Here is a 57,671-nt window from a genome sequence, read left to right on the forward strand (position 1 = left end):
ATGCCCACTGGCGCAGACTGCACTTCCCAACTGGCCAGCACCGGATACCAGAGGCCGCGCAGACCTTTATCGAGATAATTTTGTACGGTAGTCGTCATCGCGTTGCCCTCAGTAGCCGTTAACCTGTAAGAATGCCTGGAAGCTGGCCTCGCTCCACGGCTCACCCTGCTGATCGTGCATGCGCACCGCATTCAGCCCGTTCACCAGCTCCGGCAGTGTTTCAGCCCCCTGCTCAAAGAGATCTTCCAGCGTGGCGATAAGATTCACTTCCCAGTTTTCCGGCACGCGGCTGCGGGTTTGCCAGATCAGATTCGGGTAATCACCCGGCTTGTGGATAGCGCCATTGCCGCCCTCGGCTGGCGGGGTAAACTGGCGGCTTTCCGGCAGCGCCGGGTTGAAGCTCAGGGTATCGGTCATGCCACGGTCTCCTCGACAAAGGTAATCTGGATTTGGTTTTCAAAGACTCGAACCGGGTAGCGGTTGAGGTTGCGACCGCCGGGGCCGTGCAGGCACTGGCCGGTTTTAACATCGAAAACCGCCTCGTGCAGCGGGCATTCCACTTTGCCATCTTCCACGAAGCCCTGACTCAGCAACGCGTAAGCGTGCGGACATACGTCTTCCAGCGCGTAATATTCACCGTCAATCAAATAAACGCCGATCTCTTTGCCTTCGACGTTGCCGCTAAAAGGGAAATCTTCCTGTACTTGTTCTGCGTCACATACGCCTATCCAGCTCATCACGATCCTCCAGGCTTTTGTTTCATATATGAAACTCTGTTTCTTATTTAATACGGTCAATATAAAAGCGATGAATCTTTCGTCAAGCGGCAATGTGACGAATTTGTTAATTTTGCGGTAATTAATTAACTAAGTGTGCAAAGGATCACGAAAAAATGCAGCGATAGGAAATTTTCATTATTACGCGACACATGAATACGTTTTCTTGATGCCCTTTGGATTTGAAAAATAGATATTGACTTCTTTTCTTTTTGTTCCTTAAAAATAAAGAAAAGTCATTTCCTGAGAGTTTCACCCGTGAAACAGGTATTTATTTTATTGTTTATAAACAATGAGTTTCACAGGTGATACATTTTAGTTACGTGACAATCACTCAGATAAAAATATAACCAGACAGAATTTTAAAGGCGGGCATGATGACGGCAAGATGGCAAGGCACGGTGGCACTATTGCTGCTAATTATTATTTCCTACGTGGATCGGGTGAATATCTCGGTAATGATTTTAAACCCGGAATTTGCTGAACATTTCCAGCTAAATGAAAACAGAATGTTACAGGGAATGCTCATGACCTGCTTTCTTCTGGGTTATGGTTTTTCCGCTTTATTATTAACACCGGTTATCGAAAGTAAGCTGCATTATCGGCAGGGATTATTAAGCAGTATTGCAGTCTGGGCCCTGGTTTGCGCTGTTTCTCCCCTGCTCGGCTCATTGATGGGAATGCTCGTCGCGCGCGTGATTCTGGGCATTGCCGAGGGGCCGCTCTTTTCGCTGAAAACGCGCTTTATCAGCGATAATTTTAACGCGGAGGAGATCGGCAAACCCAATGCGGTTACCGCGCTCGGCGTCTCTCTCGGCCTGGCTGTGGGCTTTCCGCTGGTCACCTGGCTGATGGCGCATTTCGGTTGGGCGGGATCGTTTTATGCGCTGGCGGTAATGAATCTGATGCTGGGCGGTGGCCTCATCTGGCGTTTTCTGCCCGCGCCGCCCCTCGTCACGAAAAGCAAAAAACCGGGATTCATGCAGACGTTTACGCTTGCCTGGCAAACGCCGCTGCTGGGCTGGATCCTGCTGGTTGAGATTGCCACTCTGAGCTATCTGTGGGGCAGCAGCGCGTGGCTTCCGGCATGGCTTCGCGATGAACATCACTTCTCGCTGCATGCGACGGGAATGCTGGCCGCGATTCCCTTTCTGCTGAGCCTGGGCTCCAAATTTCTGGGCGGCGTACTGCTCGACAAAATGCGCCCGGAGCAGGCACCGGTGCTGTTTGTGGTCGGCGGAGCACTGACGGCGCTGTCAGTGGTCGCGCTGATGCTGAGCCATCAGGCCGTCTGGCTGGCGCTGTTTATGCTGTCCGCGAACGTATTCTGGGGGCTTCAGGGCGCCGCCATTCCTGCCGTGATCCAGCATTATGCCGCGCATGAGGCGGTGGGGAGTGCGTATGGGATAATCAATGGAATCGGGAATATCTGCGCCGCGTTTATTCCGCTGCTGATGGGTATGGTGATGAAATCAGTGGGATCGGTCAGTTCCGGTTTTTCGGTACTGGTGGCGTCACAGATTGTTACCCTGGTGGCCGGAGGGATGTTGCTGCTGCGCATGCGTCGCGCAGCAGCACTGAGCGCGTAAGGCTTATTCGCCTTTTTTCGCCGCCTGGATGTAGAGCATTTCCAGAGCCAGCGTCGCGGCGGCCAGGGCGGTGATCTCAGACTGATCGTACGCCGGGGCGACTTCCACAACGTCCATGCCGACGATGTTCAGGTCTTTCAGGCCACGAACCAGTTTGATCGCACGATCGGAAGTCAGGCCGCCGATCACTGGCGTACCGGTACCCGGAGCAAAGGCCGGATCCAGGCAGTCGATATCAAAGGTCAGGTACACCGGCATATCGCCAACAATCTGCTTAACCTGTGCGATGATATCGTCCACGCCGCGATCGTTCACCTGGCCCGCGTCCAGTACGGTGAAACCGTTGTCCTTGTCGAATTCGGTACGAATGCCGATCTGCACGGAGTGATTCGGATCGATCAGGCCTTCTTTCGGCGCGGTGAAGAACATGGTGCCGTGGTCAAACTCGCAGCCGTTTGCGTAGGTGTCGGTGTGGGCATCGAAGTGCACCAGCGCCATTTTACCGAAGTGTTTGGCGTGCGCGCGCAGCAGCGGCAGCGTCACGAAGTGGTCACCGCCGAAAGAGAGCATACGCTTCCCGGCCGCCAGCAGTTTTTCTGCGTGAGCCTGGAGTTTCTCGCTCATTTCACGGGCATCGCCAAAGGCATAAACCAGGTCGCCGCAGTCCACGACGTTCAGACGCTCACGCATGTCGAAGTCCCACGGGAAACGGTTGTGCTCCCACGCGAGATTAGTGGATACCTGACGAATCGCCGCCGGGCCGTGACGGCCACCGGCACGACCAGAAGTGGCCGCGTCAAAAGGTACGCCGGTGATAACCCAGTCAGCGTCGCTGTCGTATGGCTGGAAGTTCAGCGGCAGACGCAGGAAACCAAACGCGTTCGATACCAGAGAGTTGTCGTACTGATGACCCAAAGTGCTCATAAAGATGACCTCGTATACCGTCGGAAATTTATGACAGATGAAAAAAAATCCCTTCCGCGTCGTTAGGCCCGACGAGAAAGGGATCGATTCGTGTACTACTTGTTAAGGCGATTATCGCCGTAAATTCATACTGGTTCAAGTGAGTATAGGCGATGGTGTGCTCTTTACCCTCACCCTAACCCTTTCCCCTAAGAGGAGAGGGAAAAGATCCTACTCATCTTCCAGATAAGTGTAACCGTACAGGCCCGCTTCAAACTCTTCGAGGAACTGCTGCTGCAGCGCATCGTCCAGACCGGTCTGTTTCACCTGATCGCGGAACTGGGTCAGCAGCGTTTTTGGATCCAGCTGCACGTATTCCAGCATATCCGCCACGGTATCGCCCTCGTCAGAAAGCTCCACTTCCACGCTGCCGTCAGGGAAGACAAACACGTCCACCGCTTCGGTATCACCGAACAGGTTGTGCATGTTGCCGAGGATTTCCTGATAGGCACCAACCATAAAGAAGCCCAGCATCGGCGGGTTCTCCGGGTCGTATTCCGGCATTGGCATGGTGGTCGCTATACCGTCGCCGTCGATGTAGTGGTCGATCGCCCCATCGGAATCACAGGTAATGTCCAGCAGCACTGCCCGGCGTTCAGGCGCCTGATTCAGGCCTTCGAGCGGCAGGACAGGGAACAGCTGATCAATCCCCCACGCATCCGGCATCGACTGGAACAGCGAGAAGTTGACGTACATTTTGTCCGCCATGCGCTCCTGCAGCTCATCGATAATCGGGCGATGGGCGCGGTTGCTTGGGTCGAGCTGTTTCTGCACTTCGTGACACATACCCAAATAGAGCTGCTCGGCCCAGGCACGCTGCTGCAGGCTGTAAGCCCCGGAAGAGTAGCCGATATGCACATCGTGCAGATCCATCTGGCTGTCGTGCAGCCACTCACGCAGCGAACGACGTCCGCCCGGCTCGTGCAGCTCCTGCCAGGTTTCCCACATATTTTGCAGCGTACGCGGCGCGTCTTCCGCAGGCGCGGACGGCGTGGTGTATTCGTTGCGCTCAACGCCGATGATGTTGGACACCAGCACGGTGTGGTGCGCTGTTACAGCACGGCCAGACTCGGTGATCACCGTCGGGTGCGGCAGGCCGTTCTCTTCACAGGCATCGCCGATCGCCCAGATGATGTTGTTGGCGTACTCGTTCAGGCCGTAGTTCACCGAGCAGTCAGACTGCGAGCGGGTACCTTCGTAATCCACACCCAGGCCACCGCCCACGTCGAAGCACTGAATGTTCACGCCAAGCTTATGCAGTTCCACGTAGAAACGGGCCGACTCGCGCACGCCGGTGGCGATATCGCGAATGTTCGCCATCTGCGAACCGAGGTGGAAGTGCAGCAGCTGAATGCTATCGAGGCGATCGTGCTCGCGCAGGATCTCCACCAGCTGCAATACCTGCGTCGCCGCCAGGCCGAATTTGGATTTTTCGCCGCCGGAAGACTGCCATTTGCCGGAACCCTGAGAGGCCAGACGCGCACGCACACCCAGGCGCGGCACCACGTTCAGGCGCTCGGCTTCTTCCAGCACGATAGCGACTTCGGACATCTTTTCGATAACCAGATAGACCTTGTGGCCCATCTTCTCGCCGATCAGCGCCAGGCGAATATATTCGCGGTCTTTGTAGCCGTTACAGACGATAACGCTGCGGGTCATGCCAGCATGGGCGAGAACGGCCATCAGCTCCGCTTTGGAACCTGCTTCAAGGCCCAGCGGCTCACCGGAGTGGATTAAAGACTCAATGACGCGGCGATGCTGGTTTACCTTGATCGGGTAAACAAGGAAGTAGTCACCTTTATAACCATAGGATTCACGCGCGCGCTTGAAGGCGGCGTTAATCGAACGCAGACGATGTTGCAGGATCTGCGGGAAGCAGAACAGTGCAGGCAGTCGCTGTCCCTGCGCTTCACGAGCCTTCACCAGCATGGCGAGATCCACCTGTGCTTCTGGCACATCAGGATCCGGACACACGCTGATATGGCCCAGCTCGTTCACGTCGTAGTAATTATTGCCCCACCAGGCAATGTTGTAAGTACGCAGCATCTTGCTGGCCTCCTGAGAGCTCATTGCCACCTCCTGCATAGAACGTAGTACACCCTGTTCGCCGGCTGACGAAGGGGAAGACAGAGACATGTCGTCAGACATAGCGAACCTCAAATATAGGCGAAAGTGTAAAACAGTTGACTACTATCGCAGTGTTACTAAGCGATAACAACCCATATACAGCCGTGTGTGTCAGCAGAGTATGCTGAACGCTCGCCTGTGCGACCGGTTTCTTGTTCATATCATTGTAAAACATAGACCCGGGGTTTGAAGGACCACCGGAGAAACCACGAGAAAACCCCTGAATATAGGAGCGCCCTTGTCCAGAATTCAGCAAGCCTTAACCGGCCCTGACATCCTGAGATAAGCCCGAATGGGGATAACTTCGGCAGGTCTTAATCGAAGAGAAAGAAGCTGTGGGGTATAAACGCACGCCAGAACGGCATGACTGAGTCTGCGGAAAACGATGGTTCATTATGTCGTATCACCTCCACGCCAACTCACCTGAGCCAGCGACAAGCCAAAGCCAAAGCCAAAAAATACATTGCTTCACCCGGCTGGAAGTGGCGACACGAGAGCGTTCATCGTGCGCTTTTTGGACTGAGCCGCGCGCGGCGTTTTATACCGATAACGGGGGTAAAAAGCAAAATATAAATGTGCAGGCTTCCACTGCTGTCAGGAAAAATTGCCAGCCCTCAGGGCAAGCTGATGCGACCTGCTTCAAAAAAAACTGGCAATCGGGTGAAACTCTGACCTAAAATAGCCATCCAGATGTTAATCCATCTATACTGATTAACACCCAGACTGTTTGTGTGATTATCCGCAAGTTCTGGTTGAAAAATCTGTCAGAACATCAACTTACAACAGTTTGAGCTAACCGAATTCTTTCCAGGTGAAATAAAACATGGCAAAACACCTCTTTACGTCCGAGTCCGTATCCGAAGGGCATCCAGACAAAATTGCTGACCAAATCTCTGATGCAGTGCTTGATGCGATCCTCGAACAGGATCCAAAGGCGCGCGTGGCGTGTGAAACTTACGTAAAAACCGGCATGGTTATGGTTGGCGGTGAAATCACCACCAGCGCGTGGGTCGATATCGAAGAGATCACCCGTAACACGGTCCGCGAAATTGGCTATGTGCATTCCGATATGGGCTTTGATGCCAACTCCTGTGCCGTGCTGAGCGCCATTGGTAAGCAGTCTCCTGATATTAATCAGGGCGTTGACCGTGCCGATCCGCTGGAACAGGGTGCGGGCGATCAGGGCCTGATGTTTGGCTATGCCACCAACGAAACCGACGTGCTGATGCCAGCGCCAATCACCTACGCCCACCGTCTGGTGCAGCGTCAGGCTGAAGTGCGCAAAAACGGCACCCTGCCGTGGCTGCGTCCGGATGCGAAAAGCCAGGTCACCTTCCAGTATGACGACGGTAAAATCGTCGGCATCGATGCCGTGGTGCTCTCCACTCAGCACGCCGAAGACATCGATCAGAAATCCCTGCAGGAAGCAGTGATGGAAGAGATCATCAAGCCCGTTCTGCCTACCGAATGGCTGAACAGCGCGACCAAATTCTTCATCAACCCAACCGGCCGTTTCGTTATCGGTGGCCCAATGGGCGACTGCGGCCTGACCGGGCGTAAGATCATCGTTGATACCTACGGCGGCATGGCTCGTCACGGCGGCGGCGCGTTCTCCGGTAAAGATCCGTCTAAAGTGGACCGTTCTGCAGCGTACGCGGCGCGTTATGTTGCGAAAAACATCGTTGCGGCAGGCCTTGCCGATCGTTGTGAAATTCAGGTGTCCTACGCAATTGGCGTGGCAGAACCAACCTCCATCATGGTTGAAACCTTCGGTACCGAAAAAGTGCCAACTGAACAGCTGACCCTGCTGGTGCGTGAGTTCTTCGACCTGCGTCCGTATGGCCTGATTCAGATGCTGGATCTGCTGCACCCAATCTACAAAGAAACCGCAGCATACGGTCACTTTGGTCGTGAACATTTCCCATGGGAAAAAACCGACAAAGCCGCTCAGCTGCGTGAAGCCGCGGGCCTGAAATAAGTCCTGCCCTCTCTTTCAAAGGCCAGCCTCGCGCTGGCCTTTTGCTTTCCTGCCCCGCACTCTGCCAGCCGCTGCAGCACGCTACGCGAACAAATCCGAATCTTTCCGTGAAACCGCTTACACCAGGCGTAAAAGGCAATTTTTGAGATTTTTCACTTTGCATGATTCCAATTGCTCTGATGTTACAATCCGTTTCAGGTAAGTCTCAAAATTGCATTTTATTCGCCTCAGCAATAACCAATATCAATATGATTAATAACAAGTTAATACACTTACATAACCTGACACTAATGTAACCGATTACACTAATGTGATTAGTCTCACATCTTTTCACGCCCTCCTAACCTACCCTTTACATTGATAAAACTGATAACCCATTTGGAGGGCATAATGCCTGTCAATAAAAAACAGGGATATTCGAACAAGGCGATTACGTTCTTTGTTTGCTTCCTCGCAGCCCTGGCGGGATTGCTGTTCGGCCTGGATATTGGCGTGATTGCGGGCGCATTGCCCTTCATCGCCCATGAATTCCAGATTGACTCACACACCCAGGAGTGGGTGGTCAGCTCGATGATGTTCGGTGCCGCGGTCGGTGCCGTCGGCAGCGGCTGGCTCTCCTATCGTCTTGGCCGTAAAAAAAGCCTGATGATTGGTGCGGTCCTGTTTGTGCTCGGCTCGCTGTGCTCTGCCGCCGCGCCAAACGTGGAAGTGCTGCTGGTCTCCCGCGTGCTGCTGGGCCTGGCGGTTGGTGTAGCTTCCTATACCGCGCCGCTGTATCTCTCTGAAATTGCGCCTGAAAAAATCCGCGGCAGCATGATTTCTATGTACCAGCTGATGATCACCATCGGGATCCTCGCGGCTTACCTTTCCGATACGGCCTTTAGCTACACTGGCGCATGGCGCTGGATGCTCGGCGTGATCATCATCCCTGCCATTCTGCTGCTGATTGGCGTCTTCTTCCTGCCAGACAGCCCGCGCTGGTACGCGGCGAAGCGCCGATTTAACGACGCCGAACGCGTGCTGCAACGCCTGCGTGACACCAGCGCCGAAGCCAAAAATGAGCTGGAAGAGATTCGTGAAAGCCTGAAGGTGAAGCAGTCCGGCTGGGCGCTGTTCAAAGAGAACAGCAACTTCCGCCGCGCGGTGTTCCTGGGTGTACTGTTGCAGGTGATGCAGCAGTTCACCGGCATGAACGTCATCATGTACTACGCGCCAAAAATCTTCGAACTGGCGGGTTACGCCAACACCACCGAGCAGATGTGGGGCACGGTGATTGTCGGCCTGACCAACGTGCTGGCGACCTTTATCGCCATCGGCCTCGTTGACCGCTGGGGACGCAAACCGACGCTGGTGCTCGGCTTCCTGGTGATGGCCGTCGGCATGGGCGTGCTCGGCACAATGATGCACAACGGCATCCACACGCCAGGCGCGCAGTACTTCGCGGTCGCCATGTTGCTGATGTTTATCGTTGGCTTCGCGATGAGCGCCGGTCCGCTGATCTGGGTACTGTGTTCTGAGATCCAGCCGCTGAAAGGCCGTGATTTCGGTATCACCTGCTCCACCGCCACCAACTGGATTGCCAACATGATCGTCGGCGCAACCTTCCTGACCATGCTGAACAGCCTCGGCAACGCCAACACCTTCTGGGTTTACGGCGGGCTGAACCTGTTCTTCATCGTGCTGACCCTGTGGCTGGTGCCGGAAACCAAACACGTGTCGCTGGAACATATCGAACGTAACCTGATGAAAGGCCGTCCACTGCGTGAGATTGGCGCCCAGAGCTAACTTTCAAGCCCGGCGGCGCAAGCTTGCCGGGCCTACGTTCTCTGGCCGTTGTAGGCCCGTGCAAACGAAGAGCCGCCGGGCAATCTTCAAGTGACATATTGCGCTCCAGCCCACACCGCACTATTCTCTGCCCCCATGAAACCCCCTCGCCTTCCCATCGCCATTCAGCAAGCCGTTATGCGCAGCCTGCGGGAAAAACTCGCCCAGGCTAACCGGAAGCTCGACCGCGACTATCCTGAACCGAAGCTGACCTGGCAACAGCGCGGCACGTCTGCGGGCACGGCCTGGCTGGAAAACTACGAAATTCGCCTCAACCCTGTGCTGCTGATGGAAAATCAGCAGGCGTTTATCGATGAAGTGGTGCCGCACGAACTGGCGCATCTTCTGGTCTGGAAACGGTTTGGCCGCGTTGCGCCGCACGGCAAAGAGTGGAAATGGATGATGGAGAGCGTGCTGGGCGTGCCCGCCCGCCGTACTCACCAGTTCGAACTGGATTCCGTGCGCAAAAATACCTTCCCCTATCGCTGCGGCTGCCAACAGCATCAGCTCACCGTGCGCCGCCATAATCGCGTCCTGCGCGGCGAGGCCGTTTATCGTTGCGTCCACTGCGGCGATCCTCTGGTGGCTGAAAAGTAACCTTCGGAAATAACAGGAACTTTCCTGATCTGACTGATTGCATACAGGAACATCTTTAGCTACGTTGCGGGCTCGTTTTGAGACGGAGTTCGTGATGTCCCGTAAATCAGTCCTGGCGTTGGCATTTTTCGCCACCGCCATTTCAGGCCAGGCCCTGGCCGAAGGTATCAACAGTTTTTCTCAGGCAAAGGCCGCAGGCGTGAAGGTCAATGCCGACGTCCCCGGCGACTTCTACTGCGGCTGCAAAATCAACTGGCAGGGTAAGAAAGGCGTCATCGATCTGGAATCTTGCGGCTACAAAGTGCGTAAAAATGAAACCCGCGCCAGCCGCGTCGAGTGGGAGCATGTGATGCCCGCCTGGCAGTTCGGTCATCTGCTGCAGTGCTGGCAGGACGGCGGGCGGAAAAACTGCGCCAAAGATCCGGTTTATCGCAAAATTGAAAGCGATATGCACAACCTGCAACCTGCCGTGGGCGAAGTGAACGGTGACCGCAACAACTTCATGTACAGCCAGTGGAACGGCGGCGAAGGCCAGTACGGGCAATGCGCAATGAAGGTTGATTTCAAAGATAAAGTTGCCGAACCGCCCGAGCGCGCACGCGGCGCGATCGCCCGCACCTACTTCTATATGCGCGACCAGTACAAACTTTCGCTTTCACGCCAGCAAACTCAGCTGTTCACTGCCTGGAGCAAGCAATATCCAGTCACTTCGTGGGAATGCACGCGCGACGAACGCATCGCCAGGATCCAGGGCAATCATAACCCTTACGTCCAGCAGGCTTGCCAGGCGCAAAAGAGCTACCCTACACTAGCGTCAAATGTTAACTGATATCCGGAAATCCTGAGACTATGCGCATTCCCCGCATCTATCACCCTGAGTTTATTACTGCGGGCAACCAGATTGCCCTGAGCGAAGAGGCCGCTAACCACGTAGGCCGCGTGCTGCGCATGAGTGCAGGCCAGGCCATTCAGCTGTTCGACGGCAGCAATCAGGTTTTTGAAGCCGAAATAATCCAGGCGGATAAGAAAAGCGTGCGGGTGAATGTGCTGAGCGCCGAAACCGACAACCGTGAATCCCCGCTGCATATTCACCTCGGCCAGGTCATGTCCCGCGGTGAAAAAATGGAATTCACCATCCAGAAGTCGATCGAACTCGGTGTAAGCCTCATTACGCCACTCTTTTCCGAGCGCTGTGGCGTTAAACTGGATGCTGAACGTCTGAATAAGAAGCTCGCGCAGTGGCAGAAGATTGCCATTGCCGCCTGTGAGCAATCAGGCCGAAATGTGATCCCGGAGATCCGCCCGGCGATGGAACTCGAAGCCTGGTGCGCCGAAGAAGAGAGCGGATTAAAGCTCAACCTTCATCCGCGCGCCAGCGCCAGCATTAATACGCTGCCGCAGCCCGTTGAGCGTGTGCGTTTGCTCATCGGTCCGGAAGGCGGCCTGTCGGCGGACGAAATCGCCATGACGGCCCGCTACGCGTTTACGGATATTCTGTTAGGACCACGCGTTTTGCGTACTGAGACTACTGCGCTCACCGCCATCACCGCGCTTCAGGTGCGTTTTGGTGATCTGGGCTAAACCTCGCGTTACAGGAGAAGAGTAATGATCAAGCTTGGCATCGTGATGGACCCCATTGCGAAGATCAACATCAAGAAAGATTCCAGCTTCGCTATGCTGCTGGAAGCGCAGCGTCGTGGTTACGAAATTCACTATATGGAGATGAACGATCTCTATTTGATCAACGGCGAAGCGCGGGCGCAGACGCGCCTGCTCAGCGTTGAGCAGAACTACGACGGCTGGTATAGCTTTAACGGTGAGCAGGATATCGCCCTTGCCGATCTCGACGTCGTCCTGATGCGCAAAGATCCGCCGTTCGACACCGAATTTATCTATGCGACCTATATCCTCGAGCGCGCAGAAGAAAAAGGCACGCTTATCGTCAACAAGCCGCAGAGCCTGCGCGACTGTAACGAAAAGCTGTTCACCGCCTGGTTCTCCGACCTGACGCCGGAAACGCTGGTCACGCGTAACAAAACCCAGCTGAAAGCCTTCTGGCAGCAGCACGGCGACATCATTATGAAACCGCTGGACGGCATGGGCGGCGCCTCTATCTTCCGCGTGAAGCAGGATGACCCCAACATTGGCGTTATCGCTGAAACGCTGACTGAGCTCGGCACTCGCTACTGCATGGCGCAGAACTATCTGCCTGCCATCAAAGACGGCGACAAGCGCGTGCTGGTCGTGGACGGTGAACCTGTTCCGTACAGCCTGGCACGTATCCCACAGGGCGGCGAAACCCGCGGCAACCTGGCCGCCGGTGGCCGTGGTGAGCCGCGTCCTCTGTCCGAAAGCGACTGGGAAATCGCCCGTAAAGTGGGCCCGACGCTGAAAGAGAAAGGCCTGATTTTTGTCGGCCTCGACATCATCGGCGATCGTCTGACGGAAATTAACGTCACCAGCCCGACCTGCATTCGTGAAATTGAAGCTGAATTCCCCATCTCCATCACCGGCATGCTGATGGACGCAATCGAAAAGCGTCTGGGCAAGTAACCCCCTCTCAGGCGGGAGAGATCCCGCCTTCGCTCGACAGCGCCATGCTTTCCCCGCATACTGGCCCTTGTTGCTTTTTAAACCAGGAAACAGAACCTCTGACAATGAATTTACAGCACCACTTTCTTATTGCCATGCCTGCTCTCCAGGACCCGATGTTTCGCCGCTCCGTTATCTACATTTGTGAATACAATGACGACGGCGCAATGGGGATCATCATCAATAAACCGATGGAAAATCTGAAGGTTGAAGGGATTCTGGAAAAGCTGAAGATCGCCCCGGAGTCTCGCGACCCGGACATTCGACTCGACAAACCCGTGATGACGGGCGGCCCGCTGGCAGAAGATCGCGGGTTTATCCTGCACACGCCACCGTCGGCTTTTTCATCGAGTATTCGTATTTCCGACAATACCGTGATCACCACTTCCCGCGACGTGCTGGAGACACTTGGCACCGCCGATCAGCCCACAGAGGTACTGGTTGCGCTGGGCTATTCGTCCTGGGAAAAGGGCCAGCTGGAACAGGAGATTCTCGACAACGCCTGGCTCACCGCCCCGGCCGATCTCAATATTCTCTTCAAGACGCCCATCGCCGATCGTTGGCGCGATGCCGCTCGCCTGATCGGCATTGATATTCTGACCATGCCTGGCGTTGCGGGGCACGCATAATGAGCGGCACGCTAATCGGTTTTGACTTCGGCACCCGCAGCATCGGCGTCGCCGTCGGGCAGCGAGTGACCGGGACAGCCCGCCCTTTGGGCGCGCTGAAGGCCCAGGACGGCACGCCGGACTGGAACGCAATACAGAAACTGCTCAAAGAGTGGCAGCCGGAAGCCGTAGTGGTGGGCCTGCCGCTGAATATGGACGGTACCGAACAGCCGTTAACCGCCCGCGCCCGTAATTTTGCCAACAAAATTCATGGCCGCTTTGGCGTGAAAATCATTCTGCACGACGAGCGACTGAGCACCGTGGAAGCCCGAGCAGGCTTGTTCGAACACGGCGGCTACCGGGCGCTGAACAAAGGAAAAGTGGACTCCGCCTCCGCGGTGGTGATTCTGGAAAGCTTTTTCGAGCAGGGATTTTGATGAATCCCTCTCCCGCGAAGGAGAGGGATAAGTGACAACATCAATGACGCAGATTTTCGTTCGCCCAGCTCACAGCCTGAGTTCTGTTCTTCACGCTTAATTTGCGGAAAACATTGTACAGGTGTGTTCTTACCGTATTCTCGCTGATAAACAGCGCGCGTGCGATATCCATATTGGTTGCACCATGGCGCAATTCATTAAGGATTTCACACTCGCGTTCGGTCAGCGGAATATTGTCAGAATCGCTGGATGTGTGAGCCGCTGCATACATTGCAGGGTGCATCACGCTCAATTCAGCCGTCTGCTCGCCGTGAAGCACAGCTTTGACGCCCTCAATTAAGCGCGATTCATCATCGTCATGGCGAAATACACCGTACAGCGCTGGCCATTTCGCCATTTCGTACAGTTCATACTTTTGTGCACTATTGATAATAAGCAATCGCGGGCTTTCAACCTGCGACTGAATAATATCTCGCCAGATCCCATTCAACTTTTTGTTAGATACTGCAATATCGAACAGCACCACGGTTTCCCGCGGTAAACGCTGCAGCAGTGGCTTATTAATGTTGTGCACATCAACAAAAACAGAAAGGAGATCCGACAGGTAGGCTGCAAAAGCATTTGCCTGCACAGAAGGATGAGTGATAAGTAGGAGCTGACGTGATTTGCCTACACTCTCTGATACATCAAGCATTTAAAAACTCTCCATAGTTGAAGCTCACCATCATGGTGATTAAATGGGTCAAAAAGACACAAGCAACGTGCTAAATATATAAAATCTAAACTTACAAACCGAAACAATATTTCATGAGAAAAATCCTATTCCTCATAAACAGAATAGAACGAATGCCTGATAAGTGTCAAAAGATTATCACCCTTTTTTTCTACGCCTACTCAATACAATGTCATGCGTGACGCGGGTTTGCCTCACACATCTTTCGCAGAGGTCGTTTTTACATCACCAAAGGCGATACAGATTGCAGAGGGTGTAAAAAGATAATTGTATTAGCCCGACTTAATATCAACATCAATATAACATTAACGTTATTTAAGTATTACCCCTACTAACACAATCTTTTAATTTACCGAAAAGTAATGAACAGAGACTAATTATTCCGCAATTCTTCAGGTTATTTCGCCCATAGCGAGACTGGGCTCACAAAAATAAGCCTGGGCGTTAGCATCTTATTTACGTTTCATGACCGAGCGCTGACATTGACTGGCGAAATATCACGCTCGACTGGCCCCTGATATCCACGGAAGTTTGCCTACAGGCGACCTTCCGCCTGCCGTTGCTGATAGCACTGAGTAAAGGTCTGCATGCCTGCCTGCTGCCCGGTTTGCATAATGCCGGGTAGCTGATGCGTTTTCCCTTCACGAATAAGGCTGCCTGCCGCCGGGGTGTTCACCAGCAGCTCGTACAGCGCCACACGACCGCCCTGCTTATCCGCCAGCAGCTTCTGTGCCAGCACGGCGTTCAGGCTCCCGGCAAGCTGGCTGCGCACCTGTTCCTTTTCTCCGGCAGGGAAAACATCCACCAGCCTCTCAATCGCCTGTGCGGCCCCGCGCGTATGCAGCGTTGACAGAACCAAATGCCCGGTCTCCGCCGCCGTGAGCGCCAGGCGGATGGTTTCAGTGTCACGCAGTTCACCGAGCAAAATAACATCCGGATCCTGCCGGAGCGCCACGCGCAGTGCCGCAGAGAACGAATAGCAGTGCGCCCCCACTTCCCGTTGATGAATAAGGCAGCGCTCGCTGTGATGGATAAACTCCACCGGATCTTCCAGGGTCAGGATATGCCCCTCACGCTGATGGTTGAGGTGATCCACCATAGCCGCCAGGGTGGTGGATTTGCCGCTGCCCGTCGCACCGGTCACCAGAATGAGCCCACTTTCTTCATTCAGTAATTCAATGATAGCTGGCGGTACGCCGAGCCCTGAGAGCTGCGGGCAGCATTCCGGGAGCAGGCGCAACACCATCGCAACCCCTTCCGTATGCCGAAAAACGCTGGCGCGCAGGCGTGTGCCATCCTCCATTTGTACCGCGAAATCACAATGACATTCCTTTTGCCACTGCCGCTGTGCGGCCTCGCTGAGCCACTGATGCAGCAATATGTGCAGATCCGGGGCGCTAAACGGAGCAGGCTCCAGACAGCCCCGCCGCCGCCAGCGCGCCTTACCATCGTTGCGCAGGTGTAGATCCGAGACGTTATGCTTTACACTAAGGGCCACAATTTCCTGCATATCCATATCATCATCCTGAAAATGAACGACATTGCGCATAACCTGGCACAGGTCAGGGACAAAATCTCAGCCGCTGTCGCCCTTTGCGGCCGTGCTCCGGAAGAAGTGACTCTGCTTGCAGTGAGCAAAACAAAACCTGCGAGCGCCATCGAAGAAGCGGTCGCTGCCGGCCAGCGAGCCTTCGGCGAAAACTACGTTCAGGAAGGCGTCGACAAGGTCCGCTATTTTCAGGAGGCGGGACAAAACGACCTGCAGTGGCACTTTATTGGCCCGCTGCAGTCGAACAAAAGCCGTCTGGTGGCGGAGTATTTCGACTGGTGTCATACCGTGGATCGTCTGAAAATCGCCAGCCGCCTCAGCGAGCAGCGCCCGGCTCATTTGCCGCCGCTGAACGTACTGATTCAGGTCAATATCAGCGATGAGTCGAGCAAATCGGGCATTGCGCTTGAAGAGGTTGATGCGCTGGCCCAGGCGGTGGCGACCCTGCCCGGCCTCTGCCTGCGCGGGCTGATGGCCATCCCGGCACCAGAGTCAGATTATGTAAGGCAGTTTGCGGTCGCCCAACAAATGGCGGTAGCATTTGCCCGGCTGAAAATAGACTATCCGACCGTGGACACGCTGTCGCTTGGCATGTCGGACGATATGGAAGCCGCCATTGCGGCGGGTAGCACGATGGTGCGCATCGGTACCGCCATCTTTGGCGCGCGCAATTACACACAACAATAAATAAGGAAAACTGAGGAACGCCATGAAGACGTTGACTTTCCTGCTTTCGACGGTGATTGAGCTGTACACCATGGTGATGCTGCTCCGCGTCTGGATGCAGTGGGCCCGCTGTGATTTTTACAACCCGTTTTCGCAGTTCGTGGTGAAAGCCACTCAGCCGATTGTCGGGCCGCTGCGCCGCGTGATCCCTGCAATGGGGCCGCTCGACAGCTCCTCCTTGCTGATCGCCTTTGTGCTGTGCGTACTGAAAGCTATCGTGCTGTTTATGGTCATCACCTTCCAGCCGATTATCTGGATTGCGGCGGTTCTGATCCTGGTGAAAACCATCGGCCTGCTGATTTTCTGGGTGCTGATGCTGATGGCTATCATGAGCTGGGTAAGCCGTGGCCGCAGCCCGGTTGAATTCGTGCTGATGCAGCTTGCCGATCCGCTGCTGCGCCCCATTCGCAGCATGCTGCCTTCTATGGGCGGCATTGATTTCTCCCCGATGATCCTCGTTCTGCTGTTGTATGTGGCAAATATGGGCATCACCGAACTGCTGCAGGCCACTGGAAACATGCTGCTGCCGGGGCTGTGGATGGCACTATGAGTGCCGTTGTTCACAGCGCAGACGGGCTGGTTTTACGACTGTACATTCAGCCGAAAGCCAGCCGGGACAGCATTGTAGGCGAGCATGGCGACGAGCTGAAAGTCGCCATCACCGCACCGCCGGTGGACGGTCAGGCCAATGCCCACCTGGTGAAATTTCTCGCCAAACAGTTTCGCGTGGCGAAAAGCCAGGTGATAATTGAGAAAGGCGAACTTGGCCGCCACAAGCAGGTAAAAATCATTCAACCGCAGCAGATCCCTTCGGGCGTTGAAGCGCTCCTCAAGCAGGACATCCCATGCAAAAAGTAGTTCTGGCAACCGGTAACGCCGGTAAAGTGCGCGAGCTCGCGTCGCTGTTAAACGATTTTGGTCTCGACGTTGTCGCACAGACCGAGCTGAACGTCGAGTCCGTGGAAGAAACCGGGCTGACATTTATCGAGAATGCGATCCTCAAAGCGCGTCATGCGGCAAAAGTCACTGGTTTGCCCGCGATTGCGGATGACTCAGGCCTGGCCGTGGACGTACTCGGTGGCGCACCGGGCATCTATTCCGCCCGTTATTCAGGAGAAGATGCAACGGACCAGCAGAACCTGGAAAAGCTTCTGCTAACGCTGAAAGACGTGCCCGACGATCGGCGCCAGGCCCAGTTCCACTGCGTGCTGGTGTATATGCGTCATGCAGAAGACCCAACGCCGCTGGTGTGCCACGGCAGCTGGCCGGGCGTGATTACCCGTGAAGCTGCGGGCAACGGCGGCTTTGGCTACGATCCGATTTTCTATGTTCCCGAAGCCGGTAAAACGGCGGCGGAGCTGAGCCGTGAAGAAAAAATTGCCGTCTCCCATCGCGGGCAGGCGCTGAAACTGTTACTGGAAGCACTGCGTTAATGACCGTTCTCCCCCCGCTTAGCCTTTACATTCATATTCCCTGGTGCGTGCAGAAATGCCCGTACTGCGACTTTAATTCGCACGCGCTGAAGGGCGAAGTGCCGCACGACGACTACGTACAGCATTTGCTGGCCGACCTGGATGCCGATGTGCCGTACGCGCAGGGACGCGAGGTAAAAACGATTTTTATCGGCGGGGGAACGCCGAGCCTGCTTTCTGGCCCGGCGATGCAAACATTGCTCGACGGCGTGCGTGCTCGCCTGAACCTGGCCGCAGACGCCGAAATCACGATGGAAGCGAACCCGGGCACGGTGGAAGCCGATCGTTTTGTGGAGTACCAGCGAGCGGGCGTGAACCGTATTTCGATTGGCGTGCAAAGCTTCAGCGAGCCGAAGCTTAAGCGTCTCGGCCGCATTCACGACTCAGACGAAGCCAAACGCGCGGCGAAGCTGGCTGAAGGTTTGGGGCTGCGCAGCTTTAACCTGGACCTGATGCACGGCCTGCCGGATCAGTCTCTGGAAGAAGCACTGGACGATTTGCGTCAGGCGATTGAACTCAACCCGCCGCATCTGTCGTGGTATCAGCTCACCATAGAACCCAACACGCTGTTCGGCTCGCGTCCGCCTAAATTGCCGGACGACGATGCGCTGTGGGATATCTATGAGCAGGGTCATAAGCTATTGAGCGCCGCTGGCTATCAGCAGTATGAAACATCTGCCTATGCCAAACCGGGCTACCAGTGTCAGCACAATCTGAACTACTGGCGCTTTGGCGATTACCTCGGCATTGGCTGCGGCGCACACGGCAAAGTCACCTTCCCCGACGGGCGCATTCTGCGCACCGCCAAAACCCGCCACCCGCGTGGTTTCATGGAAGGCCGCTACCTTGAACGTCAGCACGACGTAGAAACGGCAGACAAACCGTTCGAATTCTTTATGAACCGCTTCCGTCTGCTGGAAGCCGCACCTCGCGCTGAGTTCACCGCGTTCACCGGCCTTGCGGAAACGGTCATTCGCCCGCAAATTGACGAAGCGCTCGCACAGAATTACCTCACGGAAAGTGACACCCACTGGCAGATCACCGAACACGGCAAACTGTTCCTCAACTCCCTTCTTGAGCTGTTCCTCGCTGAATAAAGCCTGAAAGCACGAGCACGCTTCCAGTTTTCCTCCCCCTTTCTGACGGCTGTGATTTTTGCTGGCAGGGTTGGGGGATGGAAAAAATTGAAGGCTACGCTCGCCAGCTAAGACGGACACTCACTCCAGAAGAGCAACGACTGTGGTATTTATTACGCAGCCGCCGTTTTGCTCATTACAAATTTCGCCGCCAGCATCCGGTGGGAAACTACATTCTTGATTTTGCCTGCTGTCAGGCGCGTCTGGCAATCGAACTGGATGGCGGTCAGCATGATGAGCAGCAATCATATGATCTGAGAAGGACAGAATGGTTACGTCAACATGGATGGGAAGTGTTGAGATTCTGGAATAATGATTTATGGATGAATGAAAGTGCCGTGCTGGAACGAATACTTGAGGCTTTGGTTGGGCTTTTACCCTCACCCCGGCCCTCTCCCTGAGAGGGAGAGGGAGAAAACTAGAGTTGCTTCTGGCTCGATCGGTTCCCTCGCCCCTTTGGGGAGAGGGTTAGGGGGAGGGGAAGCGGCACAATCTTACTTCAACGACCCCACCAGCGCTTTACGACTCTCTTCCAGGGACACTACGCGGCTACAGACATCTTTGCCGAATTTCTGGAAATCAGCTTCCTGGTTTTTCCATTCGTCCTGAACGGCGGTTTGCAGGCCGCCCATGCTGCCTAAAATGCCCTGAAGTGGGTTACCGCCGCCTTTAATGACCGCTTTGGCACCCATTTCATTGATGCTGTCCTGCAACAGGCCGCCCATTGCCTGGTTCACCAGCTGCTGTCCGTCAGCACGCACCTGATCGATGCCTTTGTAGTGGAACGTCAGGCCATCAGTTCGATGTTCGATGATGCGGTTCATCTGCTCTTTCAGCTGCGCATCAAGCTTGGTCAAACGGCCGTGCATATTGCTGCTGGCGCCAACCTGATCGGTGATGATTTTATCCAGCGCTACGCGGCTTTTATCCACGCGGGAGCGAGCGCCTTCGTCAATCCACGGCAGAGCGTTGCGCAGGTCAGACTGGTAATCTTTCGCCTGTTCGCGCTGGGCGGCGTTCAGCGTGTACTGCTTGCCGTTGAACATGACGTTGCCATCCGGCGTAATCACCAGATTGCCGTTCTCCCCTTTCACCTGCACGGTTTGCGGGCTGAGGATCACGTCATCCTTTGGGGTCACGCTGCACTGATAATCCGCCTGAGCGGCAAAGGCGGTGACGGTAAGGGCCGCGGCCAACAGCGTTTTGCGCATCATAGAAACTCCTGTAAAGACAAAACGGGCCAGCGATTGCTGGCCCCTTATGGTTGTTTAGTCCCACCAAACGTCGAAAAGTTCGCTGGTGCGTACCTCTTCGAGTTTGTTGGCTTCCAGCCATTTACGCACGATAGCCTGATGCTCTTCGGTGCATTTGCCCGTCTCTTGCAGGCACACCAGCCCTTCCCATGCCAGATAGCCGCTGCCGTCAAAGGCCAGCTTGTTTGGCTCGATCACTTCATCGATGAACTGGTCGACGGTTTTGTCGATCTGCTCAACGTCAGTGCCTTCCGGGAAACGCCATGCGACGGAAAAGCCCACTTCCTGGAATTCGTCGATGTGCATTTTCTTACGCAGACGACGGCTACGGTTCTTCGCCATTATTTCACCCTCTCGAACATTAAGTCCCATACGCCGTGACCAAGACGATGGCCACGCTGTTCAAATTTGGTCACCGGACGTGAGTCCGGACGCGGTACGTAGTCGTTGCTCTCGGAGATATTTTTATACCCATCGAGGGACGACATCACTTCCAGCATGTGCTCCGCATAGGCTTCCCAGTCGGTCGCCATGTGGAAGACGCCGCCGAGCTTCAGTTTGCTTTTTACCAGCTCCGCAAAAGGTGCCTGAACGATACGGCGCTTATTATGACGCGCTTTATGCCACGGGTCAGGGAAAAAGAGCTGCACCATGGTTAAAGAATTGTCAGGAATCATTTTGTGCAGCACTTCGACCGCGTCGTGACACATCACGCGCAGGTTTTCCACGCCCTCTTCATGGGCCGAGGCCAGACATGCGCCCACGCCCGGCGAGTGCACTTCAATGCCTAAGAAATTCTGCTCTGGTTTCGCCTTCGCCATGGTGACCAGCGAAGCGCCCATACCAAAGCCGATTTCCAGTGTGGTTGGCGCATCGCGGCCAAACAGCTCGACAAAATCGACAGGGGCTTCGCTGAACTCAACGCCCATCACCGGCCAATAGTTGTCCAGCGCGTGCTGCTGCCCTTTGGTCAGGCGGCCCTGACGGCGGACAAAGCTACGAATACGGCGCAGCGGGCGGCCGTTTTCATCAAATTCCGGTGAAATGACGTCGTTGTTCATAAAAATCTGTCTACCTGATGAATGCTGAAGGAAACGGGCATTATCCAAACTCAGGCGAAGTATGCAAGCCTGGGAAAGATCCGGTTTACAGCCCGGTGTCGCTGTGCTGCAATCTGCGTCCCTGATACAGCGGAACGGTCGCTATGCAAGCCTCACAATTTTCAGCCCAGGTGCTGGACTGGTACGACAAATATGGGCGTAAGACCCTGCCATGGCAAAGCGAGAAGACGCCGTACAAAGTATGGCTCTCCGAGGTGATGTTGCAACAAACGCAGGTTGCCACCGTTATCCCTTATTTTGAACGCTTTATGGCGCGCTTCCCGACCGTGACCGATCTGGCCAATGCACCGCTCGATGAAGTGCTGCATTTATGGACCGGCCTTGGCTATTACGCCCGCGCGCGCAATCTGCATAAAGCCGCGCAGCAGGTCGCCACGCTGCACAACGGCAAATTCCCGGAAACGTTTGAAGAAGTGGCCGATTTGCCCGGCGTCGGGCGCTCCACTGCAGGCGCGGTGCTTTCGCTCTCTCTTGGCAAACACTTCCCCATTCTCGACGGTAACGTCAAACGTGTGCTGGCCCGCTGCTATGCGGTGGACGGCTGGCCGGGCAAGAAAGAAGTGGAAAAAAAGCTGTGGGAAATCAGCGAAGACGTAACGCCCGCCAAAGGCGTGGAGCGCTTCAATCAGGCGATGATGGATTTAGGCGCGATGGTCTGCACCCGTTCAAAACCGAAATGCGAACTTTGCCCACTGAGCAACGGCTGTAAGGCCTATGCCAGCCACAGCTGGGCGCAGTATCCTGGCAAGAAGCCGAAGCAGACGCTGCCAGAGCGCACAGGCTATTTCCTGCTTATGCAGCACGAAGACGAAGTGCTTTTGCTGCAGCGCCCGCCAAGCGGCCTGTGGGGCGGCCTGTTCTGCTTCCCACAGTTTGCCACCGAAGAAGAACTTCGCGAGTGGCTCGCGGTACGGCAAATTGACGCAGAGAAGCTTGAGCAGCAGACCGCCTTCCGCCACACCTTCAGCCATTTCCACCTGGATATTGTGCCAATGTGGCTCAGCGTGCACTCCGTTGGCGGATGCATGGATGAAGGCAGCGCTCTCTGGTATAACTTAGCCCAGCCGCCTTCCGTCGGGCTTGCAGCCCCCGTGGAACGACTGTTACAGCAGTTACGCACCGGCGCTCTGGTTTGAGCGACGGACATAAAGAGGAATAGTCATGAGCAGAACCATTTTTTGTACCTTCCTGCAGCGCGATGCTGAAGGCCAGGACTTCCAGCTATACCCGGGCGATCTCGGCAAGCGCATTTATAACGAAATTTCAAAAGAAGCCTGGGCTCAGTGGCAGCATAAGCAGACGATGCTTATCAACGAGAAAAAGCTCAGCATGATGAACCCGGAGCACCGCAAGCTGCTGGAGCAGGAGATGGTGAACTTCCTGTTCGAAGGCAAAGACGTCCATATCGAAGGCTATACGCCGCCAGAAAAACACTAAGGGCCCGACGGCCCTTTTTTATCACCACAACACGAACGCCCGGAATGATGAAAAAATATTTAGCGCTGGCCCTGATTGCGCCGTTGCTCATTTCGTGTTCAGGCTCGAAAAAGGGAACGCCCTTTAACGAAGCCTGGGTTAAGGACACCAACGGTTTTGACATTCTGATGGGCCAGTTCGCCCATAACATCGAAAACATCTGGGGATACAACGAAGTTCTGGTCGCCGGACCGAAGGACTACGTGAAGTATTCTGATCAGTATTACACCCGCAGCCACATCAACTTTGATGCCGGCACCATCACCTTTGAAACTATCGCGGGCACCGACCCGACTGGCCGCCTGCGCCAGACCATCATCAAAACGCTGCTGATGGGCGACGATCCGGGCTCGGTCGATCTCTATTCCGACGCCGACGACATTCAGATTTCCAAAGAGCCGTTCCTCTACGGCCAGGTAGTGGACAACACCGGACAGCCGATACGCTGGCAGGGGCGCGCGTCAAACTACGCCGACTGGCTGTTACAGAACCGCCTGAAAAGCCGCAACAACGGGCTGCACATTATCTACAGCGTGACCATCAACCTGGTGCCAAACCATCTCGACAAACGTGCACACAAGTACATGGGAATGGTGCGCCAGGCGTCGCTAAAATACGGCGTGGACTCGTCATTGATCCTGGCAATTATGCAGACAGAATCCTCCTTCAACCCGTATGCCGTCAGCAATTCTGATGCGCTGGGTCTGATGCAGGTTGTGCAGCACACCGCCGGGAAAGACGTGTACAAAGCGCAGGGGAAATCCGGTACGCCAAGCCGCAGTTTCCTGTTCGACCCGGCCAGCAATATCGACACTGGCACCGCCTATCTGGCGATGCTGAACAACGTCTATCTGAGCAGCATTGATAACCCAACGTCGCGCCGCTATGCGGTGATCACCGCCTACAACGGCGGCGCGGGCAGCGTGCTGCGCGTGTTCTCCAGCGATAAAGTCCAGGCGGCGAACATTATCAACAGCATGGCACCGGGCGACGTCTATCAGACGCTGACCACCCGCCACCCTTCTGCCGAGTCGCGTCGCTATCTGTACAAAGTGAACAACACGCAGAAAAGCTATCGCCGCAAATAAGTTCCTCTCTCCAGACAGGCCCATTTTGGGCCTGCTCTCAGACGCTCCCCTCGAACCCGCCATACGAAAATGTTATTTGCGTCACTTTTCCACTCTGCAAAAGAATAAACATTGCATTTATTCGTGGGACTTAACAAAAAATCAGCGGGCACCTCGATAGAATCGCATCAAATACAGCCCATAAATGTTCCCATAACAACACGCAACCAGTCACTTTGTGAGGAAAATAACATGAACCTTAAGCTGCAGCTTAAAATACTGTCGTTCCTGCAGTTCTGCCTTTGGGGGAGTTGGCTGACGACCCTTGGCTCCTATATGTTCGTCACGCTCAAATTTGACGGCGCATCCATTGGTGCCGTTTATAGTTCACTGGGGATTGCCGCCGTGCTGATGCCGACCCTGCTCGGGATCGTGGCGGATAAATGGATCAGCGCCAAATGGGTGTATGCGTTCTGCCACCTCGTCGGCGCAGGCACGCTCTTTATGGCCGCATCTGTCACCACGCCAGGTGAGATGTTTATGATTATTCTGCTCAACTCGCTGGCCTATATGCCGACGCTTGGGCTGGTCAATACCATCTCCTACTACCGCCTGAAATCTGCGGGGCTGGATATCGTCACCGACTTCCCGCCAATCCGCATCTGGGGCACCATCGGCTTTATTATGGCAATGTGGGCGGTGAGCTTCTCCGGCTTCGAACTGAGCCATATGCAGTTGTACATCGGCGCGGCGCTGTCGCTGGTGCTGGCACTGTTCACCCTGACGCTGCCGCATATTCCGGTCTCTAATCAGCAGCAAAAACAGAGCTGGAGCAGCATGCTCGGCCTCGATGCCTTCGCGCTGTTCAAAAACAAACGCATGGCGATTTTCTTTATCTTCTCCATGATGCTCGGCGCAGAGCTACAAATCACCAACATGTTCGGCAACACCTTCCTGCACAGCTTCGATAAAGATCCGCTGTTCTCCGGCAGCTTTATCGTGCAGCACGCCTCGGTGATGATGTCGATTTCGCAGATCTCCGAAACGTTGTTCATTCTGACCATTCCGTTCTTCTTAAGCCGCTACGGCATTAAGAACGTCATGCTGATCAGTATTTTTGCGTGGATGCTGCGCTTCGGCCTGTTCGCTTACGGTGACCCGACGCCGTTCGGCACCGTGCTGCTGGTTCTGTCGATGATTGTTTACGGCTGCGCCTTCGACTTCTTCAATATCTCAGGCTCGGTGTTTGTGGAAAAAGAAGTGAAGCCGGAAATCCGCGCCAGCGCGCAGGGCATGTTCCTGATGATGACCAACGGCTTCGGCTGTATTCTGGGCGGGATTGTCAGCGGTAAAGTGGTGGAGATGTACACCACCAGCGGCATTACCGACTGGAAGAGCGTGTGGCTGATTTTCGCTGCTTACTCGCTGGTGCTGGCCTTCGCCTTCGTGGCGCTGTTCAAGTACAAACACGTCCGCACTCCGGCAGGTACTCAGCCGCAGTCCGTTGCGCACTAGTCCCTCTGACTTGCCCGGCGGCGCTTCGCTTGCCGGGCATACACATCGCCATCCTACATTACTTCAGAACATACCCGTAAAGCCGCTTAATGCCGTCAGCATCTTTCTCACTGTAAACGCCCTGCAATTCCGGTGAGAAGCCTGGCAGCATGTTCACGCCCTCCTCCAGCGCCAGGAAGTAACGCTGCACCGCCCCGCCCCAGATTTCTCCCGGCACCACGCACAGCACGCCCGGCGGGTAAGGCAGCGCGCCTTCGGCGGCAATACGCCCTTCGGCCTCACTCAGGCGCACCAGCTCCACGTTGCCGCGAATAAACTCGATATTGGCGTCCTGCGGGTTCATCACCACCGCCGGGAAGCTCGCCTTGCGGAACATCGCCTTTTGCAGATCCTTCACGTCAAAGCTGACGTAGAGGTCGTGCATTTCCTGGCACAGCTGGCGAAGGGTGTAGTCGCGATAGCGCACCGGGTATTTGTTGTAAATCGTCGGCAGCACGTCGGCAAGCGGCGTGTCGTCCTCGATATGCTGTTCGAACTGGCCAAGCATCGCCACCAGCCGCGCCAGCTTCTCCGTGCTTTCGGCAGGCGTCAGCAGGAACAGGATCGAGTTGAGATCGCACTTCTCCGGCACGATGCCGTTTTCACGCAGGTAGTGGGCAAGGATGGTCGCCGGGATGCCGAAATCGGTGTATTCCCCGCTGTCGGCATCAATGCCCGGCGTGGTCAGCAGCAGCTTGCACGGATCGACAAAATACTGGTCCTGCGCGTAGCCCTCAAACCCGTGCCAGCGGTCGCCCGGCCCGAAGCTGAAGAAGCGACGCTCTTTCGCAATAGTCTCTGTCGCGTGATCCTGCCACGGACGCCCCGCCACCGTCGGCGGAATAAACGGCTGGATCATCTTGCAGTTAGCAATAATCGCCTTGCGCGCTTCGATACCAACCGCCACGCACTCCGCCCACAGGCGGCGGCCGCTTTCGCCTTCATGAATTTTGGCATTCACGTCCAGCGCGGCAAACAGCGGGTAAAACGGGCTCGTCGAGGCGTGCAGCATGTAGGCATTATTCAGCCGCTTATAAGGACAGAAGCGTGCTTGCCCACGGATGTGGTTATCCTTTTTGTGGATCTGCGAGGTCTGCGAAAAACCGGCCTGCTGCTTGTGCACGGACTGAGTCACAAAAATGCCAGGGTCGTTCTCATTGAGATCCAGCAGCAGCGGCGAGCAGTCCGCCATCATCGGAATAAACTGCTCATAGCCGACCCAGGCTGAATCAAACAGGATGTAATCGCAGAGATGACCGATTTTGTCGACGACCTGGCGGGCGTTGTAAATCGTGCCGTCGTAGGTGCCAAGCTGAATCACCGCCAGGCGGAACGGTCGTGCTTCTGCGGCCTTCTCCGGAGCCACCTCACGAATCAGATCGCGCAGGTATTTGTCATCAAAGCAGTGCTCATCAATCCCGCCGATAAAACCAAAGGGATTACGGGCCGCTTCCAGATAGACAGGCGTGGCGCCCGCCTGAATTAACGCCCCGTGATGGTTGGATTTGTGGTTATTGCGGTCAAATAACACCAGGTCTCCGCGGGTCAGCAGCGCATTGGTCACCACTTTATTCGCCGCCGATGTGCCGTTCAGCACAAACCAGGTTTTGTCTGCGTTAAAGACTTTAGCCGCAAATTTCTGCGCCCGCTTCGCCGCACCTTCATGGATTAACAGATCGCCGAGTTTCACATCAGCGTTGCACATATCGGCACGGAAAATGTTCTCGCCGAAGAAATCATAGAACTGACGACCGGCCGGATGCTTCTTAAAGAACTCGCCGTGCTGATGGCCCGGGCAGGCGAACGTGCTGTTGCCCATTTCGACGTACTGCGTCAGGGTATCGAAGAACGGCGGCAGTAAGGTTTCTTCATAGCGCGTCGCGGCCGCTTCCAGCTCCAGCCACTGCTGCACGCTGCCGTCGATCACGGCACTTACGCCCTCGGGCGCATCGCCTGGCGTTTCAGAAAACAGGAATACCGGCAGATTAAAGCCGGTGCGCTTCAGTAAGGTCAACATGCCGCTGCGGCTGTCAGCTGCGGTAACGACAACAGCCGCCACGTCGGTAAAGTCGGTGCTGTCCAGTGCCACCACGCGACGATGAGTGGAAAGACGGGAGACAAGCTCGTGGCTTGCGGCGATGTGCAATGATTTCATAAGCGCGACTACCCAAATCGGGAGAGTAAAAGGCCCGGGCATGACAGCTATCACGCCCACAATGTGTCCGGGTCTGACTGGTGACCAGCTCCGACCGCCAGACATCAGTAAAAGCAGACAGGCTCTGATTTTACTGCTGTCCTGCAGTGAGCGTACGTTTGCCTCACCGCATGGTGAGCATAGAAGATTCTGCGAGGATACGGGAACGCCTTCGCGGCAGCGCGAAGCGAGTCTGGCAACGATGTCTGACGATAAACATACTGGCGCCCCGGTGTATGAAGGAGAAAATTCGCGCAATGATTACACCTTTCACCAGGAGGCGCAAGATGAAATCTATATGCACTTTTCCACCATCAAAAGGCCAAATCGCGCGGATAAAACCAATATAAATTCAGCTATTACGCATAAAAACCAGGACCAATGAACCTGACAACAGTCGGCATTGTTGTGAAAATGGTGAGAGTTTGCGCACTCTGTCGCGAAACGCATAAATTTCATTGACGACGCCTGCCGAATCTAGTTTAATGCGCCCCGTTGCCCGGATAGCTCAGTCGGTAGAGCAGGGGATTGAAAATCCCCGTGTCCTTGGTTCGATTCCGAGTCCGGGCACCACTAATTTAAAGAACCCGCCCACAAGGCGGGTTTTTGCTTTCTGGGGTTCTGGACTCTGCATCGAACTTGGTTCGATGATTCGCCGAAACGGCTCACCCCTTCGGGGCCAACGCGACAAAGCACGTTGTTCAAACGCCTTCGGCGTTAGCCCGAGTCCGGGCACCACTATTTAAAGAAACCAGCCTACGGGCTGGTTTTCTGCTTTCTGGGGTTCCGGACCCTGCATCGAATTTGGTTCGATGATTCGCCGTCAGCGGGCGAGTTCGTCTGCCGTTAGAGAGCCTATTCCATGCCCGTAGTGTTATAAGCGTTGGCTTGCGTCAGACTTTTGGGAAGAGTTTTGCGCTGTGCCTGCTTCAAGGTAAAGATAGAAAGGCGCTTCGGAGGATCGTGATTTTTGTATCCGCACAACCTCCGTTCATGGAAGTCGTTATCACCCGAAAGGGCGTCTCTGGATGGCCCTGGTCAGAGGTTATTATGCGGGCCTGTAAGGCCCTGGCTTACTTCTGCTCGATGATAAGCTGCGTCAGCCTCGTTTTGATACGGAAGCAGAGTTCCCTGGCCTGAAACTGATAGCGCGGCAGCGCCAGTTCGTTAATGTCAGGGCTGATATTCTCACGTGCTCGCACGTACTGGCTCGTCTGTAGCTCTACCCTGGTGTATTCCGCTAAAAATGCGTCGTATTCAGTTTTACTATAAGTTTTGATAACTTCCAGTTCTTTCCGACAAACCGGTACGCGCGTGGCAGAATTGTCCGTAGCTTCATTCGTCACCTTTTGCGGCGCTGTCGGAGTGACTACGCTATTTATGGAATGGGTTTCGGCGCAGCCTGACAGCATCAGTACGCTTAGGGCGGTTATACCCGCTCGTTTCAACATAAAATATCCACCTGCATCATAGAGTTGTGTTCGTTAAAAGCCGCTACTGGCCTCAATGTTAACAACATTCCAGACGGGATATTTCTGCGCCGTATGGAGATATTTCTTCGGCACGATGAGAAAAATCTCCATACGATCGCTAAACAGTTCCCCGGGACACACCGGGAACTGTTTGTGACGAGGAAGCGGACACGTTAACCGCTTTTTTTCTCCGAACGGGGGCTCACATCTTCAATCACCGGGGGGCTTTTATCATTTTTAAGCGCAATTACCTTAATGGATTCATTCGGCTGCTTATAGTCGGCCTGGCCCACAAAAATACCCCCTTTTTTGATCGATAACTGACCGTATGCCATCGTGCCGTCAACATGACCATTATCATGAATATCGATGATTTCAGCCTGGCAGTGTCCCTTCACACACCCGTCAATGATAATTTCACGCGCGTGAATGTTCCCCTCTACCATGCCATTGCGCATCACTTTAACCAGACCTTCGGCCGCATCGATGTTGCCATGAACGCTGCCATAAACGTAAATTTGACCGCTGGCACTGAGGTTACCGTCAAACCGCGTATTACCCGCCACCACGGTATTAATAGGCTTTTCCGTGCCCGCCGAAGCCTTACTTTCCTGATGCATCTCCACAGCCTGCGGCTCACGAGTCATCATCAGGGACATTTCATTTTTACTGTTTTCCGTTTTTTTTCCGAACATAGCGATAATCCTTTTCTGTTGAAAATGAATGACAAAAGAGAGCGGAAGCAGAATAAGACAAACGATGGCGAGGGGCGTTCGCTCAAAGCACCAGGCGAGAAGCATTAATGCCCAAAAGAATATTCCCGCATTGAGAAAACTATTGCACCTCCATCCTGAATCCGATTCCATATTTTATGATAACTCCTTTATCTGACGATGACCGGGAAAGACATCTCCCGATTTTCCCGGGGCACATTACAGCACATTTTACCAGCAAACCAATATGCAATTTGCAAAAATAAGCACTTAACCAAAGCAGCTGATGTGCCAGACTTATTCAGGCAATAGACACAGCGTATTTTGATGCGGGATATATTACTCACGAATTTTGATAAGCAATGATTTATTTAAGCCTATGGACATTGAACGACTTAATGCAGCAGTGCCATCATTTGCTATGAGTAAACATGCTCAGTTAATAACTAAGGAGATAAAAATGCGTAAAGTGACTCAAGACGAGATCGGGCACGTAAGCGGCGGTATGGTTGGCTCGCAGGGTGATATTGCAGCCTCAGTTTCTCAATTTCTTGATAGCCTGACGTCAATGATTGAGATCGTGAAAACCAATGGCTGGGGAAGTTTTGTCGACTCTTTGCAATCGCTGCTAGGCAAAGGTAACGGCGCGAACTCCCCAGAAATTGATACCTATAAACCAGAAATTGCGACCAAAAGCGACAATCTGCACTAAATGCCACGGCATTTATTATCATGGCATATAACCCTACCCTGCCAGCTGTAGATTGTAAGACCGTCCGGTAGTAACAGCATTATCAGAACAAAACCCGCCGTCAGGCGGGTTTTAATTGCAGCATGCGCCATGCAGCTCAGTTGATTCTTTAAGCATCACGCTGTTATTTCGATGATTCACGTCAATTTAATCCCTCAGAGCCAAAATCAACAAATTTTCTCCGCATTTAGAAAAACCAGTCAAAAGCTACAAACCTGTATTTATCCGCCTCATGACTTATAAGCCATTCTGTATCCTGGTTAAGCCAGGCTATTATCGCTTCCCCCACCGTGGCTCTTATGCCATTTTAGGCTTTATTTTTCATTACTATAGATAACCACAGCGCAATATTCAGGAGAATTGAATGGGACTTTCTGGTCTATTCAGAATGGAAGCTATTAACGCGGGTAAAGAGCAGGCTTACGGCAGCGTTATTATTGCCACACCGCTTAATATGAAGATTTGTGCATTTTTCTCACTTTTTCTGTTAATCATCATTCTGGTTTTTATTTCGACCTATGCATACACCAGCCGCACCGTTATCAGTGGATATCTGACGCCAGATAAGGGATTGAGCAAAATTTATCCCTCTCAGTACGGGATCATTCGCAAAAGTTTTGTCACCGAAGGAGCCAGGGTCAAGGAGGGTGACACCCTGTTTATCCTTTCCAGCGAGCGACATACGGTCGATTCAGAACAGGCGAGTACCCAGGAGAAAGTCAGCCAGGAAATTAAACGTCGGGTCAGTTCACTGCAGCGTGAACTGGAGGCCATAAAAAGACAATACGCCAGCGAACTTGTTACCGCGCAGCAAAATCTTGTTCGCGTCGATGCCTCAATACAGAAACTGAATAGCCAGAAACGTAATCTTCGGCAGGTGGTGGCGATCACCAAAGAGCGCCTGGATAAATACAGCGAAATCTACAACGAGAACTATATCTCTCTGGAACAAAAGGAGCGCGTTCGCGAAGAATACATTGAGAAAAATACACGTCTCGACGAGCTGGAACGGGAAATAATCAACGCCCAACAGGAAAAAACGACGCGGCAGCTGCAAATCACCAAGCTCAAATACAGCACCGATTCTGACACCGAACGGACGCGGCGCGAGCTGGCCCAGCTTGAACAGGATCTTTTAGAAAACGAAACCCGGCGTGAAATAACCATAACGGCTCCCGTTTCCGGAACGGTAACGGCCATTAACGCGTGGGAAGGTAAGTACACGGACGGTAATAAATCGCTTGCCAGCATCATACCAGACGGTTCACGGCTGGTGGCCTGGCTCTATGCGCCGGGGCGTTCCATCGGTTTCATCCGCCCGGAGAGTAAAATTTTATTACGCTATCAGTCATGGCCGTGGCAAAAATTTGGCCAGTACCCGGCGACCATAACGTCTGTCTCTCGCTCAACATTCACCCTCAGCGAGTTAACGGATGAGCTTTCCCGCAGCAGCGATTTCTCAGAAGACCCCTCCTTTTATCGCATCATTGCTGAGCCGTTATCCGAAGAGGTCAACGCCTATGGCCAAACCTATGCGCTGCGCAGCGGCGCACGGCTAGAAGCGAGCATCTTGCTGGATAAACGAACGCTGCTGGAGTGGATGTTTGAACCCATTTTATCTTTGAAAAACAACAACCAACAGTAAGCAGGATCTATGCCATTAACCAAGCGAATTAACTTCGGCCTGAATCGAAAGACGCTGCCGATGATCTTTCAGGGAGAAGTGTCGGAGTGCGGTCTCGCCTGCATCGCGATGATCGCCAGCTACTACGGCAACCGTCAGGAGTTGCTCACGCTGCGCAACCAGTTTCCCATTTCCCAGCGCGGCGCCAAACTTTCTATGCTGCTGTCCATAGCCCAGCAGCTTCATTTGACCACGCGTACGCTCCGGCTGGAAACTGATGAGCTGAATCAGCTCAGGCTGCCGTGCATGCTGCACTGGGATTTTAAGCATTTTGTGGTTCTGAAAGCGGTAAAAAAAAACCACCTGGTTATTCATGACCCGGAGCTTGGCGCGCGCAAGATCCCGATGAAGGAGGTGAATAAATCCTTCACCGGCGTGGCGGTAGAACTGTGGCCAAATGAGCATTTCAACCCTCACGTGCCGCAGGAGAAAATCTCGCTGCGCCAGGTCATCGGCCCGGTAAGCGGCATCAAAACCAGCCTGATGCTGGTGCTGCTGATGGGATTGCTGCTGGAGGTTTTCAGCCTGCTGATGCCTTTTCTGACCCAATGGACGATCGACCAGGTTATACCTGCCGCCGACTATAATCTTCTGTCGCTGCTCCTTGCCGGGTTTACGATAGTCATGATAACCCGCCACCTCATTTCTATTGCCCGCGACTGGAGCATGCTGTTTATCACGACTTCCCTGAGCGTGCAGTGGCGAAGCAACGTTTTTAACCATCTGATGCACATTCCCGCCAGCTATTTTTCACGGCGTCATCTGGGGGATGTGGTGTCGCGCTTTGGCGCAGTAGATGCCATTCAGGCAACCTTGACCAGCGCCTTTTTCGTCGCCCTGCTGGACGGCGCGGTGACAATTTTTACCCTTACGGTGATGTTCATTTACAGCGTGAAGCTCACCCTCATTGCCATTGCCTCAATCCTGATTTACTCCATTTTGCGCGCCCTGTACTTCACGCCGCTGCGCAATGCCGCGGAAGAGCAAATTATCCACGGCGCAAAACAGCAGAGCCATTTTATTGAATCCATTCGCGGCATCAAAACCATTCGTCTGTTTCAGCAGCAGAGCGAAAGAGCGGCGGGCTGGATAAGCTACATGGTTAACCAGGTCAACGCGGGCGTGCGGGTGCAAAAGTTGCAGCTTATCTACCGGCAAAGTATCTCTTTTTTGTCAGGGCTGGAGAGCATTATCGTGATTGGTCTTGGTGCCGGACTGGTGATTGAAGGCCAGCTGACGGTCGGTGCGTTTATGGCATTCAGCTCATTCAAATCTCAGTTCAGCAGCAGGATAAGCAATCTTATCGATAAATTTTTCGAACTGAAGATGCTGCGCATCCAGACCGAGCGTCTGGCCGATATCGTTTTGACCGAGCGCGAAAAATTGCTGCCGCAGCTTGTCGACCCTCAGAGCGATCGCCGCTTCGCTTTGCGGGTGGAAAATGTCTCCTGGCGCTACAGCGAACTCGAACCCAAAATCCTGCAAAACCTCAGCTTCGAAGTTCAGGCCGGGGATTTTGTGGCGATTACCGGCACCTCCGGCTGCGGAAAAAGCACGCTGCTGGAGCTGCTGTGTGGCAACCATAGCACCGCCGAGGGGAGCGTCGTCTATATCGACCAGGACGGCCACGCCTGGGAACCCGCCCAAATCAAAAATCAGATTGCCACAGTGCTTCAGGATGATGTGCTGCTCTCCGGGACCATTCTGGACAACATCACCTTTTTCGCCAGTCAGCCGGATGAAGAGTTTGCCGTCAAATGTGCCCAAATGGCGGCGATTTACCACGATATTCAGGCAATGCCGATGCAGTTTAATACTCTGGTTGGCGATATGGGCACCACCCTTTCCGGCGGGCAGAAACAGCGTATTTTGCTGGCCCGCGCGCTGTACAAAAAGCCCCAGGTCTTGCTGCTCGACGAAGCCACCAGCCATCTCGATCTTGTTACGGAACAGCAGGTGAACCAGATGCTGGCCGCGCTAAACCTGACGCGTATCGTCATCGCCCACCGCCCGCACACGCTGGCAATGGCCCAGCGTATTTTGGTCATGAAGGAGGGAGAGATAGCCCAGGTGCTGACGCCCCATCAGCTGTTGCAGGGCGTGAAGGAGGAAGCATGAAAACGATAATCAAATCGGGTTACCTGAGCATGCTGATTGCGGCCTCGTTCCCCGCCAGCGCGGCCAATATTGTCGATGAGATAATGAATAACCACTACTGGCAGACCGCGGAGCCTGCGGCGAAAAACGCTCCGGCCACTGCCGCAGCGCCCGTTGCCCAACCGGAACGTCTGAGTCCTCAGGTTACCTGCCCGACAGGCGCGCCGGGGTTGACTCATCTGACGCTCGGCGGCGCCATCAACATTGCGCTGTGCAACAGCCCTCGCCTGCGAGCCGCCTGGCTGCAAACAAAATTCAGCGAAACGGAAGAGCTTCGTCGCATCGGGGCCTGGCTCCCTGAAATAAACGCCACCGCCACGCAAAGACGTGGCGATCAGAAATCGGTATACGGCTACGAATCCTATGAGCTTCGCCAGCGATATAAGCCGAAAGTAACGGACCTGGCAGTGAACGTCGACTGGCTGCTGTTTGATTTCGGCAAGCGAGAGAATGAATATTTCCGCGCGGAAGAATCGCTGGCGGCCGCCAGGGCGTTGAACAGCGTTGAATTTCAGCAGGTAACGCTTGATGTTGCGCAGAAGTATTACGCGCTGGTCTATCTGCAAACGCTGGTGGAGATGGCCTACGAGCAGGAACGTATCGCCAGCGAAGTGATGCAGGATGCTACCGCGCGGCATCGCGCAGGAATTGTGCCACTCACGGATAAGATTCAGGCGGAAAACTCCCTCGGTCAGGCAACCATGAGCCGCATTCAGTATGAATCGGATATTGCCCGGGCCAAGGGCGATCTGTTGACGGTGATGGGCGTGGCGGCAAACCTTACCATGAGCCTGGCGGACAAACGGCTTTCGATGCCGGACGGTGCGCTGGCGGCGTCAGTGACCGACTACATTCATCAGGCGTTGCTCAACAACCCGGCGGTTAAAGCGGCTGAGCACCAGAAAAATGCCGACGAGTACGGTAAAAATGCCGCCGGGCTGTCTATGCTGCCCTCCCTCTCCTTCGTGGGCAGCTACGGAAGAACAGACTCACGGGATGCAATTGTGACCGCCCCAACCCGTAATGATGAGCTGTGGATGGGTCTGCAGGTGAAAATCCCGCTGTTTAATCGTCTTCAACAATATAGCCAACAAATTGATGCGCAAAATAATATTCAGCTGCGTGAAAATGCCCTACGCGATAAACAGCTCGAGGTCACTTCCGCTATTTGGTCTAATTTCCATTCAATGAGCGCTTCTACAGAAAATGCCCTCAAAAGCGAGCAGGTGTTAAAGAATACGCAGTTGGCGCATAAACTGGCGCGAGGACGATATCGCAGCGGAATGGGCAGCATGCTGGAGGTGTTATCGACCCAGCAATCGTGGATGAATGCCGTGAGCCAGAATGTGAATACATTAACGCAATGGCATCAGTCACGGTTAACCTTACTTATATTAACGGGCGGATTCAACCGTCTACAGGATATAAACGATAAGACATCAACGGCGGCTTATAAGTAATGTCTTGTACAGCCGCCACTGCGTTGTTTAAAAAACATTATGTTGCTAACATTAATTTGCTCTCAAAGAGCGAGTTAATGGAAAATATAAAGGAGTTATACTATGCGTGATTTATCTAATACTGAAATAGAGGTCGTCGCTGGCGGCTGGACCCATGGCATTTCCGATTCGCTTGAGGGCGCTATCTATGGCGCCGGTGAAGGACTGGCGGCAGGTCTGGCCATTGGTGGCGGTACGGCTTCCAAGTCTGACAGCCTGCTTGGGGTCTTCGCTCAGCTGGTTGGCGCGCCTATTGGCGCAGTTGTCGGCACGATCTGGGGAGGTGTAGGCGGTGTACTGTTTGGTAAAGATGAAATCTCCAGCGTCCTCAATAACTGGAAACAAAATTTCGGCACTGGCAGTAAAGGTTAAATTCCTGGTTAGTGATTGGCTATTCAGACTCAACGTTTAATGAAATACAACCTGGAAATAAATCCCCAACATTATTTCTCATCATAATATAATATTGGTTGTGTTTGGCGTGGACTTGGCTCCTCTTTGTTATTAATGATTCTATTGATAAAATTGATGGAGCCCTTTTTTTTAAATGGCGCATAGTGCCGTCATTCTCTCTATTACCCACCACAGCACAACGATAACTTCGGAAATCAATGAATATTTCAGGATGCAACTCATTGCAAAACGTGATTCCTGAGATGAATTTATAGTTGTTATTAATGCATTGAATGTCGTCACAACTCGCACCTCGCAATAGCAAATCGCTGTCCGGGCGCTCGCTTATTTTTAACAATCACAGGGAGTATCAAAAAAAATGTTCAGAGAGATAAAAGAGTTTATTGTTTTTTGGCTGCCGGCGGCGGTCTGCGTGGCCATGATTGGCATTGTTTTTATGGCCAATGCCGAAGCTAATGAAAATGAATTTGACTGCACGTCGGTGGAAGATCTTTGCGCATGGTCGCCCGTCGATTACTGGCACCTGAAGGGATATGAGCTTTGCGGAGAAGTCACCATGCCCGAGTCACGCCAGCCGGAAATTTATTCGTTGTAAAAAAAACGGCATCACGCAACAGGGCGAAGGTTCGCCTGCGTGATGCCGTTTTTCATAGGCTACCGGAGAGTCAGGTCATGAACTCTCTTCGTGGGGGCTGTTGCTGGTGTTGCTACGAATCAGGTCAAAGGTATTTTTGGCACCCATTTTCGACAAAATATTATGCCGATGGACGCTGACCGTTTTCGGGCTGATAAACAGTTTCTCGCCAATCTCTTTATTCGACATTCCCTTGTATATGTAATTAAGAATTTGCAGCTCGCGTTCCGTGAGCTTCGTTTCCGTGGTGACCCTGGCAGTGCCAGGGAAGCAGTTATACCCGGACATAACCAGTTTGGCGATGGTGCGGATAGTGTCAATTTTGCCAAATTTGTTAATAATGCCGTCGATGCCCATATTGATAATATTTTTGAGCACGTACGGCGTATCATCCGTTACGATAACAATAAATTTGGCTTTGCTGTTAATCCTGCGAGCAAGACGTATCAGGATGAATATATTAAAGTCATGCAAATTATTATCAATAATAACAAGATCAAAAACATGGCTTTTTAGCGCGGCGAGCGCATCCTTCGCTGTGTAAACGGGAGAATGAACGCTAAACGCGCTTTCATTTTTCAACAGATCGTAGATTGTGTGGCTTGAAATACGATTGTTATCAACAATCAAAACGCTTTTAGTAAGATGCTGCATAATAATAACCTCTTCTTGGCGAATTAACGAAGACCCATCAGGATAAAAGGATCAACTAATTCATTCGCTTCCATCTCATGTGGTTGTGTTTGCGAATTTTTGGGTGCTGAAAGCTCAGAGGCGGAGATAACCGGCGTTGGCTGAACCGCAGCCGGCTTTGCCGGAGCCTGCTGGACGGCCTGCTGTTTTTCAATCGCCTCGACAAAGCGCATTGACGCCTTGCTTTGCTCCGGCAGCGCATCGGTACGACTTTGCGTCACGGAGATAACGCCGCCCTGAACGGGGGTAAAGGTTTTGCGGTTAAGATTGGTTTCCAGAATACCCAGCTCGGAATAGATGCGGACCATCTGCACCAGATAGTCATATTTACTGCTGGCCTGCCCGTTCAGCGTCTGAAAGTAGTCCTGTTCGGCGTTCAGAATATCCAGCACGGAACGGCGGTTGACCTTGTACTGCTCACGATAAAGTTCGCGTACCTTATCGGCCTGTAACACTTTAGCGGCGTAAATTTTCTGCTGGCGCAGCTGGCTCAGCGCCTCCTGGACCATACGAGAAGTTCGGGTGGTCAGCTCTTCAATCTGATGCTCAACGTCCCAACGAGCGCTGCTCATACGATAGGCCGCGCCCTGAGTGCGATAGATTTGCCCGCCGCCGTCGAACAAGTTGCTGGTGACGTTGAGCATCACGGTGGTTTCGTTTTTGTCTTTGTAGCCGTCACGGCCGGAGCTCACGCTCAGGGAGAGTTCAGGCAGCCAGCCTTTGCTGGTGTAGTCATACTCATGACGCGCCATTTCCTGCTTGTCCCTCATCACCACAACCGATGGAGACTCCTCAATTTTGCCACGCAGCGCTGCGGGATCTGGCTGAATAAACAACCTCGTATCCGGCTCCTCCAGGCCCACGGGTTTGTTGCCGGTCAGGGTAAAATAGTCGCGTTCCGCCGCGCTCAGCTGCGCGATATAGTTGGTTTGCTCTGCTTCCAGCGCCATGATGCGCACGCGTACCTGAGTAACGTCCCCCAGGTTATCCACGCCGCCGCTGGCCCTGATGGTGGCCAAATTCAGGATCTCCTGCTGCGCCAGCAGATGGTTTTTGGTGTTGTCGATTATCTTTTGGTATTTCAGCGTCGAGACGAATGCCTCGGCAACCTTTGCGGCGACGATTTCCTTCTCATTTTGGGCGCTGTGCTCTTCGGCCTGCTGATTTGATTTGGCATGGTCGATTCTCGCCCCCGCTTTACCGAAATCAAACAGGCGCTGCCTGACTTCCAGCGAGTAGCTGTTATCGCGATCGTTGTCGCCGGTCGACAGCGGCGAACCGCCGTTTACCGAAACAGAAGGAAACCAGGCGCTGGCCGCGTCGCCGACGCCGCTTTCTGCCGATGCCATTTTATCGCGAGCAGAATGCAGGCCAGGGGAGCGCATTACCGCGGCGGAAACGGCTTCCTGTAGCGTGACGGCATGGCCACAGGCGGGCATTAATAATAAAAGAATGCTGAGATTTGATTTTATATTCATCATCTTTCCCTGAGAGCTTCTTTAGCCTTATTTAAAGGTTTAAGGATGTAATCCAGTACGGTCTTCTCGCCGGTTTTAATATCAACAATCGCGGGCATACCGGGCACGATTTCATGCTTCACGTTATCCGCAGTCAGGAGCCACGACTGCATGGTTCGGACATAAACCTGGTAATAGTATTGTTCTCGCTTAACTTCATCCTGGAGGGTGTCAGGGGATATCCGTTCGACAACTGCATCCATCGTTCCGTATATAGAAGGATCGTAGGCGCTTATTTTTACGATCGCCTTTTGGTCAGGCCGAATGAAAGCGATGTCGCGCGGATTCACTTTTATTTCGATTAACAGCTGATCGTTTGAGGGCACCACCTCCATTAACTTCCCTCCCGCTTCCAGAACGCCGCCCACGGTGGTGATGCGCACATCCTTAACCACGCCATCGACAGGAGAAAGTATTTTGGTACTGGCAACCTGATCCTCACGCTGCATCAGCTGATAATAAAGCGAGTCCAGCTCATTTTTATTTTTCACCATTTCCTCGCGAGCCTGCTCAAAATAGTGGTTGCGGGCTTCAATTATCTTATTTTTTAAATTGGTCTCTTCTCGCTGAAGCCTTAGCTCTTCCACCTGACTGACGGCGCCTCGCTTGACCAACGGCTTGGTCATCGCCATTTCCTGAGTTGCCAGACGCAAACTGCTGGTCAGGCCGCTGATATTTTCGTTAAAGCTGCGTCTTCTCGCGGTCAGTAACGCCAGTTCGTGTTTGATCAGTGCTTCATTGTCTGCCAGCAGCGTTTTATCGCTTTCCGGGGTGGACTGCGGCGCAAACGAGTAGGCGTATTTTTTTAATGAACTCAGGAAATCCGGTTTCGCCGTGACGTCGGTTACTTCGGCCTGTAAGCGCGCCACGCTCACCGCCAGGGCACGCACACGTGCGTCGATTTCGTCGTAGCTCGCCCGAAAGCGGGTCTGATCCAGCATTGCCAGCAGCTGCCCTTTGGCGACACGATCCCCTTCACGCACGTACAGCTGACTAATCACGCCGCCGTCGCGGTTTTGTATCACCTGACCGCGGCTCCAGGTCACCACGGTGCCCTGACCTGTGACCACCTCATCCAGGGTCGCGAATTTTGCCCATACGCCCAGCACCAGTACCAGCAGGACAATGGTAAGAATGATCCGGGTGGTGACCTTCACCAGCTTCTCTTCCGGCGTTAAATAACGAAGTTGATTCTGCGTTTGCATAAGTTTGCCCTCTTATCCCTGGAGGCGTTTCAGCACCTGGTCGCGTGGACCATCCATTACAATGCGGCCATTCGCCACCACCAGAATGCGGTTCACCATCTCGAGTGGCGCCCGGCGGTGGGTGACGACGATCAACGTGCGGTTTTTACTCCATTTATCCAGCGCACTGATGACCTGCTTTTCCATCACCGTATCCATCGAGGCCGTTGGTTCATCGAGCAACACGATGCGGCTATCTTTGAGGATGGTGCGCGCCAGCAGCATCGCCTGCTGCTGCCCGCCGGAGAGTCCGCGACCACCTTCGGCGATCGTCTGATCCAGCCCCTGGCCGTGCTGTAACACGCTGCCAGCGCCGGCAATATTGATAGCGTTAGCGATCTGCTCGTTGTCAATGCTGTGGCCGCTCAGGGCCAGGTTGTCGCGCAGGGTGCCGTGAAACAGGGTGGCGTTTTGCGACAGGTAAGCGAGGTTGCGTCGGATATCGTTGACGTCGATATCCTTCAGCAGCACGCCGTCCAGCAGCAGCTCCCCCTCGCTGACGTCCGACATGCCGGAAATCAGGCGCAGCAGGGAAGATTTTCCCGCCCCGATGGGGCCGAGAATGGCGATACGTTCGCCGGGGGAAATGTGCAGTTTGTCGATGTCCAGCGTCAGCGGCGCATCAGGATGGAAGCGAAAGCGAACGTTGCGAAACTCGTACTCGCCACGCACCTGGTGGAGGTGCTGGGCCTGCTGGAAGTTCTTTTGATCGAGGGGCTTTTTCAGCAGTTCGTCGAGCCCCGATTTGGCGTTTTTCGCGTGCTGCCAGCGGGTCAGGATCTGCGCCAGCTGCCCCAGCGGTGCCACGGCGCGGCTGGAAAGGATCGAACAGGCGATAAGCGTACCGGTGGTGGCGTGGTTTTCGATAACCAGATACACGCCGGCCGCAATAATGCCGATATAGGCAAGCTGCTGGATAAACTGAGTCCAGTTCATGATAATCGACGCCCAATGGCGCTGTTCGAGCATCACCTGTGACGAAACGGAATTGCAGCGCTCCCACAGTCGCAGGAAGCGGTTTTCCGCCTGCAGCAGCTTGATGTCCTCCACCCCTTCAACGGATTCAACCAGCAGAGCATTGCGCACTGCGCCTTCGCGCAGCCCTTCGCGGGACAGTTTTGCCAGGGGATACTGCGCCAGCATGCCGGGAATGACGATAAGCGGCAGCGCCGCGAGCGGAATGAACGCCAGCGGGCCGCCGATCATCGCAATAAAACCGATAAACATGATAGTGAACGGAATATCGATTAAGGCCACCACGCTGGTGGAGGTTAACAGTTCACGAATATGTTCAATTTCGCGCAGCTGGGCCATAAATGCGCCCGTTGACTGAGGTCGGGCGATATTCTTTATCGATAGCGCCCGCATAAAAAAGAATGACGACAGTCGAATATCGATACGTTTTCCTAACGCATCGGCCAGTTTGCTGCGCAGCATTTTTAACGCCATGTCTGCCAGCAGCGCGAATACGACGCCGCTAAATAATACCCACAGCGTTGGAAAAGACTGTGCCGGAATAACGCGATCGTACACCTGCATGGAAAACAGCGCGCTGGAGAGCGCCAGAATATTGCCAAACAGCGCCGCGAGAGCAATCAGGCCATAATAGCGGAGATCCTTTTTAATCAGCGCGGTCAGCCAGTTTTCCTGATGCGGCAGCAGAAATTCATCGATGCGCGAGTCCTGGCCGCGACTCCTTGGGCGCATTATCCAGAGCTTATCGCCAAGCAGTTCTGTTAATTGTTCTTTTTTAACCGTGGTGCGAAAGGTTTGCCGATCGCAGAACGTGACTTCGGCAGTGGATTCGCCAAGTGAGAAAATCACCACGATGCCGCCTGCTTTGGTACTGGCGATCGCGGGAAAAAGAACGGAGGGGATGTCGTCAAGGGTAAGGGAGAGCGCCCGGGTGTTCATCCCAAGATAGCCGCAGCTCTCCTGGATAAATTCTTCCGGGGGTAAATCACTGTATAATCGAAGGCTATTTTCGGTGGCGTGTATCCCATGCTCATTGGCGATTAAAACTATGCCTTGCGCCAGCGAAGCAATATTAATATCGAGACTCATTTTATTAACCTGTGTGATAAACAAAACAGGGGAGCAAATACTCCCCTAAAATATAAAAGACTTGAATATATTCAGTTACACGACAGAAATATTATGCTGAACCCAAATTTCAGCCTGAGGATCTTCCTGATAAACGTACAGATCGTATTGCGCACCTCCTTTACTGGCGATAACTCCGGTGGAGTGCCACTCATTTTTATTCATGTGCACCACTGAGTCTCCGTCACCGGAAACAAACAGTTCTTTTTCGTCGTTTAATTTAACGAGATCTTCATAATTGATATTAAGATCGCCACCGTTTTTGCCAAACTGCAGTTCGTTGATATGCTCAACTTTTGATAACAGATCGCTACCCACGGTCATTTTATCCTGACCGGAGAAGACCAGGGTATTGAATCCGTCGCCACCATCAATGTGTTCGAATCCTTTTTCGCTGATCAGAATGCGATCATCACCACCGTGCGAGTCGATCTTACCTGCGCCGTTGCGGGCATCGATCACATCGGCGTTTTCAGTGCCCGTCAGATCCTGGCCCATGTTGCCGGTGATCAGATCGGAAGAGTGATCGCCGCTTTCGCCCGTGGCCCGCAGGGAGCCGTCCTGGTTATAGACCTGGTGGTAGATATTGCCGCTGACGCCGTCTTCACCGTTTCCGGTGTTGGTGTTCCAGCTGATCACAAAGCCACCGTCGTCCAGCGCAGTCACCGATGGAATGCCGCCTTCGTTGCTGGTGTTAACGTGAATTTCTTCAGAGGTTTTGTTACCTGCAACGTCATAGACCTGAGTGATAATCTGCTGGCTACCGTCTTTTTCGGTGCTCAGCCAGCTCACCACATAGCCACCATTTTCCAGTGCGACCACGTCATAAGCGCCCTTCAGCGTATCAGGCAACAAACCCTGGGTGCCTTCAGCGCCAGTGTTGATCTGCTCAGCGTCATTCTGCGCAACCAGCTTGCCGCCAGCGTAGCGGAAGCGCTGCATCCAGACGTCGCCGCCATCGTCTTTGTTCATCTGGACCCAGGTGACAATCACTTCTCCTGAGGCGAGCTGAACGATCTTCGGTGCGACCGCATGCTTGTCATCCGGCGTGTCAATTTCAACCGGCGCCATCTCGACTTTGCCGGTTTTGCTGTCGACGATAGCCATCTCCAGCGAAATTTTCGCCTTCAGCAGGTTGTCGATAACTTCGCTGGTGCCGGCGGTTTGCCAGATAACCGCGTATTTACCGTCGCCGATCGCCACGCCGTCCAGGCCCAGCGAATCGCCGCGCGTTTGCGAGCCTGTGATGCTGTCGATAACCCCTTCAAGGATGGTATGCGTGCCCGAAATGTAGCCATTCTTTTCCAGAATGGAGCTTATCAGGTTCATATCCTCCGGAGATTCCAGGTTACTGACCGGAACCAGCTCGCCTTTCTCATTAGGGACCAGGCGCAGGGAGTACAGGCTGGAGCCAAGCTCCATCAGGTTTTTGCCATCGGTCAGCCAGTCGGTGATCAGGTTTAATGCGCCGTCGGCGATGTCACTGATGGCGTCGATCAGGCCATTGACGATGCCAATCTCAATGCCCAGCCCGCTCAGCAGCTCCTTGATGAACCCGCCGATATCCACGCGATCGACGAAGTGCTCCAGATTGCCCAGCTCTTTGTTAATGGTCCCCATCACCACCAGCGAGCCGTCATCCATCTGCACCAGTTCGGTACCGAGGCGTCCGGAGCTGATGATTGAAGCGATGATGCGGTTGGCAATACCGTTGGTGAACAGGTCAGTCAGTTTTTCCAGATCGATGCCAACAACACCCGCCAGGCCATCAAAGGCGTTAACGAAATCGGTAAAGGTTTTCACTACCCCGCTGATAACGTTGGCTAATCCGTCCGGCAGTACGCCTTTGAGAATGCCGTCCAGGCCGCCATAATCGTTAAACTTGTTCAGCAACTGTGGGCCATCGGTCAGAGGAGCACCGTTGGAGTCGAAGCGCTCATAAACAAGATTGTTTTCGGTGTAGGAGTCATGGTTTTTCTCATAACCCTGCACGTAAACCACGGAGATAGTGCCGTCCTTCGGATCAACCGCGACGTCAAAATTACGCAGATGGTCCTGGTCACCGCTGGTGAAATACCCGTCGGCAGACCCCTGCTGACCCACGGTGACTTCCTTCACCAGGCTGCCGTCAGGGCCATAAATCTTGACCTTGATGTCGTAGAATTCCGAACCCGGCGACTCCTGTGAGGCATAGGCAATCAGATAACCGCCGCCAGGCATGGAGCGCGTAACGGCAACAGGGCTGTCGATGGCGTCGTTATTTTCCGTTGGGCGGGTCAGGTCGGTATCCGCCACCAGGTTGACGTCTTTATCGTCACCCGGGATCTGGAAATTGATATCGCCCACTTTTGAGGTGCGAACGCTGAGCTTGTGGCTGCCGGCATCAATGCCGTCCAGGCTGAGCTGCCATTTGCCATCGGCGCCCACTTTTGCGGTGCCGATAACTTTGCCATCGGACAGGACTTCGACGGTGGAACCCGCGAGGCCGCGACCGTTCAGCACCGCGTCTTCGTGGACGTTGGTTCCGTCCATATTGATTGGCCCGTCACCGTGGCTGATGCCCAGAATAGAAGGATCGGCACCTTTTGGAACGGTGGCGGTGCTGACGTTGCCAACGTTATCTTCTGCGCTAATGGTGCTGGTGCCCGGCACCAGGCTATCACCTTCTTTAAACTCAATTTTCCAGTTGCCTTTGGCGTCCGCAGTGGTGGTGTAAACGCGCTTGCCGTCACCATCAAGATCGACCGTCACCTTAGCGCCCGGTTCGGTGACGCCAGACAGTTCTTTGCCGTCTTCAGGCGGCACCACAATGCTCTCAAACTCCGGCGCTTTACCGTCAACAACGATGTTAACTTCCGCCACTTTCTCGCCGGCGCTGTTGTTCACCCAAACGTGTGCCGGTGTGCCATCAGGAAGCTTAGTGTCAAACTCGAGCTTCCAGTTGCCCTTATTGTCCGACATGACTTCATGGGTTTTGCCGTCAATCTCGATGTAGACTTTGGTGTTTGGCGTATCGGTCGTTCCGCTCAGGCTGGAGCCGTTGGTCGGATTGACCGTGAGTATTTTGGGTTCCGGCGCAGGTGGCGTCGGCTTGTCATCATGATGGTCGCTGCCGCCCTTTTTATTGTGATTGCTAATTCCCCAGGCAGCTAAACCCACGGCACCGACGCCGCCTAAAATACCGAGTGCAAGAAAGCCGCCGTTATTGTCTTTATCATCTTCATTACCGGCACCGGCTTCTTCTGCACGCTCCTGGTAATAATCTTTACTGGCGATCAACGCCTTCATTTCTTCGGGCGTACGAGGAACCACTTCGGAGCCATCGGCATACAGATCGGCATCACCCAGAACTATTTTCTGATCTTCTCCGGAAAAGATTCCGCCGCTTACCACTAATGAACTGAGACCTTTTTCAGGCGTATCAAAAAAGTTCTGCACGTTAATTTGGTTGCCATCGGTGGTATTAATGACCAACGTTGAACCGTTACGATACATATTGGTAATGTCATGATGAGCATCCTGAATGGATAACCGGGTGCCTGGTGCAACCGTTAATGTTGTACTCACATTACCAAGAGAAACCTGGTCAATTGACTTCCCTGGTTCTTGTTTTTGTAACTTTATCGCCATGTGATTGATCCTCATAATCCTTTCTGTAGAACACATTCTTTGAACGCAGCGTCAGAGAAAGCGGCGAGAGGAAAAAACCTCTACAAGCATCTCTATAAGTGAATACAGAGCATAAAAATCTTTAACCAACCGCAGGCTGGCCTTCAATATTGGGGAAAATACCCTGTATTCCTTTTTATAAGAACATGATGCGCGATATTAAGTCTATAAGACTACTTTATTGTCATGATACTGGAATCTTCGATCTTATATTTCGTATATTGCCGCTATTTTTCGCCACTTCGTTTTTAAATTCTAAAACACCCTCAAAATTCAGCATTAAATTTTGCACCTCGCACCCCAAGAATATCCTTATATTAAGCCTAAAGCTTATTTTTGAGAGTTACATCATAAATCACTCATAGTTTTATGCTGATTATTCCGAGAGGTAATTGTGTCTATCCGAGTATAGCTGTCATTATTCGTGGCGCGAGCCCAGGCATTGCCCAAATGGTTTTTTAAATAAACCGCCACAGCATAATATTCATGATTTCCCCTGTCACTCACTGAGCTATTTCTTATAAATTACACTTACTCCGAAGAGAATGCTGGGGATGCATGAATCAATCACTGAAAATGAAAGCAGAGGGGCGTGAAATCCGCCTGAGAGCACGACGCTGAGGCCACGCTGGTCTGACGACTTAATAGTGAGGGACGAAACGGATGGCGCAGCCTAAGTCACTTGAGTCAGTCATGCCTCAACCACGAGTTAAGGCACGAACCTGGCAGGTAAAAATATGTTCGCCAACGGCGCAAAGCGATATCCGTTGGCGTCTTCAGGAGATGTGAATTAATCGAGGGTCTGGCGAAATGTTTTCAAACCAATCAGGATAACCACCAGCGTTAGCCCCACCAGGGGCAACAGCTCAGGAAGCAAATCTATAAGCGTATAGCCCTTCAGCATTAACCCTTTTATAAGGCGAATAAAATAGGTAAGAGGCAAACAAGAGCCTATGGCCTGAGCCCAGACAGGCATGCTGATAAAGGGGCTGATAAAACCGGACAGCATGACGGAAGGAATAAAATAAAACGAAGACATCTGCAAAGCCTGCAGCTGATTTTGCGCCACGCTGGAGATGCTGATGCCTATCGACAGACATAAAAAGATATACAGAATCAGCACAAAGATAAGCAGAAAGACATTTCCCAGCAGCGGAATATTGAACAAAAAAACGGCGAAGATAAGAATCATCAGGGACTGGAATATCCCGATAATGACATACGGGGTAATTTTTCCGAGAATCACCTCAAGCCCCGTCACCGGTGAGATCAGCAGGTTTTCCATTGCGCCATTTTCCCGCTCACGGGTAATCGCAAGAGCGGTCATTAGAATGAGCGTAGTGCTTAATATTGAACCAATAATACCTGGAATCGTGTTGTACTGGGTTATCCCTTCCGGGTTGAACATGCGATGGATAACAAGTTCGATATCATCCCCCTGTTTTGCCGCCGCGCCGTGCACCGAATTGGGAAGATCGTGGCGGAACATATTTTTCGACGCCTGAACAATCGCACTCAGGGCGTTACCCGTCGTCATGGGATCAATCGCATCGCCCTGAATCAGAATCTGCGGCTTCTCGCCGCGCAGTAACTTCTGAGTAAAGCCTTTCGGGATGGTGACGATAAAAATGACATCACCTTTGATAAACGCCTCTTCGGCCTCTTTCTCAGAAGCAACCGGAAGCATGGCGAAATAGTCGGTGTTTTGAGCAGCGGTAACGAACACCTGGCCCATGCGCTCAGTGTCGTAGTTAAGCAAAGCGGTGGGAATGGTGCGCGGATCCATATTGACCGCATATCCCAGGATAACAAGCTGCAGCAGCGGGGTGAAAAATACCATCCCTATACTGACCCTATCCCGACGCAGCTCATTGATTTCTTTGAACACAATGCCGAGCCACCGCGTAAGTGAGAAGCGAAACGTAACGTTATTCATCGTGAGTTTTCATCAATAAGGTAAAGGCATCTTCCAGGGTCGTCTCCACCTGGCGAACTTCATAGCCCTCAGGCACGGTGGCGGACAATGCCGCCCTGAGTCCAGCCGGATCTCTGCCAGTGACGTGCAACGCATTCCCGAATATGACCGTTTGCTCAACGCAGGGATATTGACGCAGCCGCCCCTCCAGCCTTGATAGCTGCTGGCCGCGAATTTGCAGGGTCGTTAAATTTTGCGCAGCGATGATCTCCTGCGTGGTACCGTTTGCCAGCAGCTGACCGTAAGAGAGGTACGCGATTCTGTGGCAGCGCTCGGCTTCATCCATGTAGTGAGTACTCACCAGAATCGAAATGCCGTCGTTGGAAAGCTGATGCAGCGTTTGCCAGAATTCCCGGCGGGCCTTCGGATCCACGCCCGCTGTAGGCTCATCAAGAAACAGCAGCGAAGGCTGATGCAGCATACAGGCTGCCAGCGCCATCCTCTGCTTCCAGCCACCGGAAAGCTCTTTCGCCAACTGATGCTGGCGGGAACTCAGCCCCAGGTCCGAAAGGGTTTGTTCCACTTTTTGTCGGGCATTCTCCAGCGTGTACAGGCGGGCGATAAACAACAAATTTTCGCGAATCGTCAGGCTTCCCCACATGGAAAAGTGCTGGGTCATATAGCCAATGCGCTTTTTGATCGTGTCCCGTTGGGTAAAGATGTCCATATTCAGGCAGTGTCCGCTGCCAGAATCGGGCGTAATCAATCCGCACATCATGCGAATCGAGGTCGTTTTTCCGCTGCCGTTTGGGCCGAGAAAACCATAAATGTCGCCCTTTTGTACCGTCAGGGAAAAATCTTTCACGACGTGATGTTTGCCGAAATGTTTATTCAGCTTATGTACATCGATAGAGGGCTCATTCATCTGCGACCGGCCTCACTTCGACAGGTTGACCCAACTTAAGCGCCAGTGCGCTTTTGTCGTCCGGGGCGGCTTCGGCCATAAACAGCAGCTTTTCTCGCCTGGCGGTGCTGTAGATTACCGGCGGGGAATATTCGGCCTGCGCGCTGATGTAATTGATATGACCGGTTAACGACGCCGGGCAGCCATCGCAAAGAAAGTTAACCTTTCGCTCGAGGGCCACGGATCCAAGCTGGTTTTCCGGAACGAAAAAACGCACCTTTATATTCTGCGGCGGCAGGAGGCTGATAATGGGGTTCCCGGCGAGGGGGCGCTCACCGGCGCGATAGATGATGTCAAAGACCACCGCATCCTGTGGGGCGATTATCGTATTCTGCTGCGTATTCCATTTTGCCTTTTCAAACTGCAGCCTGGCCGACTCAACGCGCAGCTTCTGGGAGTGAATCTGCTCCTTACGTGCCGGAAGCTCCCGGGCCTTCAGCTGATTGCTGAGCTCATTTACCTGCGCATTTTTCTGCGCATAGTCGGCCTTAATGGTGTCCCAATCGAGCTTCGAAATAACCTCGGATTCATACAGTTCCCGGTTACGATCCCTGTGGATTTTGGCAACGCTGGCTGCGGATTTAGCCTGCTCCAACCGCGAACGGATAATTGCCAGCTCCTCTGGTCGCTCGCCCGACTCCATATTTCGCAGCAGCGCCAGCTCTGCCTGATAATTTTTCTCACTGATGCTCAGCGAATTTGCCGAAGAGAATCCCTCCATTATCACCAGGGTCTGCCCCTTCTTTACGCTGCTGCCCTTGCTGACCAGGATCTGGTCGATTTTTTCTGTGCTGCTGTGGGAAAGATAAATAAAATCGCCGTTAGCGTAGCCTGAGAATCCTGAAGAGGATGCGTTATCGCATCCGCTCAGGCTCAGAACCGCGGCAATCAAAGCTGTTACTTTGGTTAAAAATTTCATTGTGAGAATATCCGCCCGGCAGCCACGGGGCGGCCTGAGCTATTTATTATTAATGAGTGAGATAATCAAAAACGAACTCAGGCTTCCGCGACCGTCAGTTCCTCCCTTCTGGCGACGAAGTGCATGGAATACATACGCTTTAATTTGTCGATCTCACTAAAGTTCAGCGCCGCAATAGAGTGGAAATGATCGTCTTTAATAAAGCACAGGACCCTGGAACCGCCGGGTTTAAACCATTTGGTCGACTGCTTATAGGGCCAGGGAAGAGGATGACCCAGATAGCTCAGTTTATTGTTTAGCTTTTCCCAATCCTCAGCCACATCGTTGCCGGAAAAGAAGCCCAGCGCGCTGGGGTCCGGCAGGTGATAACGATTGACCGGATGGCAAATGTCATCATCTTTATCAGACCAGGTCTGATAAAACGCCATAATCAGGTTTTGCGCAGATTCAGGGTAAGACTGAGGGATAGAGAGAACGCCCAGCACGTACTTATATTGCGCAAGGTCGCCTAAAAAGCAGAATATCCCCTGCCAAAGCAGGCTCAGCGCGTTGGTCTTCTGATATTTACACTGCACAAAGCCACGCCCGATTTCCACGCTCTCATTCAGCCTGGCAATAAAGCTCCGGTCGTAATTGAACAGGCTGTGGCTGTATAACCCCGCAAGGCCAAAACGGTTAATTTGCTCTCTGGCGCTTGTCAGACGATAAGCTCCGACAATTTCCAGCTCGCGCGGCTCCCAGAGGATCACGTGAGAGTAGTGATCGTCATAACTGTCGTTATCCCGTGGTGACCCGGTTCCGGCGCCAATCGAGCGGTAGCACGCTTCGCGCAGGCGACCCAGCTCGTTCAGAACTGGAGACCAGTCGCTGTCCTGACGCTGATAGAGATACAGCACTTTGCCATCGGAGAGCTTTTTCAGCACCTTGCACTGATTAAGTGCCTTAATCAGGAGCGTCCGGTTCTCAGCCCTGGCAATACCCGCAATAACCGGTAACGTATTTCGCACACTTTTCGTCATTTGCAGAACGTGGTGTTTGATCTGACTGGCGGTGAGGTCTGCGTCCTGTTTTGAAAGCTCGTCGCTCGCAAGGTCTATCCGTTCGCCAATTTTCAGCCTCAGCGTGCCGCCGCGATGCTTCAGGCATTCCCGCGTCAGCATCAGGTTTGAAAGAGGTCGCCAGACCGTGGCGGCCAGATAATAGATGAAACTGTTTTTCCCGGTGACGTGCACGGGCACCAGTGCGGCATTGAATCGCCGGGCAAGTTGTACAAAGCCGTGATGCCAGGGGGATTCACGCAGGCCACTTAGCGAAACACTGGCAATTTTGCCGGCCGGGAAGATAATCAGCACGCCGCCGTTTTTCAGGTGTTCGCTTATCTCTTTGAACTGCTTTCGGCTGAACTCACCCTGCATATTGCGAATGCCGATGGTGATATTTTCTACCTGAGGAAAGGCCACCTGCAGCAGGTGGTTGGCAAGAATTTTGATATCTTTTCGCACCATCGCCACGGTGTTGATGACGGCGATACCGTCGACGACCGTGGGATGGTTGGCTACGACTATCGTCGCCCCGGTATCGGGAATATGGTGATAATCGCCAGGGTGAATTTCCGTGCGCAGGCGCAACGCCTCGATCGCGCTTGCAACCCAGTCCAGCCCCTTTTTCTGGCTCAGCCTGTCGAGGAGCGGCGACACCTCCTCACTTTTAATCGCCCATTCAATCAGGCGGCGTTTAAACGGCGAAACTGGCCGTTCGGGGAAAAACTCGGCAATAACGCGATCTACGATATCCATAACTAACTTCCTTTATTAGCGCGAATAGCGCACGATTAACTTCAGCGGTTAATATGAAGTCTTATTTAAGATGTCCCGTTACTCACAGGACCGTTTGGCTGTGTAATTTAATATTTGCGCTGTATTTAAACGGCAAAGGTTTTACCGAAAAGCATTTCTTACGTCGATATTATTTCTGCTATAAACAGGCCACCTCGCCTGACGCTGGCCTCTTTTGCAACTCCCTGCTAAAGAAAAGGTTATTGACGTATTTAATACGCAATGCAGCCGCTTGCAAAGTAAAAAAAACAAAACGGGAACTTATTTTAACTAAGCAACTCACTCTAAGAAAACAGACGGTTGCACTGAGCCTCTGTAACGCGATAAGGGAGATGTTGTCACTGCCCCTTTTCATCGCCAAACATGAATGGAAGACTTATTTTAAGTAAGAGGCTTGCTTCCGGAAAAATCCTGCGTTCCAATCTGCCTGACATTCTATGACCATTGGGAAATCTGACGCAATTTTCATTGTCGATATAAACAATCAAAATAATACTTATAAGCTGAGGGAAAATGCTTTTTAATTATCGTGACTACAATAGTCAAGCCAGCGCGGCGCTAATTCAAAAGGCCTGGGATCTGGCCCTGTATGCTTACCATGGCAGAAGCGGAGATACGGGGAAACTCTATCAGCAGGGGGGTATTTCGCCTGAAAACCTGACAAAGATGTTGGCGTCTGATGCCGCTGAAAGCGCGCAAATGAAACAAGAAGTAGACAGCCGGGTGCATGAGTCAGGCTGGCGTAACATTACGCCGGGGATGCTTGGTTACCATCAGGCAACCGACAGTAACGGCACCTGGCATGGCGAGGCTGGAATTTATAAGGCGGCGGAACTCGAGGTGATGGGGAAATTCGACAGCGACAATAAGCTTACTGGCCTGGCGCTTTCTTTCAGGGGAACGTCCGGTCCGCTTGAAGATGAGCCGCTGGATACGCTGTTGGACAGAATAGCCTATCTTAATTTCCTCTATCCTGATGTTCTGGCCGCGCAGCGAGGGAGCTACGTCGAAAATGCGTTCAGCGAATTAATCGAAAAAATTAAGCAATACGCCGAGAGCAATAACCTTGCGGCAGAGGATATCCTGATTACCGGACACAGCCTGGGCGGCGGCGCAGTCAACAATATGGCTGAAATTTCCGATACGGCGTGGGACGGCTTTTTTGCCAATGCTAACTATATCGCTTTTGCGTCGATGTATATGAAGGACGATAATCCGGACAAGATCCTCAATATCGGCTTTAATGATGACCCGGTTTATAAAGTTATCGCCGACGGCAAGCTAAATATCGCTTCTTTGTTTTTCAATTTTCATCCGGAAAAGCAGTCGGCAGTCAATAACCTGTATCTCTATTCGGATATTGATACTTTAGCGGAGCCCGGAAAATCACTGGGCCTTTTCCAGTCAGTGAACTGGCTGATTGGCCACGATGCCCACAATTACGACAATACGTTGACGACGCTTCTCTCATCACCGCTGTATGCGCAAATGAGCCGGGAATCGGCAGTGGTCGTGAGCTACCTTTCTGATAAAACCAGAGACGTTGAGTGGGTCAGCCTGCACAGTGAAAACACACCTCGAGGCGCGGGACAGTTTATCATCGGCAGCGATCACGATGACCTGCTGCGCGCGGCGGGCGATACCCGTGTAGACGGGCGCGGCGGCACTAACACCTTTCAGGCACTCCAAGGACATAACAGCCTTTACGGTTCGGGCGGTGATGATGTTTTTGATACGCAACACGCGGCTTCTGGACTCAATCTGGCAACAGACGGAGAGACTTTCTATACCTTGTCTGACGAGGGTGGCATCACCATCGGTCATGATATCCACTGGCTGGAAATCAAAACCGCGGCAGGTGGCCGTGAAAAGATTTCGACACTAACCCCCTCTTCAGCATTGGATAAACTCTCAGGGCAGAAACTGGAAAGCAGCGAGGGCGATATCGGGGCCACGCAAAGCGATAGCTGGCTGTTTGCCCGCGATGATAATCATACCCTTACCGGCAGCTCTGGCCGGGATATGTTTGTTTTCGAAGGCGGTGAGCATACCGTCTTTTCTGGCGGCGGAGAGGACATCTTTATATTTCATGCAACGTCGGGGAAACAGATTATTGTCGACAGCAACGACCAGTCTCAGTTTATTTTTCATGGCCTGCCGGGCATGAGTGAGCAGGAACTGAATCGCGCAATAAGCAGCAACGGCCATGACACGATCATCGATCTGGGCAGTTTTAGCGTCACGCTGCAAAACGTCACCCAGTTCGATCTGCATCAGCTGCATTTTATCTGAAGGACTTCCTTAGGCGTTATTGCAGAACCGCCTCCGCTGGAGGGGTTCTGCATTGATAATTAAAACTTTTAAATCAGCGTGATAACGCTATCAGGGTTTAATCACTACATCAGGAAAACTCGCCTTAACACAGCGGGTGTAATCCCCTTTCGTTAGCGCACTGAAGTCATTTTCCTGCCAGTTCACCAGCTTGCAGGCATAGGATTTACCGCCCGGATTTGCTGCAACGTAGCTGTCATCTTTAACCCAGAACAACGGCATTGCTGCGGAACCCGACTCACCAAATTGTTTCATGCCTTTACACCCGAGCACTTCTGACTCCGGAACCGGTACCCCTAACTGCTCAGCAAACGCCTTGTAGTACTCGATGCGGTTCAGCGACTGGGCAACTTCAACGGTGCCACCGCATTCCACACCACCGTTGATAATTTGGGTGGTTACGCCGAAACCGGGCACCAGGCCACTGGCTTTATCGGCCCCGTTTGGCTGCCAGCTGCCGTCAATCACCGCCTGCATGCTGGGCTTCGGCGGCTGCGGCTGAACATAGAAGAAGATAGCGCTTGCCAGGTTCAGCCAGGTATCGGCGACCAGCCATGGCTCCTTCAGCAACTTGTTGACGTCGCCATACATCGCCTGCGAGAAGGCACCATAGTTGAAGTTATAGCTCAGCTGTTTTGCGCCACGGCCAAAGTAGCTCAGTGCACGTCCCTGGGCATCTTTCGCGCATGGCCATGCTTTGCCCTGCCAGGTGTCAGGATCGCAAGTCGCACCGGTATATTTATCAAAGGTATTTTCATCAAGCCCCATTTCGCGTACCCAGTGCAGCCCCTGCTGCCACTGTGCAACGTCGCTTTGGCTGGCATGCTCCCCGGTCTCCTGAACGAAATGCGCAAACATCGTCGCCAGCGTTTTTTTACACACAGCGTCGGCATCTTCACCTTCGCCACACAAAATGGGGAATTTACCTACGGCTTTCAGGAAGTTTTCATAGGTATAGGCCGGGTCGCGATGAGGGAAGAAAGTCTCCCATTTGTCCGCGGTGATTATCCGCTCAACGCGCTTAACGTTCGCTGGATTACTATCCGCGCCGGGTTTGATCCGTTCCACGGCATCATTACCCAGGGTTTTCAGCGCATTTTTTACCGCGATAAGCTGCGGGGTGTTGGTCAGTTCAGCCTCACGTTCGTCCAGTTCTTTTTGCGTCAGCCCCAGGCCGGGCTCCGGTTCAGCGCCATAAAGATCCCAGGCCGAATTCCATGCCCAGCCTTCTCCCGGACGATACGCATCTGCGCTGCTGCTACACCATGTGGCAACCTTACAGATGTAATCCTTGCCCTGATTACTGACAATGTCACCTTGCTTATACTGACTTCCCGGCAAAAATTGCGGATGGTCGGAAGGGCCAGGTTCCGGCTTAGGATCGGGATCGGGTTCTGGCTCAGGTTTTGGATCAGGCTCGGTTGAACCGGCGATTTTTTTCCAGACGTTGTCCCATGCATTCACAACGGAAGGATCGGGTTTCTCACCGGGATTCGCATACCACTGGGCTTCAAAATCCCCTCCCTGCCAGGTGACTTTGGCACCACCCTGATAGGCTTTGCTGCTGTCATATTTATCGTAAGCATGCGCCTGAAACGTCAGTAATATACTGCTTGCGAGAAACGATAACGCAATCTTATCCAGTTTCATTTCAATTCCTTTTAATAAATAAAAACCAAAAAGCAGCGTGAATCATCATTACCGAGGCGTATATAAGATCCTTCTCTGTGAATGCGGGAATGTTCTCAGACTGAAAGCACTTATACGTATTTACTGAATGTATTACTGAATCGGGCTGACTAAACAGAAATGATATGTCCAGCACAGAAAAATAGAGACTCGCCTTTACAGTGAGATAATTTTATGAGGTAAGGCTTATTCACCGCTAAAAGCAGCATTACCACTTCCCCCTTGAAATCACTGCCGATATTCTCAACCTGCAACGTTTTGCAGACAGGACTGAAGTCCTGTTCGTGGGAATTTTTTAAAGACTACTTTTGTGATTTTCATTTCAAATAACGTTTATAAATGGAGTTTTCAATGAGAGAATTAACGCTATCAGATATTCATGAGGTATCGGGCGCAGGCTTTATTAAAGATGGGCTGGGATCGCTGGGTGGCAAGCTCGGTGATGCGGGTTACAAAATGGTCAGCGGCTCAATCGGTGTGAATATTCCGGTGATTGGCGATATTAACCTTGGCGATACCCTACCTGACCTTGGGAAAACTATCGGCACGGCCATCGGTGAACAGATTGGCGGGAATATAGAATCATCTATTGCCAAAATTCCAGGCATTGGCTCCATTCTCAACGGCTGGTTAGGGAATTAATTCTCCGGCATCGTCGTGGCAACCAACACCCTCTGAATCGTTTCGACGAACGCCCTAAGCAGTCATCGGCCAGGCAGAAACTGACGCCGTTAATACAATAAACCCGCCTTTCGGCGGGTTTTACTTTTAAAACAGCGAACACGCTATGCAGAATGGTCCTTCTCCACAATCAGCGGTTCGATATCACTCTCTTTCTTGATGACCAGTGAATCATCGCCACGCAGGCAGGTGCCGCCGTAGTTGCCGCCGACGGTAAAGGTGCAGACCTGAATGTACTTGCCGGCGACGTTTGGCAGGCACCATAGCTGCTGGTAGATGTTTTTACGATCGACAAACTTCCCTGAGCTTTGATCCAGCAATTCATCATCGTGACTGACAAGGTCGATATTGCTACCGCAGCGGCCCGAAATAGGTTTCACCGCGTAGCCGGTTTTCGCTAATTCATCGTTGACGACAAAATCCGTATCCAGCAGATAACGGTGATTCGGGAAGAGCTGCCAGAGCACCGGCAGAATGGCTTTGTTGCCCGGCACCACCGTCCACAGCGGTTCGAAGACCATCACTTCCGGGCGCAGCAGCACGTCAATCAGGCGCACTTCGTTGTCCGGATGCCCGGTGCGAATCGGCACGGCGGCAAACTCGGTTTCGCTCACTTCACGCACCTGCTCGATAGCCGTTTCCCAGGCCCAGGTTTTCCACACGCAGTTCACCGGACGATTGTCACCGTCAATCAGCTGCCCGGCGGCATCCCAGCGCAGCTCATCAAGGCCGTAAAGAATTTTGCTTTCGAATCCGGCATCCGTCAGCGCCTTTTGCATAAAGCGGGCGTGATAGTTTTCCTCCAGATCCTTGTCCTGCATGATGTGGACGAACGGCCGCGCGCTGCTGTGTTTCCACGCGCCAATCAACTCGCTCAGCAACCCTTCAGAAGGGTTATAGCCTTCACCGCAATAGCCGGTTTTCGCCCACTGCTCCAGAATCAGGCCGCCTTCGGTGTGACACGACGCGGAATCGGCGTTGTATTCGTAGACCTTCAGGCCACGCTCATCCATGC

Annotated in this window: 52 protein-coding genes, 1 tRNA gene and 1 pseudogene (2 of these 54 only partly in view); 29 read left to right on the plus strand and 25 right to left on the minus strand. The window is 53.1% G+C overall.

All coding sequences use genetic code 11. The features are described from left to right. The 3 genes in view from CRO87_RS06335 to CRO87_RS06345 are tightly spaced (at most 10 nt apart) and all read right to left on the minus strand, a layout consistent with a single transcriptional unit that may run on beyond the window. On the minus strand, positions 1 to 98 hold the 5' portion of the coding sequence (locus CRO87_RS06335; RefSeq protein WP_097162090.1) for an aromatic ring-hydroxylating dioxygenase subunit alpha. Its footprint begins 925 nt before the window's first position; only the first 98 of its 1,023 coding nucleotides appear in the window; the start codon lies at positions 96 to 98; its stop codon lies beyond the left edge, outside the window. Positions 99 to 108: 10 nt separating this feature from the next. After that, complete coding sequence (locus tag CRO87_RS06340; protein WP_097162091.1) at positions 109 to 417, minus strand: recombinase-like helix-turn-helix domain-containing protein; 309 nt, start codon at positions 415 to 417, stop codon at positions 109 to 111. Further along, positions 414 to 737 carry a non-heme iron oxygenase ferredoxin subunit gene (locus tag CRO87_RS06345; protein WP_013098654.1) on the minus strand — a complete coding sequence of 108 codons (324 nt, stop codon included), beginning with the start codon at positions 735 to 737 and terminating at the stop codon, positions 414 to 416. The genes CRO87_RS06340 and CRO87_RS06345 overlap by 4 nt, the downstream gene beginning before the upstream one ends. Positions 738 to 1,153: 416 nt before the next feature. Here CRO87_RS06345 and CRO87_RS06350 point away from each other — a divergent pair, with 416 nt between their 5' ends. Continuing rightward, the gene (locus tag CRO87_RS06350; protein WP_097162092.1) at positions 1,154 to 2,365 is read left to right on the plus strand and encodes an MFS transporter; all 1,212 of its coding nucleotides are present in this window, start codon (positions 1,154 to 1,156) and stop codon (positions 2,363 to 2,365) included. 3 nt (positions 2,366 to 2,368) lie between these two features. On the opposite strand, the gene speB is transcribed toward CRO87_RS06350, so the two are convergent. The 3 genes from speB to yqgB all read right to left on the minus strand — a co-directional run bounded on the left by speB (position 2,369) and on the right by yqgB (position 5,615). Further along, positions 2,369 to 3,289, minus strand: coding sequence for an agmatinase (speB, locus tag CRO87_RS06355; RefSeq protein ID WP_097162093.1), 921 nt, complete (start codon positions 3,287 to 3,289; stop codon positions 2,369 to 2,371). A gap of 210 nt (positions 3,290 to 3,499) precedes the next feature. Beyond that, on the minus strand, positions 3,500 to 5,476 hold the full coding sequence (speA, locus tag CRO87_RS06360) for a biosynthetic arginine decarboxylase (RefSeq protein ID WP_097162094.1): 1,977 nt from the start codon (positions 5,474 to 5,476) through the stop codon (positions 3,500 to 3,502). Beyond that, positions 5,469 to 5,615 carry an acid stress response protein YqgB gene (yqgB, locus tag CRO87_RS06365; RefSeq protein ID WP_141398675.1) on the minus strand — a complete coding sequence of 49 codons (147 nt, stop codon included), beginning with the start codon at positions 5,613 to 5,615 and terminating at the stop codon, positions 5,469 to 5,471. The genes speA and yqgB overlap by 8 nt, the downstream gene beginning before the upstream one ends. Positions 5,616 to 6,278: 663 nt before the next feature. On the opposite strand from yqgB, the gene metK reads away from it, so the two are divergent. The 8 genes from metK to ruvX all read left to right on the plus strand — a co-directional run bounded on the left by metK (position 6,279) and on the right by ruvX (position 13,491). Beyond that, a complete protein-coding gene (gene metK, locus CRO87_RS06375) occupies positions 6,279 to 7,433 on the plus strand; it encodes a methionine adenosyltransferase (protein ID WP_097162096.1) in 1,155 nt (384 codons plus the stop codon). Between the two features lie 387 nt (positions 7,434 to 7,820). Continuing rightward, a complete protein-coding gene (locus CRO87_RS06380) occupies positions 7,821 to 9,218 on the plus strand; it encodes a sugar porter family MFS transporter (protein WP_255252494.1) in 1,398 nt (465 codons plus the stop codon). Positions 9,219 to 9,353: 135 nt separating this feature from the next. Further along, positions 9,354 to 9,854, plus strand: a complete 501-nt coding sequence (locus CRO87_RS06385) for a SprT family zinc-dependent metalloprotease (protein WP_097162098.1) — start codon at positions 9,354 to 9,356, stop codon at positions 9,852 to 9,854. Between the two features lie 94 nt (positions 9,855 to 9,948). Further along, positions 9,949 to 10,683 carry a deoxyribonuclease I gene (gene endA / locus CRO87_RS06390; RefSeq protein ID WP_097162099.1) on the plus strand — a complete coding sequence of 245 codons (735 nt, stop codon included), beginning with the start codon at positions 9,949 to 9,951 and terminating at the stop codon, positions 10,681 to 10,683. Between the two features lie 20 nt (positions 10,684 to 10,703). Then, a complete protein-coding gene (gene rsmE / locus CRO87_RS06395) occupies positions 10,704 to 11,435 on the plus strand; it encodes a 16S rRNA (uracil(1498)-N(3))-methyltransferase (protein ID WP_097162100.1) in 732 nt (243 codons plus the stop codon). A gap of 24 nt (positions 11,436 to 11,459) precedes the next feature. Then, positions 11,460 to 12,407, plus strand: coding sequence for a glutathione synthase (gene gshB, locus CRO87_RS06400; RefSeq protein ID WP_097162101.1), 948 nt, complete (start codon positions 11,460 to 11,462; stop codon positions 12,405 to 12,407). A gap of 104 nt (positions 12,408 to 12,511) precedes the next feature. Beyond that, entirely contained in the window at positions 12,512 to 13,075 is a 564-nt protein-coding gene (locus tag CRO87_RS06405) for a YqgE/AlgH family protein (protein WP_097162102.1), read from the plus strand. Next, positions 13,075 to 13,491 carry a Holliday junction resolvase RuvX gene (gene ruvX, locus CRO87_RS06410; protein ID WP_097162103.1) on the plus strand — a complete coding sequence of 139 codons (417 nt, stop codon included), beginning with the start codon at positions 13,075 to 13,077 and terminating at the stop codon, positions 13,489 to 13,491. The genes CRO87_RS06405 and ruvX overlap by 1 nt, the downstream gene beginning before the upstream one ends. Positions 13,492 to 13,531: 40 nt before the next feature. Here ruvX and CRO87_RS06415 read toward each other — a convergent pair whose 3' ends face one another. Then, complete coding sequence (locus tag CRO87_RS06415; RefSeq protein ID WP_097162104.1) at positions 13,532 to 14,185, minus strand: LuxR C-terminal-related transcriptional regulator; 654 nt, start codon at positions 14,183 to 14,185, stop codon at positions 13,532 to 13,534. Between the two features lie 574 nt (positions 14,186 to 14,759). After that, complete coding sequence (locus CRO87_RS06420) at positions 14,760 to 15,740, minus strand: type IV pilus twitching motility protein PilT (protein WP_097162105.1); 981 nt, start codon at positions 15,738 to 15,740, stop codon at positions 14,760 to 14,762. A 15-nt stretch (positions 15,741 to 15,755) separates the two neighbouring features. Here CRO87_RS06420 and CRO87_RS06425 point away from each other — a divergent pair, with 15 nt between their 5' ends. From CRO87_RS06425 to CRO87_RS06450, 6 genes are all read left to right on the plus strand, one after another. Further along, complete coding sequence (locus tag CRO87_RS06425) at positions 15,756 to 16,460, plus strand: YggS family pyridoxal phosphate-dependent enzyme (RefSeq protein ID WP_097162106.1); 705 nt, start codon at positions 15,756 to 15,758, stop codon at positions 16,458 to 16,460. A gap of 22 nt (positions 16,461 to 16,482) precedes the next feature. Then, positions 16,483 to 17,049 (plus strand): YggT family protein, encoded by a 567-nt coding sequence (locus CRO87_RS06430; RefSeq protein ID WP_097162107.1) that lies wholly within the window; start codon positions 16,483 to 16,485, stop codon positions 17,047 to 17,049. Continuing rightward, a complete protein-coding gene (yggU, locus tag CRO87_RS06435) occupies positions 17,046 to 17,357 on the plus strand; it encodes a DUF167 family protein YggU (RefSeq protein WP_097162108.1) in 312 nt (103 codons plus the stop codon). The genes CRO87_RS06430 and yggU overlap by 4 nt, the downstream gene beginning before the upstream one ends. Further along, positions 17,345 to 17,932 (plus strand): XTP/dITP diphosphatase, encoded by a 588-nt coding sequence (locus CRO87_RS06440; protein ID WP_097162109.1) that lies wholly within the window; start codon positions 17,345 to 17,347, stop codon positions 17,930 to 17,932. Before yggU ends, CRO87_RS06440 begins: the two co-directional genes overlap by 13 nt. Continuing rightward, positions 17,932 to 19,068, plus strand: a complete 1,137-nt coding sequence (gene hemW / locus CRO87_RS06445) for a radical SAM family heme chaperone HemW (protein WP_097162110.1) — start codon at positions 17,932 to 17,934, stop codon at positions 19,066 to 19,068. The genes CRO87_RS06440 and hemW overlap by 1 nt, the downstream gene beginning before the upstream one ends. 77 nt (positions 19,069 to 19,145) lie before the next feature. Further along, positions 19,146 to 19,508: an endonuclease domain-containing protein gene (locus tag CRO87_RS06450; protein ID WP_097162111.1), complete on the plus strand. Its 363-nt coding sequence runs from the start codon at positions 19,146 to 19,148 to the stop codon at positions 19,506 to 19,508. Positions 19,509 to 19,601: 93 nt separating this feature from the next. On the opposite strand, the gene CRO87_RS06455 is transcribed toward CRO87_RS06450, so the two are convergent. The 3 genes from CRO87_RS06455 to trmB are packed head-to-tail and all read right to left on the minus strand — an operon-like array spanning position 19,602 to position 21,421. Further along, a complete protein-coding gene (locus CRO87_RS06455; protein ID WP_097162112.1) occupies positions 19,602 to 20,321 on the minus strand; it encodes a DUF2884 domain-containing protein in 720 nt (239 codons plus the stop codon). Between the two features lie 54 nt (positions 20,322 to 20,375). Then, entirely contained in the window at positions 20,376 to 20,702 is a 327-nt protein-coding gene (locus CRO87_RS06460; protein ID WP_097162113.1) for a YggL family protein, read from the minus strand. After that, positions 20,702 to 21,421: a tRNA (guanosine(46)-N7)-methyltransferase TrmB gene (gene trmB / locus CRO87_RS06465; RefSeq protein ID WP_097162114.1), complete on the minus strand. Its 720-nt coding sequence runs from the start codon at positions 21,419 to 21,421 to the stop codon at positions 20,702 to 20,704. The genes CRO87_RS06460 and trmB overlap by 1 nt, the downstream gene beginning before the upstream one ends. Before the next feature lie 143 nt (positions 21,422 to 21,564). On the opposite strand from trmB, the gene mutY reads away from it, so the two are divergent. From mutY to CRO87_RS06485, 4 genes are all read left to right on the plus strand, one after another. After that, complete coding sequence (gene mutY, locus CRO87_RS06470) at positions 21,565 to 22,617, plus strand: A/G-specific adenine glycosylase (protein ID WP_097162115.1); 1,053 nt, start codon at positions 21,565 to 21,567, stop codon at positions 22,615 to 22,617. Between the two features lie 25 nt (positions 22,618 to 22,642). Beyond that, positions 22,643 to 22,918, plus strand: a complete 276-nt coding sequence (locus CRO87_RS06475; protein ID WP_097162116.1) for an oxidative damage protection protein — start codon at positions 22,643 to 22,645, stop codon at positions 22,916 to 22,918. A gap of 47 nt (positions 22,919 to 22,965) precedes the next feature. Continuing rightward, positions 22,966 to 24,045 carry a membrane-bound lytic murein transglycosylase MltC gene (mltC, locus tag CRO87_RS06480; RefSeq protein WP_097162282.1) on the plus strand — a complete coding sequence of 360 codons (1,080 nt, stop codon included), beginning with the start codon at positions 22,966 to 22,968 and terminating at the stop codon, positions 24,043 to 24,045. 231 nt (positions 24,046 to 24,276) lie between these two features. Further along, positions 24,277 to 25,539 (plus strand): nucleoside permease, encoded by a 1,263-nt coding sequence (locus CRO87_RS06485; protein ID WP_097162117.1) that lies wholly within the window; start codon positions 24,277 to 24,279, stop codon positions 25,537 to 25,539. 58 nt (positions 25,540 to 25,597) lie between these two features. Here CRO87_RS06485 and CRO87_RS06490 read toward each other — a convergent pair whose 3' ends face one another. Continuing rightward, the gene (locus tag CRO87_RS06490) at positions 25,598 to 27,733 is read right to left on the minus strand and encodes an ornithine decarboxylase (RefSeq protein ID WP_097162118.1); all 2,136 of its coding nucleotides are present in this window, start codon (positions 27,731 to 27,733) and stop codon (positions 25,598 to 25,600) included. A 40-nt stretch (positions 27,734 to 27,773) separates the two neighbouring features. Here CRO87_RS06490 and CRO87_RS22510 point away from each other — a divergent pair, with 40 nt between their 5' ends. Beyond that, complete coding sequence (locus tag CRO87_RS22510) at positions 27,774 to 28,157, plus strand: hypothetical protein (RefSeq protein WP_141398676.1); 384 nt, start codon at positions 27,774 to 27,776, stop codon at positions 28,155 to 28,157. Between the two features lie 112 nt (positions 28,158 to 28,269). Next, positions 28,270 to 28,345 (plus strand) — tRNA-Phe (locus tag CRO87_RS06500). Positions 28,346 to 28,845: 500 nt separating this feature from the next. On the opposite strand, the gene CRO87_RS22870 is transcribed toward CRO87_RS06500, so the two are convergent. Both CRO87_RS22870 and CRO87_RS06510 read right to left on the minus strand, forming a co-directional pair. Next, positions 28,846 to 29,223 (minus strand): hypothetical protein, encoded by a 378-nt coding sequence (locus CRO87_RS22870; protein ID WP_255252492.1) that lies wholly within the window; start codon positions 29,221 to 29,223, stop codon positions 28,846 to 28,848. Positions 29,224 to 29,417: 194 nt separating this feature from the next. Next, entirely contained in the window at positions 29,418 to 30,110 is a 693-nt protein-coding gene (locus CRO87_RS06510) for a polymer-forming cytoskeletal protein (RefSeq protein WP_097162120.1), read from the minus strand. 307 nt (positions 30,111 to 30,417) lie between these two features. On the opposite strand from CRO87_RS06510, the gene CRO87_RS06515 reads away from it, so the two are divergent. From CRO87_RS06515 to CRO87_RS06540, 6 genes are all read left to right on the plus strand, one after another. Further along, positions 30,418 to 30,669 (plus strand): hypothetical protein, encoded by a 252-nt coding sequence (locus tag CRO87_RS06515; RefSeq protein WP_097162121.1) that lies wholly within the window; start codon positions 30,418 to 30,420, stop codon positions 30,667 to 30,669. Between the two features lie 403 nt (positions 30,670 to 31,072). Then, positions 31,073 to 32,353 (plus strand): HlyD family secretion protein, encoded by a 1,281-nt coding sequence (locus CRO87_RS06520; protein ID WP_097162122.1) that lies wholly within the window; start codon positions 31,073 to 31,075, stop codon positions 32,351 to 32,353. Between the two features lie 9 nt (positions 32,354 to 32,362). Continuing rightward, the gene (locus tag CRO87_RS06525) at positions 32,363 to 34,510 is read left to right on the plus strand and encodes a peptidase domain-containing ABC transporter (protein WP_097162123.1); all 2,148 of its coding nucleotides are present in this window, start codon (positions 32,363 to 32,365) and stop codon (positions 34,508 to 34,510) included. Then, positions 34,507 to 36,009 (plus strand): TolC family protein, encoded by a 1,503-nt coding sequence (locus tag CRO87_RS06530; protein WP_097162124.1) that lies wholly within the window; start codon positions 34,507 to 34,509, stop codon positions 36,007 to 36,009. The genes CRO87_RS06525 and CRO87_RS06530 overlap by 4 nt, the downstream gene beginning before the upstream one ends. 102 nt (positions 36,010 to 36,111) lie before the next feature. Beyond that, a complete protein-coding gene (locus tag CRO87_RS06535) occupies positions 36,112 to 36,420 on the plus strand; it encodes a hypothetical protein (RefSeq protein WP_097162125.1) in 309 nt (102 codons plus the stop codon). A 400-nt stretch (positions 36,421 to 36,820) separates the two neighbouring features. Continuing rightward, a complete protein-coding gene (locus CRO87_RS06540; RefSeq protein ID WP_097162126.1) occupies positions 36,821 to 37,057 on the plus strand; it encodes a hypothetical protein in 237 nt (78 codons plus the stop codon). Positions 37,058 to 37,132: 75 nt separating this feature from the next. Here CRO87_RS06540 and CRO87_RS22875 read toward each other — a convergent pair whose 3' ends face one another. The 9 genes from CRO87_RS22875 to CRO87_RS06585 all read right to left on the minus strand — a co-directional run bounded on the left by CRO87_RS22875 (position 37,133) and on the right by CRO87_RS06585 (position 51,916). Next, positions 37,133 to 37,750: a response regulator transcription factor gene (locus CRO87_RS22875; protein ID WP_097162127.1), complete on the minus strand. Its 618-nt coding sequence runs from the start codon at positions 37,748 to 37,750 to the stop codon at positions 37,133 to 37,135. Positions 37,751 to 37,773: 23 nt separating this feature from the next. Continuing rightward, positions 37,774 to 39,270, minus strand: a complete 1,497-nt coding sequence (locus tag CRO87_RS06550) for a TolC family protein (RefSeq protein WP_097162128.1) — start codon at positions 39,268 to 39,270, stop codon at positions 37,774 to 37,776. Beyond that, positions 39,267 to 40,511 carry an HlyD family efflux transporter periplasmic adaptor subunit gene (locus CRO87_RS06555; RefSeq protein ID WP_097162129.1) on the minus strand — a complete coding sequence of 415 codons (1,245 nt, stop codon included), beginning with the start codon at positions 40,509 to 40,511 and terminating at the stop codon, positions 39,267 to 39,269. The genes CRO87_RS06550 and CRO87_RS06555 overlap by 4 nt, the downstream gene beginning before the upstream one ends. 12 nt (positions 40,512 to 40,523) lie before the next feature. Further along, a complete protein-coding gene (locus tag CRO87_RS06560) occupies positions 40,524 to 42,614 on the minus strand; it encodes a type I secretion system permease/ATPase (protein WP_097162130.1) in 2,091 nt (696 codons plus the stop codon). Between the two features lie 75 nt (positions 42,615 to 42,689). Further along, entirely contained in the window at positions 42,690 to 46,220 is a 3,531-nt protein-coding gene (locus CRO87_RS06565; RefSeq protein WP_176504267.1) for an Ig-like domain-containing protein, read from the minus strand. Positions 46,221 to 47,112: 892 nt separating this feature from the next. After that, a complete protein-coding gene (locus tag CRO87_RS06570; RefSeq protein ID WP_097162132.1) occupies positions 47,113 to 48,258 on the minus strand; it encodes an ABC transporter permease in 1,146 nt (381 codons plus the stop codon). Further along, positions 48,251 to 49,162: an ABC transporter ATP-binding protein gene (locus CRO87_RS06575; RefSeq protein ID WP_097162133.1), complete on the minus strand. Its 912-nt coding sequence runs from the start codon at positions 49,160 to 49,162 to the stop codon at positions 48,251 to 48,253. The genes CRO87_RS06570 and CRO87_RS06575 overlap by 8 nt, the downstream gene beginning before the upstream one ends. Next, positions 49,155 to 50,120: an HlyD family secretion protein gene (locus CRO87_RS06580; protein WP_097162134.1), complete on the minus strand. Its 966-nt coding sequence runs from the start codon at positions 50,118 to 50,120 to the stop codon at positions 49,155 to 49,157. Before CRO87_RS06580 ends, CRO87_RS06575 begins: the two co-directional genes overlap by 8 nt. A 77-nt stretch (positions 50,121 to 50,197) precedes the next feature. Beyond that, entirely contained in the window at positions 50,198 to 51,916 is a 1,719-nt protein-coding gene (locus tag CRO87_RS06585) for a lysophospholipid acyltransferase family protein (protein ID WP_097162135.1), read from the minus strand. 552 nt (positions 51,917 to 52,468) lie between these two features. Here CRO87_RS06585 and CRO87_RS06590 point away from each other — a divergent pair. Then, positions 52,469 to 54,247: a hypothetical protein gene (locus CRO87_RS06590; protein ID WP_097162136.1), complete on the plus strand. Its 1,779-nt coding sequence runs from the start codon at positions 52,469 to 52,471 to the stop codon at positions 54,245 to 54,247. A gap of 123 nt (positions 54,248 to 54,370) precedes the next feature. Here the strand turns inward: CRO87_RS06590 and CRO87_RS06595 are convergent. Continuing rightward, positions 54,371 to 55,441: pseudogene (locus CRO87_RS06595) on the minus strand (chitinase); the annotation flags it as partial. Between the two features lie 885 nt (positions 55,442 to 56,326). On the opposite strand from CRO87_RS06595, the gene CRO87_RS06600 reads away from it, so the two are divergent. Next, positions 56,327 to 56,617 (plus strand): hypothetical protein, encoded by a 291-nt coding sequence (locus CRO87_RS06600; RefSeq protein ID WP_097162138.1) that lies wholly within the window; start codon positions 56,327 to 56,329, stop codon positions 56,615 to 56,617. Positions 56,618 to 56,760: 143 nt separating this feature from the next. Here CRO87_RS06600 and gss read toward each other — a convergent pair whose 3' ends face one another. Continuing rightward, positions 56,761 to 57,671, minus strand: partial view of a bifunctional glutathionylspermidine amidase/synthase gene (gene gss, locus CRO87_RS06605; RefSeq protein WP_097162139.1) — the 3' end only. Its footprint extends 958 nt past the window's final position; 911 of the gene's 1,869 nt are visible here — the last part of the coding sequence; its start codon lies beyond the right edge, outside the window; its stop codon occupies positions 56,761 to 56,763.

The organism is Enterobacter sp. CC120223-11, assembly GCF_900215375.1.
Lineage (GTDB): Bacteria > Pseudomonadota > Gammaproteobacteria > Enterobacterales > Enterobacteriaceae > Scandinavium.

Bases quoted from the DNA above. Each gene is read 5' to 3' on its own strand.
- CRO87_RS06340 (WP_097162091.1), bottom strand. From the start codon at position 417: ATGACCGATACCCTGAGCTTCAACCCGGCGCTGCCGGAAAGCCGCCAG.
- CRO87_RS06345 (WP_013098654.1), bottom strand. From the start codon at position 737: ATGAGCTGGATAGGCGTATGTGACGCAGAACAAGTACAGGAAGATTTC.
- CRO87_RS06350 (WP_097162092.1), top strand. From the start codon at position 1,154: ATGACGGCAAGATGGCAAGGCACGGTGGCACTATTGCTGCTAATTATT.
- speB (WP_097162093.1), bottom strand. From the start codon at position 3,289: ATGAGCACTTTGGGTCATCAGTACGACAACTCTCTGGTATCGAACGCG.
- speA (WP_097162094.1), bottom strand. From the start codon at position 5,476: ATGTCTGACGACATGTCTCTGTCTTCCCCTTCGTCAGCCGGCGAACAG.
- yqgB (WP_141398675.1), bottom strand. From the start codon at position 5,615: ATGAACAAGAAACCGGTCGCACAGGCGAGCGTTCAGCATACTCTGCTG.
- metK (WP_097162096.1), top strand. From the start codon at position 6,279: ATGGCAAAACACCTCTTTACGTCCGAGTCCGTATCCGAAGGGCATCCA.
- CRO87_RS06385 (WP_097162098.1), top strand. From the start codon at position 9,354: ATGAAACCCCCTCGCCTTCCCATCGCCATTCAGCAAGCCGTTATGCGC.
- endA (WP_097162099.1), top strand. From the start codon at position 9,949: ATGTCCCGTAAATCAGTCCTGGCGTTGGCATTTTTCGCCACCGCCATT.
- rsmE (WP_097162100.1), top strand. From the start codon at position 10,704: ATGCGCATTCCCCGCATCTATCACCCTGAGTTTATTACTGCGGGCAAC.
- gshB (WP_097162101.1), top strand. From the start codon at position 11,460: ATGATCAAGCTTGGCATCGTGATGGACCCCATTGCGAAGATCAACATC.
- CRO87_RS06405 (WP_097162102.1), top strand. From the start codon at position 12,512: ATGAATTTACAGCACCACTTTCTTATTGCCATGCCTGCTCTCCAGGAC.
- ruvX (WP_097162103.1), top strand. From the start codon at position 13,075: ATGAGCGGCACGCTAATCGGTTTTGACTTCGGCACCCGCAGCATCGGC.
- CRO87_RS06415 (WP_097162104.1), bottom strand. From the start codon at position 14,185: ATGCTTGATGTATCAGAGAGTGTAGGCAAATCACGTCAGCTCCTACTT.
- CRO87_RS06420 (WP_097162105.1), bottom strand. From the start codon at position 15,740: ATGGATATGCAGGAAATTGTGGCCCTTAGTGTAAAGCATAACGTCTCG.
- CRO87_RS06425 (WP_097162106.1), top strand. From the start codon at position 15,756: ATGAACGACATTGCGCATAACCTGGCACAGGTCAGGGACAAAATCTCA.
- CRO87_RS06430 (WP_097162107.1), top strand. From the start codon at position 16,483: ATGAAGACGTTGACTTTCCTGCTTTCGACGGTGATTGAGCTGTACACC.
- yggU (WP_097162108.1), top strand. From the start codon at position 17,046: ATGAGTGCCGTTGTTCACAGCGCAGACGGGCTGGTTTTACGACTGTAC.
- CRO87_RS06440 (WP_097162109.1), top strand. From the start codon at position 17,345: ATGCAAAAAGTAGTTCTGGCAACCGGTAACGCCGGTAAAGTGCGCGAG.
- hemW (WP_097162110.1), top strand. From the start codon at position 17,932: ATGACCGTTCTCCCCCCGCTTAGCCTTTACATTCATATTCCCTGGTGC.
- CRO87_RS06450 (WP_097162111.1), top strand. From the start codon at position 19,146: ATGGAAAAAATTGAAGGCTACGCTCGCCAGCTAAGACGGACACTCACT.
- CRO87_RS06455 (WP_097162112.1), bottom strand. From the start codon at position 20,321: ATGATGCGCAAAACGCTGTTGGCCGCGGCCCTTACCGTCACCGCCTTT.
- CRO87_RS06460 (WP_097162113.1), bottom strand. From the start codon at position 20,702: ATGGCGAAGAACCGTAGCCGTCGTCTGCGTAAGAAAATGCACATCGAC.
- trmB (WP_097162114.1), bottom strand. From the start codon at position 21,421: ATGAACAACGACGTCATTTCACCGGAATTTGATGAAAACGGCCGCCCG.
- mutY (WP_097162115.1), top strand. From the start codon at position 21,565: ATGCAAGCCTCACAATTTTCAGCCCAGGTGCTGGACTGGTACGACAAA.
- CRO87_RS06475 (WP_097162116.1), top strand. From the start codon at position 22,643: ATGAGCAGAACCATTTTTTGTACCTTCCTGCAGCGCGATGCTGAAGGC.
- mltC (WP_097162282.1), top strand. From the start codon at position 22,966: ATGAAAAAATATTTAGCGCTGGCCCTGATTGCGCCGTTGCTCATTTCG.
- CRO87_RS06485 (WP_097162117.1), top strand. From the start codon at position 24,277: ATGAACCTTAAGCTGCAGCTTAAAATACTGTCGTTCCTGCAGTTCTGC.
- CRO87_RS06490 (WP_097162118.1), bottom strand. From the start codon at position 27,733: ATGAAATCATTGCACATCGCCGCAAGCCACGAGCTTGTCTCCCGTCTT.
- CRO87_RS22510 (WP_141398676.1), top strand. From the start codon at position 27,774: ATGACAGCTATCACGCCCACAATGTGTCCGGGTCTGACTGGTGACCAG.
- CRO87_RS22870 (WP_255252492.1), bottom strand. From the start codon at position 29,223: ATGTTGAAACGAGCGGGTATAACCGCCCTAAGCGTACTGATGCTGTCA.
- CRO87_RS06510 (WP_097162120.1), bottom strand. From the start codon at position 30,110: ATGGAATCGGATTCAGGATGGAGGTGCAATAGTTTTCTCAATGCGGGA.
- CRO87_RS06515 (WP_097162121.1), top strand. From the start codon at position 30,418: ATGCGTAAAGTGACTCAAGACGAGATCGGGCACGTAAGCGGCGGTATG.
- CRO87_RS06520 (WP_097162122.1), top strand. From the start codon at position 31,073: ATGGGACTTTCTGGTCTATTCAGAATGGAAGCTATTAACGCGGGTAAA.
- CRO87_RS06525 (WP_097162123.1), top strand. From the start codon at position 32,363: ATGCCATTAACCAAGCGAATTAACTTCGGCCTGAATCGAAAGACGCTG.
- CRO87_RS06530 (WP_097162124.1), top strand. From the start codon at position 34,507: ATGAAAACGATAATCAAATCGGGTTACCTGAGCATGCTGATTGCGGCC.
- CRO87_RS06535 (WP_097162125.1), top strand. From the start codon at position 36,112: ATGCGTGATTTATCTAATACTGAAATAGAGGTCGTCGCTGGCGGCTGG.
- CRO87_RS06540 (WP_097162126.1), top strand. From the start codon at position 36,821: ATGTTCAGAGAGATAAAAGAGTTTATTGTTTTTTGGCTGCCGGCGGCG.
- CRO87_RS22875 (WP_097162127.1), bottom strand. From the start codon at position 37,750: ATGCAGCATCTTACTAAAAGCGTTTTGATTGTTGATAACAATCGTATT.
- CRO87_RS06550 (WP_097162128.1), bottom strand. From the start codon at position 39,270: ATGATGAATATAAAATCAAATCTCAGCATTCTTTTATTATTAATGCCC.
- CRO87_RS06555 (WP_097162129.1), bottom strand. From the start codon at position 40,511: ATGCAAACGCAGAATCAACTTCGTTATTTAACGCCGGAAGAGAAGCTG.
- CRO87_RS06560 (WP_097162130.1), bottom strand. From the start codon at position 42,614: ATGAGTCTCGATATTAATATTGCTTCGCTGGCGCAAGGCATAGTTTTA.
- CRO87_RS06570 (WP_097162132.1), bottom strand. From the start codon at position 48,258: ATGAATAACGTTACGTTTCGCTTCTCACTTACGCGGTGGCTCGGCATT.
- CRO87_RS06575 (WP_097162133.1), bottom strand. From the start codon at position 49,162: ATGAATGAGCCCTCTATCGATGTACATAAGCTGAATAAACATTTCGGC.
- CRO87_RS06580 (WP_097162134.1), bottom strand. From the start codon at position 50,120: ATGAAATTTTTAACCAAAGTAACAGCTTTGATTGCCGCGGTTCTGAGC.
- CRO87_RS06585 (WP_097162135.1), bottom strand. From the start codon at position 51,916: ATGGATATCGTAGATCGCGTTATTGCCGAGTTTTTCCCCGAACGGCCA.
- CRO87_RS06590 (WP_097162136.1), top strand. From the start codon at position 52,469: ATGCTTTTTAATTATCGTGACTACAATAGTCAAGCCAGCGCGGCGCTA.
- CRO87_RS06600 (WP_097162138.1), top strand. From the start codon at position 56,327: ATGAGAGAATTAACGCTATCAGATATTCATGAGGTATCGGGCGCAGGC.